This is a genomic window from Pseudomonas glycinis (assembly GCF_054871425.1).
On the sequence record NZ_JBTYHF010000014.1, the window covers coordinates 1 to 56,567 of the forward strand.

Genomic DNA, 56,567 nt, shown 5'->3' on the forward strand with positions numbered 1-56,567 from the left:
ACGCCGAAAAAGTACCCAAAAAGGCTTCGCCCTGACGTTCGGCCCGCTCGCTGGAGCTCGGGGTTCCTTCGCTCCGGAATCGATCCGGGCGCAGCGGCTACGGTTTGCTTCGCTGCACCTCCTTCCGCTGTGTCTGGCTGCGCCAGACGGTCGCTGCGCTCCCACCCCCGGATCAATCCCTCCACTCAGCCTGCCGACGGGCTCCAGGATCAAAAGCTACTCGAGCTTGCGCTCATCGTGTTGGGTGGCGGGACGGCCTGCTTGGTTTGCTTTTGCTTTTCTGTGGGAGCGAGCTTGCTCGCGAAGGCGGCCTGACAGCCGACCTGTTCTTGAGCGGAACGCGATCCAACTGTAGGAGCTGCCGAAGGCTGCGATCTTTTGATCTGGCCTTTGCTTTTGCTTTTCTGTTGAGAGCAAGCCTGCATTGGACGTTGGGTGTTGACCAGTTCCTGTCCACGCCACAAAAAACCGTGGGAGCTGGCTTGCCAGCGAAGGCGGCCTGACAGACGCCCCATTTCTCACTGAATGTACGCAATCAAACCTGTGGGAGCGAGCCTGCTCGCGAAGGCGGTGTGCGCCGCGATCACGAACAGCGCTCCGGAACCCGTTCACCCCGTCACACACCCAACCGGCACTTTCCCCGCAAACGTATCAACCAGACTGGCCACCACCATTTCCCCCATCCGCGTGCGTGTCTGAAGTGTGGCGCTGGCCCGATGCGGTTGCAGCACCACTTGTTCATTAGCAAACAACGCTTCAGGCACATTCGGTTCATCGACAAACACATCCAGCCCAGCTCCGGCGATTTCCCCAGCCGAAAGCGCGGCTACCAGATCCGCCTCATTCACCAGTTTGCCCCGGGCGACGTTGACCAGGTAACCGTCCTTGCCCAGCGCTTGCAGCACTGGCGCGTCGATGATCGCTTCGCCCTTGTCCGCCGCGGCGGCGAGGATCAGGGCGTCGCTGTCGCGGGCCAGTTGTTTGAGGTCGGCGACGAAGGTGTGGGGGACGTCGCTCATCGGTTGCAGGTCGGTGTAGCTGATCGGGCAGCCGAAGGCGGCGGCGCGGATGGCGATGGCGCGGCCGACGCGGCCCATGCCGACGATGCCGATGCGCATGCCGGAGACTTGTCGGGCCAAGGGCAGCGGGGCGAGTGGGGTCGGGCTTTGCGGCCATTGGCCGGAGCGCACGTAGCGGTCGCTGGTGCACAGGCCGCGACAGACCGAGATGAGCAGGCCGATGGCGAGGTCGGCGACGTCTTCGGTGAGGGCGCCGATGGTGGCGGTCACGCGGATGCCGCGATCGCGGGCGTAGGCCAGATCGACGGCGTCGGTGCCGACGCCGTTGACCGCGACGACTTCCAGGTTCGGCAGTTGCGCCATCAGCGCCTGGCTGATGCCGGTGTGGCCGCCGGTGATGACGCCACGAATGCTGGCGCCGTGTTCCTTTATGTAGGCGGGTTTGTCCGCTTGCTGGAAGTAGCGGCGTACGGTGAACAGTTCGTCCAGACGCGCGTTGATTTCCGGGATCAGGATCGGGCTGAGTTGCAGGATTTCTGGCTTCATGGCTACCTCGTTACGCAATAAAAAGGCCGGCTCAACCGCGGCCGGCAAACGGCATGGCGCTGGCCATGACGGTCATGTTCAGGACGTTGGCCGACAGCGGCAGGCCGGCGATGTAGCGCACTGCATCGGCGACGTGTTTGACGTCGACCATCGGCTCGACGGCGATGCTCCCGTTGGCCTGGCGTACGCCTTTGGTCATGCGCACCGACATTTCCGTCAGGGCATTGCCGATGTCGATCTGGCTGCAGGCGATGTTGAATTCGCGGCCGTCCAGCGCCAGGGATTTGGTCAGGCCGAGCACGGCGTGTTTGCTCGCGGTGTAGGCGCTGCTGAACGGACGCGGCGTGTGTGCGGAAATCGAACCGTTGTTGATGATTCGTCCGCCCTGCGGCTGTTGTTTGCGCATCAGCCCAAACGCGCCGCGAGCGCACAGAAAGACACCGTTGAGGTTGGTGTCGATCACGTTGCGCCACTGCTCGAAGGTCAGTTCATCCAGCGGCACGGCGGGGGCGTTGACGCCGGCGTTGTTGAAGACCACATCGAGGCGCCCGTAGACCTCGGCAATGGTCGCGAACAGCACGTCGACACTGGCCGGATCACGCACGTCGGTGGGTACCGCCAGTGCTTGGTGACCCTGGCTCAGCGCCAGTTCGACCAGCGCTTGCAAGGGCTCGGGCCGGCGTCCGGCGAGCACAAGGGTGAAACCGTCAGCCATCAGGCCCAGCGCCACGGCGCGGCCGATGCCACTGCCGGCGCCGGTCACCAGCGCAACTTTCAAAGGGGTCGTCATAGTGTTGTTCTCCTTTTTTCTCAATGCGCTGGAATCAGGGCCGTGGGCCGACGCGCATTTCCAGGTGGCCGATGCCGTCGATGCCGGCGCTGATCACATCGCCCGGTTGCAGGCTGTCAACGCCGGCGGGGCTGCCGGTCATGATCAGGTCGCCGGCGCGCAGGGCCACGGATTGCGAGATGCGCGCGATTACTTCACTGACCGACCAGATCTGGCTGTCGAGATTGTCGCGCTGGCGTTCTTCGCCGTTGACGTTCAGCCACAACTCGCCCTCGGGATGGCCGCTGCGGCTCACCGGGACGACGGCAGTCATCGGCGCGGCGCCGTCGAACACCTTGGCGCCTTCCCACGGCAAGCCGTTGCTCTTGGCTGCGCGTTGCACATCGCGGCGGGTCAGGTCGAGGCCGGCGGCGTAGCCCCACACGTAGGCGAGCGCTTGATCCTCGGGGATATTGGCGCCGCCTTCACCGATGGCTACGACCAGTTCGATTTCGTGAACGAAGTCCTCGCACACTGAGGGGAAGGCGACGTCGCCGACGGCATCGACCACGCAACTTGCCGGTTTCATGAAAAACACTGGCGGCTGGCGCGACTGGCCTTGAGTGTCCGGCCATGGGTAGTTGCGGCCGACACAGAACACCCGGCCAACGGGGAAGCGCTGCTCGGTGCCGAGTACCGGCAAGGTCACGGGCAGATCCGGGGTAAAGACGTATTCAGTCATGTTCATCCTGCGGGTCATCCTGTTTGAAAGGGCAGCGTACGGCGGCTGGCGTCGGTGAAGTTGGACGAAAGCCGCCTGCGTTTGGACAAATCCGGGTATTTCGCCTCAGCGCACCTTCAGCTCGATGCGATACAGGCGCCCGAGCAGTAACGAGTAGGAGAGGGTGCCGATCAGCGCCACGCCGCCAATAAACCAGAAGGCATAGGCGAAGGTGCCGGTGGCGTGGACGATGGCGCCGATCACGATCGGCGTGACGATGCCGCCGATGTTCGCCGCCAGGCTGGTAATGCCGCCGGTGAGGCCGATCAGCTCTTTTGGCGCCACTTCCGATACCGCCGCCCACGACGAGGACGCGATGCCTTGGGCGAAGAAGGCGATGGTCAGCACGGCGATGCAGATCAGGTTGGAGTCGGTGAAATTCACCAGCACGATCGACATGCCCAGCATCGAACCGACCACCAGCGGCAACTTGCGCGCAAACGACATCGAGTAGCCGCGACGGATCAGCAGGTCGGAAACGATGCCGGCCAGCAGAATCCCCACCGTGGCACCGACGAAGGGCAGCACGGCGAAGATCCCGGCCTTGATCATGGTCAGTTTGCGTTCTTCGATCAGGTAGGTCGGGAACCAGGTGAGGAAGAAGTACAGCGCCGAGGTGCTGGCGAATTTGCCGATGCAGATCGCCCAGATCTGCCGGTAGCTGAACAGCTCGGCGATCTGCCGCCAGTTGAAACGCGTGCGCTCCTGGCTGCTCTTGACCAGGCCGCCGCCGGTTTCGATGTACTTCAATTCTTCCTGGCTGACTTTCTTGCAGTTCAGCGGATCGCGATACAGGTACAGCCACAGCACACCGAAGACGATGCCGAGTGCGCCGGTGCTGTAGAACACGTGGCGCCAGTCAAAAGTGGTCGCCAGCCACAACAGCGCGCCGGTGAACAGCGCCGTGCCGAGGTACTGACCGCACACGTAAATGCTGCTGGCCATCCCGCGTTCCCGCGCCGGGAACCACACCGTCACCGCGCGGCTGTTGGCCGGAAAAGCCGGGGCTTCCATGGCGCCGACCGCCAGGCGCAGGCCGAACAGCGAGGCAAATCCCGTGGCGAAACCCTGGCAAACGGTGACGGTCGACCAGCTGATCAGCGAAACGCCGTAGGTGAAGCGCGAGCCAAACCGATCAGCGATGAAGCCGGCCGGCACCAGTGCCAAGGCATAGGTCCAGGCGAACGCGGAGAAGATCAGGCCCATCTCGATCTTGTCCAGGCCCAAATCCTTGGCCATGAACGGCGCGGCGATCGAGATGTTCACCCGGTCGATGTAATTGATGATCGTCGCGATCAGCAGCAACGACAGCATGAACCAGCGCCGCCGGGTAGGCAGACGCTGCGTCGTAACGGCATCGCGTGCACCGGCAATCACCGGCGGCACCGTGGCACTGGAAGAATGGGAGTTGGACATGCGGAGACCTCGTTATTGTTAGAAGAATCGAGATTTTTCGAGCAGCCGATGCCGTTGCCCGCAACGTGTGGGGCAAGGCAATCGAACGGGTTGCAGCGCGGCTTTCAGACGTTCAGGAACGTCTTTGTGCAATTGATTTCAAGGGGAGGTCGGGCGGGGCGGCGAGGGGAAATAGCAGGATCATGACGTGCGCACCTTTGATTGTTTTTGAAAGAGGTTGGGCTGCGTTGGTCATTACAGTGGTCGTACAACGGTTCTAAATCAACCGATGGGTTAGAACGTTTTTTCTTGAAAAAAGTGGATTTGGCGAACGTGTCCAAAAAGATAAATACGATTTGTCTTGAGAATACAGATCAGATTTAAATCGCAAGCAACTGAAAAATAACAACTATCACTGTTTTTAAGCTAATGCGCTTTTTGGACAGGCTCATCGCGAGGCTTCTTTCAAAAAAGCCAATGTCATCGTATGACTCATTGCCGCCCACCGCCCAACCCTGCAAGATGACAGGCGCTACCTCACTGCCCGGAGGACCTTCTGCCCATGTCTTCACCCAGCCGTATCCCGACTTACGTCATGCAGCAACGCAGCGAATTGACCGATTTCTACATTCGCGACAAAAAGGGTCGTCGCGCCGAAACCGCGCCTCACCGGCACGAGTACTTCCAGATCCAGATCAACCTCGGTGGCGACACCGTGCAGCACATCGGCAGCGTCCAGCGGCCATTCCCGCGCAACACCCTGGCGTTCATCCTGCCGCACCGCGTGCATGTGATTCCGCATCCCGCAGACAGCAATTTCATCGTCATCAATTTTTCCCAGACGTTTCTCTTGCCGCATCTGCAATGCGACCCGATGGATCTGGAAGAGGTGTCGATCCTGCTCGCGCCCGAGCTGTCGCCGTTCCGCTTTCAGGAACATCTGGATTTCATTTTGGGCGATGAGGATTTCGCTCAGGTCTGCGGCCTGATCGAACAGATGCGCGCACTCGATGAGAACCGTCAGTTCGGCACGCGGGAAATGCTCAAGGGCTTGTTGCTGCAGATGATCGGTAGCGTGTGTTTTCTCTACGCCGAGCCGCTCAAGCGTCTGGCGGAAGAGAATGCCGCCGAGAACAGTCGTCGCGACGCCTTGAGCCGCATGTTCGAGTATTTGCGGAAGAACATCGCCGATCCTGACCTCAACCTGATCAAAGTCGCCGCTGCGACCTATCTGTCACCGACCTACCTGACGCACTGGCTGCGCAAAGAGATCGGCAAGACCTTCACCGAGCTGGTGCTGGAGCGGCGCATGCACGCGGCGCGCAACTTCCTCCTCAACAGCACGCGCTCGGTGGGCGAGGTGGCGCGGTTGTGCGGGTTCGCCGATGAGGCCTATTTCTCCCGGCGGTTTCGCCAGATTCATGGCCAGCCACCGGGGCAGTTCCGCCGCCGCCAGCTCAACCCGGACACGCCGCAGACGCCGCTGAATACTTAGAGCGGCGCTCAGACCCACTTGAAGCGGGCAGGGAAGCGCGCGACAAAACAGGTGCCCGTTTCACGGTCGGATGTCACGCTCAAGGTGCCGTTGTGCGCATTGGCAATCTGCCCGGCGATGTACAAGCCCAGTCCCAACCCTTCATGACGCTGGCCTGCTTCGGAACGGGAAAACGGTTCGAACAGCAGCGGCATCAGCGCAGGCGGGATCGGCGTGCCCTGGTTGGTCAGCGAAATGACGATCTCGTCGCCCTCGGCAAACGCCTTGAGCAAGATCGGCTCGGCAATGGAACCGTGGGTCACGGCGTTGCCCAGCAGATTCGACAACAACTGGCTGATCCGCAGCGGGTCGCAATAGACCCCGGCCGGTACCTCAAGCGAATCAATAAACTTCGCCTGCGGGTAAGCCACCTGGATTTCTTCCAGGGTCTGGCGCAGCGTTTGCTGCAAGTCATCGACCAGTTTGCGCTGCACCGGGATGCCACTGCCGAGCCGACCCCGGGCAAAATCGAGGATGTTTTCGATCAGCACGCCCATGCGCACCGAGCTGGTGCGAATCGCCGACAGCAGCGTGCGCGAGCGCTTGTCCTCGACTTTGCTGTCCAGCAGATCGGCACTCATGCGGATGGCACTGAGTGGCGTGCGCAAGTCATGGCCCAGAACGGCGATGAACTGCTCGCGCAGACGGCCCATTTCGTTGGCATCGGCCAGCGCGGTTTTGGTCGCGTGCAAATGGCCTTGGGTATCCAGGCTCATCGCAATCAGTTGGGCGAAGAGGGTGAGGGTCTTTTCGATGGCCGGGTCGTCAAGGTTCGCCGGCACCGAATCAATGGCGCACAGCGTGCCGAAGAACTCGCCATCGGCCTTGATGATCGGAATGGAAATGTAGCTTTCCAGACCGTAGGTTTTCGGCGTGTGATGCGTGGAGAACAGCGGGTGCTGGCTGGCATGGCCGAAGATCACCGGCTGATGGTGCTGACGGATCTCATGACAAATCGTCGATTCCAGCACCAGTTCGCCGCCGGGCAACAGGCCGAAGTCAATCGAATCATCCACGGCGCAGGCGATCCACTTGCTCTCGGTGACCCGCGCTACGGCGGCGAAGCGCATGCCGGTCATATGCTTGACCATGCTCAGGATCACCGGCACAGCGTCAATGCTGCCGATGGCTTCGAGGTCGGAGGAGAAATCTGTCTGGGACATGGCCGGTGCTTCGCGAAAGTGTCGCCAGAGACTATCGGTAATTACCGGCCTTGCCTAATGAACCTGCAAAAAAGGGCACCGGGAAAACTCCCGGCGCCCTGTGTGGTGCTTGCTGAGCGCTATCGCCTCAGAACTTGTACTTGGCGGTCATCATGTAGCTGCGCGGGGTGCCGTAGTTATCGGTCGAGCCCCAGGTCACGTCGGTGCCGATGGAGGAATAGTACTTGCGGTCAAAGATGTTGTTGGCATTGACCTGCAGGTCGAGGTGCTTGTTGACCTCGTAACCGGCCATCAGGTCGGTGACCGCGTAGCCACCCTGTTCGAGACGATAGCTGCCGCCATTGGCCAGGGAGATGTCGTTGTACATGCGGCTCTGCCAGTAGACGTTGCCGCCCACGCGCAGTTTTTCCAGCGGGCCTTTGAAGCGGTACACGGTCGAGACCTTGAACAGGTGCTCGGGCATGTCGGTGTCGAATTTCTGGTTATTGTTCGCTGGGTTTTCGTCCTTGATGTAGTGGGCGCGGGTGTAGGTGTAGCCGGCGCCGACTTGCCATTGCTCGGTCAGTGCACCTTGCAGTTCCATGTCCACGCCTTGGGCGCGAACCTTGCCGGAGGTTTCGTAGCAGGTCAGTTCCGGGCAGCCTAGCTGGGTCGCTGCCTGAGTGGCGCGGTTGGTCTGGTCCATCTGGAACACTGCCACGCTGCCGTTCAGCGCGCCGTCGAAATATTCGCCCTTGATACCGACTTCGTAGTTTTCACCGACGATCGGCTCAAGCACTTTGCCGCCGAGGTCCTTCTGGGTTTGCGGGGTGAAGATGTCGGTGTAGCTGGCGTAAACCGAGTGATGGTCGTCGAGTTTGTAGATCAGGCCAGCGTAACGGGTCAGGTTGCGCGTGACCTTGAAGTCACCGTCGGCACTGCGATCGTCGTAGTCATACCAGTCCAGACGACTGCCGAGAATCAACGTCAGCGGGTCGGCCAGGCTCAAGCGCGTGGTCAGGTAAACCGCGTCCTGGGTGGTGACGTTGCGCGACTTGCCGCTACGGACGAAGTCAGGCTTGGGCGCGGCGATCGGCAGGCCGGTGTCGTAGGGCGCGTATTCCTTGGTGGTGGCGTCGTACACGCGATTGCTGGCGCCGACTACCAACTCGTGGGTACGGCCGAACGCTTCGAACGGGCCGCTGGCGAACCCATCGAAGGCGCGTTGCTTGTCGGTGTGGTGCGATTGGTAGGCGGTGGTTTCCAGCGGGCCGTCGTAGCGCGACAAATACGTGCCGGAGAATTCGCCTTCGGTTGTCGAAGTGGAACCGCCGAGGTGCAGTTTCCAGTCGTTGTCGAAACGGTGTTCGACTTCACCGAATACGGTGTCGACTTGCAGCTTGCGGTTTTCCCAGTCGGTGCCCGGGTAAGTGGAGCGGGGCAGGTCGAGGTGGTGGCCGTCTTCGCCGATCGGCAGGCCGCCCCAGAAATAATTGGTCTGATCGTTCTGCCGGGAGAAACCGAGGGTCGCCGTGGTGCTGTCGCTCAGGTCGGCTTCACCGATGGCGTAGAACAGGCCGTGATCGTTTTCTTCCTTGTCGCGAAAACTGTCGGCGCCCTGATACGACGTCACCACCCGGCCACGCAGGGTGCCGCTGTCGTTCAGCGGGCTGGAGGCATCGACCTCGCCACGGTAGTCATCCCAGCTGCCGGCGGCGCCGGTGAGGGTCACGCGCTGATCGGCGGTCGGGCGTTTGCGCACCATGTTGATCGCCGCCGACGGGTTGCCGGCACCGGTGACCAGGCCGGTCGCGCCACGGACGATTTCCACGCGATCAAACATCGCCAGGTTCGGTTGCACCGCCAGGGTGTACGGCGAATACGAGCTGGGCAGGCCGTCGTACATGATGTTGTCGATGTCGAAACCACGCGCCTTGTAAGTCTGCCGCCCCGGGCCGCTGGCCTCGCTGAGAAACAGCCCCGGCGTGCCACGCACCACGTCGTTGACGCTGGTCATGTTCTGGTCGTCCATGCGCTGGCGAGTGATCACCGTCACCGCCTGCGGCGTTTCGCGCATGGTCAGCGACAGCTTGGTCGCGGTCTGCATCGGGCCGGTGGTGTAGGACTGCGTGTCTTCGGTGGTGCTGCTCATCTGCGTAGCGCCGATTTCGGTCGCTTGCAGTTCCAGCGGGCCATTGGTGGGCGCAGTGGCTGCGGTTTCTTCAGCCAACGCAGGAGCGATGCTGGCCATGCCGATGGCGATTGCGAGGAGGTTAGGTGAAAGGTTCGAGCGGCGGTGAATGGTGTGAAACGACATCTATCTGCTTCCCCAAGATTTACCCAAACGAAACTAATGCGAGTGCATGTAAGAATTATTCGCATTAGTATGTCGGAAGTTTCCGGGGGAATAAACCCGTACGAGTCAGTTAGTTAATGATTTTTTCACAATTGGATTCGATGGCCTTCGGACGCAAATGTGGGAGCGAGCCTGCTCGCGAAGGCGGTGTGTCATTCAACAGATGCGTTGTCTGATACTCCGCTTTCGCGAGCAGGCTCGCTCCCACAGGGTTATGCGGTTTTTTTGAAATCAGTCCAGATCCTTCGCCCCATGCCGCTCCGGCACCTGACTGTCTTCATCACCCCAGGTGCGATTCACTCGCTGCCCACGCATGACCGCTGGCCGCTTGGCGATTGCTTCGGCCCAGCGCTGCACATGGGTGTATTCATGCGCCGCGAGAAATTCCGCCGCCGAGTAAACGTTGTTGCGCACCAGTTGCCCGTACCAGGGCCACACGGCGATGTCGGCGATGGTGTAATCGTCGCCGGCCAGATAGGCGTTATCAGCGAGACGGCGGTTGAGCACATCCAGCTGCCGTTTGGCTTCCATGGTGAAGCGGTTGATCGGGTATTCGAGCTTCTCCGGCGCATACGCGTAGAAGTGCCCGAAACCGCCGCCCAGGTACGGCGCCGAGCCCATTTGCCAGAACAGCCAGTTGAGGGTTTCGGTGCGACCGGCCGGATCCTTGGGCAGCAAGGCGCCGAACTTTTCCGCCAGATACAGCAGGATCGAACCGGACTCGAACACCCGGATCGGCGGCTCGACGCTGCGATCCAGCAGCGCCGGGATTTTCGAGTTCGGGTTGACCTCGACAAAACCGCTGGAGAACTGATCGCCCTCGCCAATGCGGATCAGCCACGCATCGTACTCGGCCTCGCTGTGGCCGAGTGCGAGCAGCTCTTCGAGCATGATGGTGACTTTGACACCGTTGGGCGTGGCCAGCGAATACAGTTGCAGCGGATGCTTGCCGACCGGCAGTTCCTTATCGTGGGTCGGCCCGGCGATCGGCCGGTTGATGCTGGCGAAGTGGCCGCCGGAAGGGGCTTCGTGTTTCCACACCTTGGGCGGAACGTAAGACGCATTGCTCATGAAACGGACCTCGTCGATGCTGGGAGAGAACAGGTAGACACCGTATCTCGAAAGGATTGAGAACACTACCTTGTGGGAGCTGGCTTGCCAGCGATGACGACGGCACATCCAGCATCAATATTGGCTGACCCACCGCAATCGCTGGCAAGCCAGCTCCCACAGGTTCGGAGTCAGGCACAAATCTCCCGTGGGAGCGAGCCTGCTCGCGAAAGCGTCGGCAGGGTCGCCGCGCCTAACAGCTCCAATACCGCCCAACCGCACCCCCGAGTCCCTGCACCGGATCTGTCTCAGGAAACGCCAGCCCCGCAATCCGCGCCAACTGCGCATCACTCGGCGCGGCCCGGCAAATATCCGCCTGCTGCCCCGGCGGATAAGCACCGACCACCAGAAAGTCCTCGCTCGAGCCCAGATTGCAGTGCCCGGTCCCGGCCGGCAGCAACAGCACATCACCGGCGCTGACGTCGACGACTTGGCCGTCAGGCCCGCCCAACATCAACCGCGCCTGACCGGCCGCCACGCCAAGCACTTCGTGGCCTTCAGTGTGATAGTGGTGATAGTCATAAATGCCGTAGCGCCACTGCGCCGGCCAGCCATTGGCACCGAACGTCTGCTCGAAGCGCGCGGCCGGATCGTCGCCTTCGATGGCCAACGCGCGGCGGTAGATCAGCACCGGCAAACGCGGATTGTTCGGCACCCAGTCATTGCGTTGAAGCAGCAGGGTTTGCACATCAGTCATGGCCCATCCTCCTTCGATCATTTCTCAATCGACCACAGAGCAGGGCGCACGCCTCAAAAAATCATTCCCGCGCAAACACGGCGCCTGAGCCATGCCCGGACAATCCAGCGAAACTTCATCGCGCAGCGGGCTGTCCAGACCCTTACATGTCCATGCAGCGGTAAATGGCGAGGGTCAAGATGACGATGACAGTTGGTGATTTTCTGGTTGAGCGGCTCAGCGAATGGGGCGTCACGCGAATTTTTGGTTATCCGGGGGATGGCATCAACGGCGTGTTCGGCGCCATGAGCCGGGCCAAAGGCAAGATCGAATTCGTTCAGGCACGGCACGAGGAAATGGCTGCGTTCATGGCCTCGGCCCACGCCAAGTTCACCGGCGAGCTGGGCGTGTGCATCGCCACCTCGGGTCCCGGCGCCTCGCACCTGATCACCGGCCTCTACGACGCGCGCATGGATCACATGCCGGTGCTGGCCATTGTCGGTCAGCAGGCGCGTACGGCGCTGGGCAGTCACTACCAGCAGGAACTGGATCTGGTGTCGATGTTCAAGGATGTCGCCGGTGCGTTTGTGCAGCAGGCTTCGGCGCCGTCGCAAGTGCGCCATCTGCTTGATCGCGCGGTGCGCACTGCGGTCGGCGAGCGCCGCGTCACCGCGTTGATTCTGCCCAATGACTTGCAGGATCTGCCTTACGAACAACCGGCGCGCGCCCATGGCACCGCGCATTCCGGCGTCGGGTACAGCAAGCCGAAAGTCGTTCCTTATGCCGCCGATCTGCAACGCGCCGCCGAGGTACTGAACAGCGGCGAGAAAGTCGCGATTCTGGTCGGTGCCGGTGCGCTGGAGGCGACCGATCTGGTCATCGCCGTGGCGGAAAAGCTCGGCGCGGGCGTCGCCAAGGCGTTGTTGGGCAAAGCCGCATTGCCAGACGATTTGCAGTGGGTCACCGGCAGCATCGGCCTGCTCGGCACCGAGCCCAGCTACAAGCTGATGAGCGAGTGCGACACCTTGCTGATGATCGGTTCGGGCTTCCCGTATTCCGAGTTTCTGCCCAAGGAAGGCCAGGCGCGCGGCGTGCAGATCGACTTGCAGCCGGACATGCTCAGCCTGCGTTATCCGATGGAGGTCAATCTGGTCGGCGATTCAGCGGAAACCCTCGCCGCGTTGCTGCCCTTGCTGGAACAGAAAACCTCGAACAAATGGCGCAAGAAGATCGAAGGCTGGCGCAGCAGCTGGGAGAAAACCCTGGAAAAACGCGCCATGGCCAAAGCCGATCCGGTCAACCCGCAACGAGTGGTCTACGAGTTGTCACCGCGTTTGCCCGAGCAAGCCATTATCACCAGCGACTCCGGCTCCTGCGCCAACTGGTTCGCCCGTGACTTGAAAATCCGTCGCGGCATGAAATGCTCGTTGTCCGGTGGCCTGGCCTCGATGGGCGCGGCGGTGCCCTATGCGATCGCGGCCAAGTTCGCCTTCCCGGAACGCCCGGTCATTGCCCTGGTCGGCGACGGCGCGATGCAGATGAACAACATGGCCGAGCTGATCACTGTCGCCAAATACTGGCGGCAATGGCAGAGCCCGAAATGGATCTGCGCGGTGTTCAACAATGAAGACCTCAACCAGGTCACCTGGGAGCAGCGGGTAATGGAGGGTGATCCCAAATTCGAAGCGTCGCAGAGCATTCCTGATGTGCCGTATCACCTGTTCGCGATTTCCATCGGCCTCAAGGGCATTTTCGTTGATCGCGAGGAAGAGGTCGCCGCTGCGTGGGAACAGGCACTCGCCTCGGAAGTGCCGGTGCTGATCGAGTTCAAGACCGACCCGAACGTGCCGCCGTTGCCGCCGCACATCAAGCTTGAGCAAGCGAAGAAATTCGCCACGACCCTGCTCAAGGGCGATCCGGACGAAGCCGGGGTGATCGTGCAGACCGCCAAGCAGGTGTTGGGCGCCGTGTTGCCCGGGAAGAAATGACGGTGTGCGCTTGAACGAGTCAACCATCTACATCGGTTGCGCCGGCTGGAGTCTCGGGCGCGAGCACTGGCCGGCATTCCCCGCCGAAGGCACGCACCTGCAACGCTACGCCGCGCGCTTCAACTGTGTGGAAATCAACAGCTCGTTCTACCGCCCGCATCGGCGTCAGACCTACGAACGCTGGGCCGACTCGGTAGCGCCGGACTTTCGCTTCGCCGTGAAAGTGCCGAAGCTCATCACCCATGAACAGCGGCTGGCGGACAGCGCGGCCGCGCTCGATGAGTTTCTCGGGCAATGCCAGGGCTTGGGTGATCGACTCGGCTGCCTGCTGGTGCAACTGCCACCCAAACTTGCCTTCGATGCGCCGGTGGCCGAGGCGTTTTTTCATGCCCTGCGCGAGCGGTTCACGGGCAGTGTAGTGCTGGAGCCGCGACACGAATCGTGGACTGAGGCTGAGGCAATGCTGGTGGAGCTGCAGATTGCCCAGGCGGTGGTCGATCCCTCGCGGATCAGCAGCGACACCGCACCGGCTGGCTGGCAAGGCCTGCAGTATTGGCGCCTGCACGGCTCGCCACGGATTTATCACAGCGCTTATGAAGCGGCCTATCTGCAACAGCTTGCTCAGAACCTGCGGCGCGCGAAGGCCGACGGCAGAGACATCTGGTGCATCTTCGACAACACCGCCAGCGGTGCCGCCACCGCCGATGCACTGGCTTTGAAGGCGTTGATCGAAGGCGTTGAACGCTGAACGACGACGCTCTCGCCACCCACACAAACGATCCGGCTACAGGTAAACTCCGCGCACTTTTTCAAGGAGTTCACATGAGTTACTACCAGCCGGGCATTCTCGCTACCCCTGTTCCTGCGCAAGCACGTCACCTGTTTTTCGCCCTGGCGTCGGTTGAAGCCTTGCCGCAAGCGATCGACAGCCTGCTGATGCTGGTGGATGGCAAGTCGGCGGTGGTTGGCTTTGGTGAGTTGTTGACCAAGGCGCTGAATGTCGAAATCGCTGGCCTGCGCAGCTTCCCGGCGCTGACCGGCGTTGGCGTGAATAACCCGTCGACCCAGCATGCCCTGTGGATCTGGCTGCACGGTGTCGACCGTGGTGAACTGCTCAACCGTTGCAACGCTATCGAAGCCGCGCTGGCCCCGGCCTTGCGTCTGGTCGAGATGCAGGAAGCCTTCCGCCACATGGACGGCCACGACCTCACCGGGTACGAGGACGGCACGGAAAACCCGCACGATGATGCCGCTGTCGCCGCCGCGCTGCTTAGCAGTGGCGCGGACGGGCTGGTCGGTGGCAGCTTCGCCGCGATCCAGCAGTGGCAGCACGACCTCAAGGGTTTTCATCGCCTGTCTGCCGGCGCCAAGGACGACATCATGGGACGGCGCTTGAGCGATAACGAAGAAATCGACGACGCGCCGATCTCCGCCCACGTCAAACGCACCGCGCAAGAGAGCTTCGCGCCGGAAGCCTTCGTCGTGCGCCGTTCGATGCCGTGGATCGAAGGCGATCGTGCCGGTTTGATGTTCCTCGCTTTCGGTTTCTCCCTCGATGCCTTCGAAGCGCAGCTGCGCCGTATGAGCGGTCTGGAAGACGGTATTGCCGATGGCTTGTACCAGATCAGCCGGCCAATCACCGGCGGCTACTACTGGTGCCCGCCGCTCAAGGACGGACGTCTTGATCTGCGCGCGCTGCGCATCGGCTGAGGACTGCACATGAACGTGGTGCGCTGGGGCATGATCGGTTGCGGCAGTGTCGCTGAACGCAAGAGCGGACCGGCCTTTTACAAGGCGCCCGGTTCGGCACTGGTCGCAGTGATGGGCCGACGTCTCGAAGCGGTGACCGACTACGCCGCGCGCCACGGCATCAGCCGCGTCTATACCGATGTCGATGCGCTGATCAACGATCCCGAAGTCGACGCGGTGTACATCGCCACACCACCCGACAGCCACCACGCCTACAGCCTTAAAGTCGCCGCCGCCGGCAAGCATTGCTGCGTGGAAAAGCCCATGGCACTCAACGCCGGGCAAAGCCGCGAGATGCAGCAAGCGTTTGCCGCTGCCGGTCTGCACTTGTTCGTCTCCTATTACCGCCGCTCGCTGCCGCGCTTCGCCCAGGTGCGGCAATGGCTGGAGGAGGGTCGCATCGGCGATGTCCGCCATCTGAGCTGGACGCTGACCAAAGCACCGTCGCCGGCTGATCTTGAGGGTCGCGATAATTGGCGCACCGACCCGGCGGTGGCGGGCGGCGGCTACTTTGCCGACCTGGCCAGCCATGGCTTGGACCTGTTCCAGTATCTGCTTGGCGACATCGTTGAAGTCGCCGGTTTCACCGCGCGTCAGGCAGGTTTGTACGCGGCGGAAGATGCGGTCAGCGCCACTTGGAGATTCGCCTCCGGGGCGTTGGGCACGGGCTGCTGGAACTTTGTTGCGGACCGGCGTGAAGATCGGGTCGAGATTATCGGCAGCAAAGGGCGCATCGGGTTTTCGGTGTTTGACGAGCATCCGGTGCAGCTGGATGCCGATGAGCAGATCAGCCTGGAGATCGCTCATCACGAGCATATTCAGTGGCATCACGTGCTGGGGATGAATGCGCATATTCGGGGTGATTCACAGCATCCCGCCGTGGCCGGGCAAGCCGTCAAGACCGACTGGGTAATGGACGAGATCCTCAAACGCTGAATAGCTCACAATCCCCTGTGGGAGCGAGCCTGCTCGCGAAAGCGGTGTGTCAGTCACGGAGGTATTGACTGACAGAATGCTTTCGCGAGCAGGCTCGCTCCCACAGGTGTTCCGGCGCAACACGCATCTAAGGTTATGCCCAAACAATATTTCTCAACCTCGTCATAACGTCTCTAAGATCACGTCATAACTCGTTATAACAAGTGATCCGACGATGACCGATAACGTTCTCTCCCTCAGTAGCGTTCCGCTGCACACCCAACTGCGCGACGTCCTGCGTGCGCGGATTCTCGACGGTGAATACCCGCAAGACAGCCAGATGCCTTCCGAAAGCGAACTGGGCGCGCTGTTCAAAGTCAGCCGCATCACCGTGCGCCAGGCACTCGGTGATCTGCAAAAGGAAGGCCTGATCTTCAAGATCCATGGCAAGGGCACCTTCGTCTCCAAACCGAAAACCTTTCAGAACGTCAGCAGCCTGCAAGGCCTCGCCGAGTCGATGACCGGGCGCGGTTATGAAGTGATCAACCGACTGCGCAGTTTCAAATTCATTCCGGCCGACAAGCGTGTCGCCGAGCGTCTGCAGGTGGCCGAAGGTGAAATCGTCGCGCAGATCAAACGCGTGCGCCTGATCAACCGCGAGCCGATCTCGCTGGAAATCACCTACTTGCCTAAAACGGTCGGCGAGCGACTGGAGAAGGCGGATCTGGTCACTCGCGACATCTTTCTGATCCTCGAAAACGACTGCGGCATCGCCCTCGGCCACGCCGATCTGGCCATTGACGCAGTGCTGGCTGACAGCGACCTGACCCAGGCGCTCAACGTCGAAGCCGGTTCGCCAATCATGCGCATCGAACGTCTGACCCACGACGCACAGGGCCAGCCGCTGGACTTCGAACACCTTTACTACCGTGGCGATGCATTCCAGTACCGCCTGCGGATCGACCGGCAAAAAGGGGAGCAGGCATGACCCGCAACGTTCTAGAACAGGAATATGACATCGTCGTGATTGGCGGCGGTACGGCCGGGCCGATGGCGGCGATCAAGGCCAAGGAGAAGAACCGCGATTTGCGCGTGTTGCTGGTCGACAAGGCCAACGTCAAGCGCAGCGGCGCGATCAGCATGGGCATGGACGGCCTGAACAACGCGATCATTCCCGGCCACTCGACACCGGAGCAGTACACCAAGGAAATCACCATCGCCAACGACGGCATCGTCAATCAGGCGGCGGTCTACGCCTATGCGACGCACAGTTTTGAAACCATCGAACAACTCGACCGCTGGGGCGTGAAGTTCGAGAAGGACGAAACCGGTGACTACGCGGTGAAAAAGGTCCACCACATGGGCGCCTATGTGCTGCCGATGCCAGAAGGGCACGACATCAAGAAAGTCCTGTATCGGCAGTTGAAACGTGCGCGGGTGAGCATCACCAATCGCCTGGTCTGCACGCGTTTGCTGACCGACGAGGAGGGCGCGGTCAACGGTGTGATGGGCTTCGATTGCCGCACCGCCGACTTCCATGTGATCAAGGCCAAAGCGGTGATTCTCGCCTGCGGCGCGGCCGGACGCCTTGGTCTGCCGTCGTCGGGCTACCTGATGGGCACCTACGAAAACCCGACCAATGCCGGTGACGGCTACGCGATGGCCTATCACGCAGGCGCCGAACTGGCCAACCTTGAGTGCTTTCAGATCAACCCGCTGATCAAGGATTACAACGGCCCGGCCTGCGCCTACGTCACCGGCCCGCTGGGTGGCTACACCGCCAACAACAAGGGCGAACGCTTCATCGAGTGCGACTACTGGAGCGGACAGATGATGTGGGAGTTCCATCAGGAACTGGAAAGCGGCAACGGTCCGGTGTTCCTCAAACTCGATCACTTGGCCGAGGAAACCATCCAGAACATCGAGGAAATCCTGCACAGCAACGAGCGCCCGAGCCGTGGCCAGTTCCACGCCAACCGTGGCACCGACTACCGCACGCAGATGGTCGAAATGCACATTTCGGAAATCGGTTTTTGCAGCGGCCACTCGGCGTCCGGTGTGTGGGTCAATGAGCGTGCCGAGACTTCAGTGAAAGGCTTGTATTCGGCCGGCGACATGGCTGCGGTGCCGCACAATTACATGCTCGGCGCGTTCACTTACGGCTGGTTCGCCGGGCACAACGCCGCGGACTTTGTTGCCGGCCGCGAGTTTTCCGCACTGGACAGCGAGCAGATCGCCAAGGAAAAAGCCCGGGTCTACGCGCCGCTCGATCGCCAGGACGGTCTGCCGCCGGCGCAGGTCGAATACAAACTGCGGCGCTTCGTCAACGACTACCTGCAACCGCCGAAAGTGACCAAAAAAATGCAGATCGGCCTGCAGCGCTTCAGTGACATCGAGCGCGATCTCGAGCAGATGAAGGCCAACAACGCTCACGAACTGATGCGAGCGATGGAAACCAGCGTGATCCGCGATTGCGCCGAAATGGCCGCCCGCGCTTCGTTGTTCCGCGCCGAAAGCCGCTGGGGCCTGTACCACTATCGCGTCGATCATCCGCAGCGCAACGACGCCGAGTGGTTCTGCCACTGCCATCTGAAGAAGGGCGAGGACGGCCAGATGACCAGTTTCAAGAAGGCCGTCGAGCCTTACATCATCCCGCTCGACGCCGAGGAAATGCAGGCCTACGACCGCCTGCGCGTCGGCGCTTTCGCCGCTTGAGACATCATTTTTCAGAGAGTCCGAACCATGGCTTACCAAGCTCAGGAAATCTTCTTCCGCTCCAACGCCCCGGTCACCGTCGACGAGGACAAATGCATCGCGGAAAAGGGCTGCACGGTGTGCGTAGACGTCTGCCCGATGGACCTGCTGGCGATCAACCCGGCCACGCAAAAGGCCTACATGGCGTTCGATGAATGCTGGTACTGCATGCCGTGCGAGAAGGATTGCCCGACGGGGGCGGTGAAGGTCGACATCCCCTATTTATTGCGTTGACCCTAAATCCACTGTGGGAGCGAGCCTGCTCGCGAAAGCAATCGTTCATTCAACAATGATGGTGACTGAACCGCCGCCTTCGCGAGCAGGCTCGCTCCCACGTTGCAATTGTGATTATCCAATAGCCATCCGGTGAACCCCGGACGCTGAATGCAAAACACCCCTCGTTTCCCACCGCGCCCTGATCGCGGCGGAGACGAACTTCAAACAAATGATTCGAGGGGAAACACTCATGTTGCGTGCAGCACTCGCCGGTCTGGTACTGGCTTCATTCACCTTGTCGGCCTCGGCCGAAACCATCCGCATCGCCATCGGCACCCAGGACACCACCATCAACTGCGCCGCCGGCGGCCTGTTGATCCGTGAACTCGGTCTGCTGGAAAAATACCTGCCCCACGATGGCGCCTACAAAGGTGCGAAGTACGACGTGCAGTGGAAAAACTTCACCAGTGGCGCGCCGCTGACCAATGAGATGGTCGCCGGCAAGCTCGACTTCGGTGCCATGGCCGATTTCCCCGGTGCGTTCAACGGGGTGGCATTCGAAACGGCGGGCAAGCATAGCCTGTTCATCAGCGTGCTGTCGGGCAGCATCAAGGGCAGCGGCAACGGCATCGTCGTGCCGAGCGCTTCGTCGGTGCAAAGCCTGAGCGAACTCAAGGGCAAGACCATTTCGGTGCCGTTCGCCTCGACGGCTCACGGCATGTTGCTGCGCGCCGTGGCAGAGCAGGGCTGGGACCCGCTCAAGGATGTCAACATCATCGCCCAGCCACCGGAAGTCGCTGGCTCGGCATTGCAGGCCGGCAAGATCGACGCCCACGCCGATTTCGTGCCCTTCGCCGAGCTGTTCCCGAGCCGTGGTTTCGCCCGCAAGATCTATGACGGCGCCCAGGCCAACGCGCCGACTTTCCATGGCGCACTGGTGGATCAGGCCTACGCCAAAAAGTACCCGGAAATCGTCGTCGCCTACCTGCGTGCGAGCATCGAAGCCAACCAACTGCTCGCCGCCGAACCGGAGAAGTACAGCGAACTGATCGCCAAGGTCACCGGGGTCGATGCCGAGGTCAACTACCTGTTCCATGGCCCGCTCGGCGTACAGACCCGTGACCTGAGCTGGAAACCTGAATATCGCCAGGCCGTCGGTACCGCCATCGATACCCTGAAGCTGCTGAAGAAAGCCGATCGCGGGCTCGACCTGAACAGCTTCATCGACGACCAGTACATCCGCGCCGCGTTCAAGGCTTCGAACCTCGATTACACCGCGCAACTGGTCAACTACGCGCAGACGCCGTTGCCGGGTGTGGATGCGGCGACGGGCAAAGCCATCACCGACGTCAGCCATGTCGCGGAGATCTGGGTGCGTGGCGAGGAAAAAGTCCGCCGTTACGGCTCGGCTGAAGCGGCCTTCACCGCGTTGGCAGGGTTGAAGCAGGAGGGCAAGAACATTCGTGCGGTGTATGCGCAGGCCAGTGACAGCGGGATCAAGTTGCTCGCTGAACAGGCGTGGTTTGCCAGCGACGCCAAGGGCCGCCTCAGCGCATTTCTGCTCAAGGGCCAGGCCCAGCAATACGCTGCGGGGCAGGGTGGCAAGGTGTTCGACTTCAGCGATGCCACTGCGCAGGTTGTAGCTGCGCGCTGAAGATCAAAAGCCCCTCACCCTAACCCTCTCCCGGAGGGAGAGGGGACTGACCGAGTTGTCGTTGAGAGATACGCCGACGTGAAGTACCGAGTCGAACTCAGGTCGTGAAAAGCACGCAAATCGGCTCCCTTTCCCCCTCGCCCCCCTGGGGGAGAGGGCTGGGGTGAGGGGGTAAATCTCGGCCATCACACAGAACCCGAACTGGAAACCGGACTATGAAAACACCGTTGCGCTGGACATCAAGAGCCGCCTCACTGCTGCTCTGCCTGCTCTTCTGGCAACTCGCCGCCAGCCACCACTGGAACCTCGGCCTGGTCACCTTTGCCAACGTGCCGACGCCACTGGCGGTGATCGAAGCCGCGCTGGGCCTGGGCGACTCGGGCAAACTCTGGCAGCACCTGAGCAGCAGCCTCGGCCGAGTCTTCGCCGGTTACGTGGCGGCGTTGATCATCGGCATCGCCCTGGGCCTGGCCATCGGCCGGTCGAAATGGGCCGAAGACATTCTGCTGCCACCACTGGAGGTCCTGCGCCCGATCCCCGCCGTGGCGTGGATTCCGCTGGCGATCCTGATGTTTCCATCCTCGGAATTGTCGATGGTCTTTATCACCTTCACCGGCGCGCTGTTCCCGATCCTGCTTAACACCGTGCACGGCGTCGAAGGCGTCGATCCACGCCTGATCGCCTCGGCAAAAAGCCTCGGGGCAGGGCGCCGGGCGATTCTGCTGGAAGTAATCCTGCCGGGCGCTGCGCCGAGCATCATTACCGGCCTGGCGATCGGCATGGGCACTTCGTGGTTCTGCCTGGTGACGGCGGAAATGATCTCCGGGCAGTTCGGTATCGGTTACTACACCTGGGAGTCCTACACCATTCAGAACTACGCCGACATTGTTGTCGGCATGCTCCTGATCGGCGTGTTGGGCATGGGCAGCAGTTGGCTGATCAAACGTCTGGGCGGCTTGTTCACGCCTTGGCATCGACCGCGAGGCAAAGCCTGATGAGCGTCATGCAAACCCCGGAAGGGCGGATCGACATTCGCCAGTTGTCCATCGTCCTCGGCCAGGGCCGCGAAGCCTTCGAAGCGGTGCAGGGCCTCGATTGCCAGATCGAACCCGGCCAGTTCGTGTGCATTCTCGGCCCGTCCGGTTGCGGCAAGTCGACCTTGCTTGGCGCCCTGGCCGGACACTTGAATGCCAGTACCGGCAGCTTGAAAGTCGACGGCAGCGCTGTGACCGGCCCGTCGCCGCAGCGTGGCATGGTGTTTCAGCACCACACGCTGTTCCCGTGGCGCACGGTGCGCGACAACGTCGCCTTCGGCCTGAAGATGCGCGGCGTCGCCAAGGCTGAGCGGCATCGCGCGGCTGATGAAATCCTCAAACTGGTCGGCCTCGAAGGCTTCGCCGAGCGCTGGCCGGATCAACTCTCCGGAGGCATGCAGCAGCGGGTGGAGATTGCCCGGGTGCTGGTCAATCGCCCGCGCCTGTTGCTGATGGACGAGCCGTTCGGCGCGCTGGATGCGCTGACCCGCTTGAACATGCAGGAACTGCTGCTGGACATCTGGACGCGCATCCGCACCACCGTGGTTTTCGTCACCCATGACATCGACGAGGCGCTGTTTCTAGCCGATCGCTTGCTGGTAATGAGCGCGCGACCAGGGCGAATCATCGAAGACTTGCCTCTGGACTTTCCACGCCCGCGTACCAATGAACTGGTGACCAGCCCCGAGTTCGCTCGCCTGAAACGCCATTGCCTCGACCTGCTGCGCCACGACAACGACCGACCGCTGCCGCGCCTCAATCCGCTCGGCCTGCCTCCTGAAAACCCTTTGCCGCGATTCGCCCTATGACCTCTATTTTTGCTGTGACCGACAACGAAGACATCCTCGCCCTGCAACCGCGCCTGACGGCGGAAGACCCGGGCGTGCGGCGCATTGCCCTGATTGATCTGGCCGATCTGGAGGAACCGGATGGTTTGCTCTGGCTGGTTGATCGACTCCGGCAGGATCCCGCCGAGGACGTTCGCGCTGAAGCCGCACGATTGCTCGAAGCGTGGGAGGATGAAGCGGTCGTGCAAGCCTTGTGCGAAGCGCTGACGGATCCGGCGCCCGCCGTGCAATCGGCGGCGGCGCAAAGCCTGAGCCTGCTCAAGACTGCAGCGGCGGGGCGGGTCATTCTGCCGTGGACCGCACATGCCGATGTCAGTGTGCGCATCGCCGCCTTTCGGGCGTTACGCGAATTGCGCTTTGCCGAGGCCGCGCCGGCTGCCGTCGCCGCGTTGGAGGACACCGATGCCAATGTTCGGCGCGAAGCGGTCGGTGTGCTCGGCTGGCTCAAACAGCTCGACGCGCTGCCAGCTCTGGCGCAACTGGCCAGCGACGACCCGGACACCGAAGTGCGTCGCGCCGCGACCGGTGCGCTGGGTCTGGCCAGTGGCGCCGAAGTATTGCCAGCGTTGCGCCAGGCTTTGCGCGACCCTGCCTGGCAAGTGCGCGAAGAAGCTGCGACCACGCTGGGCAAGGTTGGCCACAGCGACGCCGGCCCGGCCTTGGTCGAAGCGCTGAGCGATGATTACTGGCAAGTGCGCCTGCGCGCCACCCGAAGCCTCGGCCGCTTGCGCTTCGTCCCGGCGCTGGACGCGCTGATCGACACCCTCGGCCACCGTATCAGCAATCTGCGCAAGGAAGCCGCGCTGGCCCTCGGTGAATTGAACGATCGCGGCGCTGTTGCCGCGTTACAGGCGGCGCAGGACGACGGCGACCCGGAAGTGCGCAAAGCCGTGCGCATCGCTCTGAGTCAATTGCAATGAATCCGCTGGCGGTGGGCAACTCGCAGAGTGCGCGCACGTTGCGCCTGAGCTGGCCGGACGGGCGCGAATCGTTGCTCAAGCATGCCGATCTGCGCCGGCAATGCCCGTGCTCGCAATGCCGCGCATTTCGCCTGCGTGGCGTCACGCCGCTGGTTGATGATCGCGTGCGCCTGATCGAGGTCAATCCACAGGGTTATGGCGTGCAACTGGTGTTCAGCGATGGCCATCAACGCGGGATTTACCCGTGGGCGTACCTGGCGCAACTGGGTTCCTGACCTTATCCGATGATCGTTCCCACGCTCCGCGTGGGAATGCAGCCCGTGACGCTCCGCGTCACTGGACGCGGAGCGTCCCTTGAGGCATTCCCACGCGGAGCGTGGGAACGATCAGATCGCAGCCTTCGGCAGCTGCCTGCGTCGGCTTGCGCCGACTGGCGGTTCTTGTCAGGCATTTCCCACAGGAGTACAAATGTACTCCATGACGAACCTCACTCCCCGCCGTACCGCCATTCTGACCTTTATCCGCGATCGCATCGCCGAGCACGGTCAGCCCCCAAGCCTCGCTGAAATCAGCGAGGCTTTTGGTTTTGCCTCGCGCAGCGTGGCGCGCAAGCATGTGCTGGCGCTCACCGAAGCCGGTTTCATCGAGGTCAATCCGCATCAGGCCCGGGGCATTCGCCTGCTCGGTCAGCCACCGCGTCCGGAGCTGCTGGAGATCCCCGTACTTGGTCGTGTTGCCGCCGGCGCACCGATTGGCGCCGATGCCGATATCCATAACCGTTTGCTGCTCGACCCGGCGCTGTTCTCCCGTACCCCGGATTACATGCTGCGGGTGCAGGGCGACTCGATGATCGAAGACGGCATTCTCGATGGCGATCTGGTCGGTGTGCGGCGCAATCCCGAGGCGCTGAACGGCCAGATCGTCGTTGCGCGTCTGGACGGTGAAGTCACCATCAAACGCTTCGAACGGGTCGGGGATGAAGTGCGCCTGCTGCCGCGCAACCCGGCCTATCAGCCCATCGTTGTGCGTAACGATCAGGATCTGGCCATCGAAGGCGTGTTCTGTGGTCTGGTGAGGCAAGGCTGATGGGCGCCGTCGTTGCGTTGGATACGCTGTTCAATGGCGGCCAGGTCTGGCGCGGCCGGCCTGCGCCACCGGCGGCGAGTCCGCAGCCGACCGGGCATGCGGGACTGGACGCAGCTCTGCCCAGCGGCGGCTGGCCGGAAGCGGCGCTGAGTGAAATCCTTCTCGCCGGCCCCGGTGTCGGCGAGCTGCAGCTGGTCTGGCCAACCCTGGCGCGATTGTCCGCGGCCGGTGAGCGCATCGTGCTGGTGGCGCCGCCGTTCGTGCCGTACCCGCAGGCCTGGGCCAATGCCGGAGTCGATCTGCGCCAGTTGTCGGTGATTCAGGCCAGCGAGCGCGATGCCTTGTGGGCGGCGGAGCAATGCCTGCGCTCGGGCAGTTGCGGCGCGGTGCTGTGCTGGCCGAACAAGGCCGATGACCGAGCCTTGCGGCGTTTGCAGGTAGCGGCGGAAACCGGCCAGACCCTAGCCTTTGCCTGGCGCCCGTTGAGCGAGGCGGTCAACCCGTCACCGGCAGCGTTACGCATAGCCATCGATGCCAAACCGGCGCAGCTACGCGTACTCAAATGCCGTGGCGGGCTGGCGCGTGCTACGCCGATTGCCTTTGCCGTGGGGCACTGATCGTCATGCGCTGGGTATGTATCCTGTTTCCGCAATTGGCCCTCGACGCCGTGCTGCGTCAGCGGCCCGACCCTGAAGAGCCGCTGGTCCTGCTCAGCGGCCCGGCCCAGCGGCGGGTGCTGCAAGCGGTTAATCCGGCGGCACGCAAACTGGGCCTGCGTCCTGGCATGTCGATGACCGCCGCGCAAGCCATGAGCAAAGGCTTTGCCACCGCCGATTACGAGGTGGCCGAGGTCGAGCACTGGCAGCAGTTTCTCGCCGCGTGGGCCTATCGCTTCAGCGCGCAGGTAAGCGTGCATTATCCGCGTACCGTGGTGTTCGAGATCGAATCCAGCCTGGGACTGTTCGGTACCTGGCCGCAATTTGAAGCTCGCCTGCGCCAGGAGTTGAAAGACCTGGGCTTTCGTCATCGCATCGTCGCCGCGCCGAACCCGGTGGCGGCGCGAGTGCTGGCCAATGCCTACGATGGCTTGGTGGTGCCGGACGGTGAGGCTTTGCAGCATCATCTCGGGCAATTGCCGGTCGACCGCGTCGGGCTGGAGCCGAATGTAGCCACGGCGTTGTCGCGCATGGGCCTGCGCAATCTCAGTCAGGTGCAAAGCCTGCCACGCCAGGCACTGGCCCGGCGTTTCGAAGCGCAGATGCTCAAGCACTTGGATACGCTGTTCGGCGCACGCCCTCTGGCGCTGGCGTTCTATCTGCCGCCCGACCGTTTCGATATCCGCATCGAACTGAATTTCGACGTGCAATCCCATCAAGCCTTGCTGTTCCCGTTACGGCGCTTGACCGGCGATTTGTCGGCGTTCCTCTGTGGGCGCGACAGTGGCGTGCAGCGTTTCGATTTGCTTCTGGAACACGCCGGGCTGCCGGACACAGTGATCAAGGTCGGCCTGCTCAGTGCCGAACGTGACGCGGCAATGCTGTTTGAACTGGCCCGTGGCCGGCTGGAGCAAGTCCAGGTCGAAGCACCGGTGCGTGGTTTTCGCTTGCGCGCCGAAGACCTGCCGAGTTTCGTTCCGCAGTATCAGGAGCTGTTCGACGACCGCCCGCAGCAGACCTTGCCCTGGGAGCAATTGCGCGAACGCCTGCGCGCACGGCTGGGTGATGACGCGGTGCAGGGGCTGCGCTTTCAGGCCGATCATCGCCCTGAGTGCGCGTGGCAGAGCGCCGTCGACAAGCAGCCTTGCACGGGGTTGCCCAGCGTGCAGCGTCCGGGCTGGCTGCTCAACGAACCGCAAAGCGTGCCGGAAGGTTCGGCGCGGATTCTCATGGGGCCGGAGCGCATCGAATCCGGTTGGTGGGACGGTGGCGACGTGCGGCGTGATTACTACCTGATCCAGAACCGCGCCGGTCAGCAGGGCTGGGCCTGGCGGGCGGTGGGTGAGGGCGGTCCGCTGTGGCTGCAAGGCTGGTTCGCATGAGTGCCGATTACGCCGAACTGCATTGCCTGTCGAACTTCAGTTTCCAGCGCGGAGCCTCGAGCGCGCTGGAACTGTTTCAGCGGGCGAAAAAGCACGGCTATCAGGCGCTGGCGATCACCGACGAATGTACCCTGGCCGGCATCGTTCGTGCGTGGCAAGCGGCGAAGTCCGTTGAGTTGCCGTTGATCATCGGCAGCGAGATACGCATCGACAACGGCCCGAAACTGGTGCTGCTGGTGGAAAACCTTGCCGGTTATCAGGCCTTGTGCGGCTTGATCACCCAGGCTCGGCGGCGTACGCAGAAAGGCCAGTATCAGGTGCAGCGGGAAGACTTCGCCGAAGCGCTGCCGGGTTTGCTGGTGTTGTGGGTGCCGGATTCAGTGGATGACCGGGAAGAAGGGCGCTGGCTGAAACAAATCTTCGGCGACCGCCTGTGGCTCACGGTGCAACTGCATCGCGGGCAGAACGATCAGCAGCGACTATCGGCATTGTTGGCTCTGGCGGCTGAGTTGCAGATTCCAGCCGTGGCCAGCGGCGATGTGCACATGCACGCCCGGGGGCGCCGTGCCTTGCAGGACACCATGACCGCGATCCGTCATCACGTCCCCGTGGCCGAAGCGGGTCTGCGCCTGCACCCCAATGGCGAGCGGCATTTGCGTTGCCTCGATGAGCTGCGCGCCCTGTATCCGCCGGACTTGCTCGAAGCGTCGCTAAAACTGGCCAGACGCTGCACCTTCGATCTGAGCGAGCTGCGCTATCAGTACCCGAAAGAGCTGGTGCCCGAGGGCCACAGTGCCAGTTCCTGGTTGCGCCATCTGACCGAGGAGGGCATTGCCTGGCGCTGGCCGCAAGGGCCTCAGGCCAAGGTGCTCAAGCAGATCGATGACGAGTTGCAATTGATCGCCGAGCTCGGCTACGAAAGCTATTTCCTCACCGTGCACGACGTGGTGCGCTTTGCCCGCACACAGAAAATCCTCTGTCAGGGCCGTGGTTCGGCAGCCAACTCGGCAGTGTGTTTTGCCTTGGGCATCACCGAGATCGATCCGGAGCGCACCACGCTATTGTTCGAACGCTTCATGTCCAAGGAGCGCAACGAACCGCCGGACATCGATGTCGATTTCGAGCACGAGCGCCGCGAAGAAGTCCTGCAATACGTGTTCAACCGTTACGGCCGGCGACGTGCGGCGCTGACGGCGGTGGTCAGCACCTATCACGCCACCGGTGCCGTGCGCGATGTGGCCAAGGCCCTCGGCCTGCCGCCGGATCAGATCAACGCGCTGGCCGACTGCTGCGGGCGCTGGAGCGATGAGACGCCGCCGCTGGAACGTTTGCGTGAAGGCGGCTTCGACCCGGATAGTCCGGTGCTGCGCCGGGTGCTGAGCCTGACCGGGCAACTGATCGGCTTCCCCCGGCATCTGTCGCAGCATCCCGGCGGTTTTGTGATCTCCGAGCAGCCGCTGGACACCCTGGTGCCGGTCGAAAACGCGGCAATGGCCGACCGCACCATCATTCAGTGGGACAAGGACGACCTCGATGCGGTCGGCCTGCTCAAGGTGGATATCCTCGCCTTGGGCATGCTCAGCGCGATTCGCCGCTGCTTCGACCTGCTGCGCCGGCATCGTGATCTGAACCTGACGCTCGCGACGATCCCCGCCGAAGACAAACCGACCTACGAAATGATCAGCCGCGCCGATACCGTCGGCGTGTTCCAGATCGAGTCGCGGGCGCAGATGTCGATGTTGCCGCGCCTGAAGCCAAAGACCTTCTACGATCTGGTGATTGAAGTGGCGATTGTCCGGCCCGGGCCGATTCAGGGCGGCATGGTTCATCCGTATCTGCGCCGACGTAATAACGAAGAGGCGGAAACCTATCCATCGCCGGCGCTCGAAGTCGTACTCAAAAGAACCCTGGGCGTGCCGTTGTTCCAGGAACAGGTCATGCAGATCGCCATCGTCGCTGCCGACTATAGCCCCGGCGAGGCCGATCAGTTGCGCCGCTCGATGGCGGCGTGGAAGCGCCATGGCGGACTGGAGCCGCACAAGGAACGCCTCGCCGCCGGCATGAAAAAGAACGGCTACACACCCGAATTCGCTGCGCAGATCTTCGAGCAGATCAAGGGCTTCGGCAGTTACGGCTTCCCCGAATCCCACGCCGCCAGTTTCGCCTTGCTGACCTACGCCAGTTGCTGGCTCAAGTGTCACGAGCCGGCGGCGTTTGCCTGCGCATTGATCAACAGTTGGCCGATGGGCTTTTACAGCCCGGACCAGATTCTGCAGGACGCGCGGCGGCACCAATTGCAGATCCGTCCGGTGGACGTGCGCGCCAGTGACTGGGATTGCAGCCTTGAGCCGCTGAGTGCCGGGCAACCGGCGATTCGCATGGGCCTGCGCATGATCAAGGGGTTTCGCGAAGAAGATGCCCGGCGCATCGAAGCCGCGCGCCGCCACGGAGCCTTTGCCGATGTCGCTGACCTGGGTGAGCGCGCCGCCCTCGACAGTCGTGCGCAGGCCTTGCTGGCAGACTCCGGCGCCTTGCGCGGTCTGGCCGGGCATCGTCATCGTGCGCGTTGGGAAGTGGCCGGGGTGCAGAAACAACTCGGCCTGTTCGCCGGCCTGCCCAACGAGGAAGAAGTCAAAATCGTCCTGCCCAAACCCAGCGTTGGCGAAGACTTGCATGCTGATTACGCCACGGTGGGGACGACGCTGGGGCCGCACCCGTTGGCATTGTTGCGTGGCGAGTTGCAGGCCCGGCGCTGCCGCAGCTCGCGCGAATTGATGGATATCGAACATGGCCGGCCGGTCAGCGTGGCCGGGCTGGTCACCGGCCGACAGCGACCCGGTACGGCCAGCGGGGTGACGTTCGTGACCCTGGAAGACGAGTTCGGCAACGTCAACGTGGTGGTCTGGCGTGACCTGGCCGAGCGTCAGCGCCAAGTGCTGGTGGGGTCGCAATTGCTCAAGGTCGACGGCCGCTGGGAACGCGAAGGCGATGTGCGCCACCTGATCGCCGGGCGCATGAGCGACCTGAGCCCGCTGCTCAACGGCATTCATGTGCAAAGCCGCGATTTTCACTGACCTTTGTGGGAACGAGCCTGCTCGCGAAAGCGCAGTGTCAGGCAATGACGATGTTGACTGTGCCGCCGCCTTCGCGAGCAAGCTCGCTCCCACAGGGATTTTGGTTGCGATGAAGATGGTTGATCGGGCCCGGATCAGTGTGGGAGCGAGCTTGCTCGCGAAAGCGCAGTGTCAGGCAATGACGATGTTGACTGTGCCGCCGCCTTCGCGAGCAGCCTCGCTCCCACAGGGGTTTTGGTTGCGATGAAGATGGTTGATCGGCCCCGGATCAGTGTGGGAGCGAGCTTTCTCGCGAAAGCGGACTGTCAGGCGATGACGATGTCGAACGTGCCGACGCCTTCGCGAGCAAGCTCGCTCCCACAGGGATTTTGGTTGCGATGAAGATGGTCGATCTGCCCCGTATCAGTGTGGCAGCGAGCCTGCTCGCGAAAGCGCAGTGTCAGGCGATGACGATGTTGACTGTGCCGGCGCCTTCGCGAGCAAGCTCGCTCCCACAGGGATTTTGGTTGCGATGAAGATGGTCGATCTGCCCCGTATCAGTGTGGGAGCGAGCCTGCTCGCGAAAGCGGACTGTCAGGCGATGACGATGTTGACTGTGCCGCCGCCTTCGCGAGCAGGCTCGCTCCCACAGGGACTTTGGTTGCTCTGGAGATGGTCGATCTACCCCGTATCAGTGTGGGAGCGAGCCTGCTCGCGAAATCGCAGTGTCAGGCGATGACGATGTCGAGCGTGCCGCCGCCTTCGCGAGCAGGCTCGCTCCCACAGGGGTTTTGGTTGCGATGAAGATGGTCGATCTGCCCCGTATCAGTGTGGAAGCGAGCCTGCTCGCGAAAGCGCAGTGTCAGGCGATGACGATGTTGAATGTACCGCCGCCTTCGCGAGCAAGCTCGCTCCCTTTTTGGCTGTTTATTCAAAATCGAGATAAATCAAAAGGCTGCACCTTTGGGCCGAAGGCAGATATTCTGCGCTTCACACCGGTACGGGAACCCGATCAACTCCATGGCCAGCCACTGCCAGGATGAATTGCCCGACGCCAAAGGAGTGTTCGAATGAGCGAAAAGAAGCTGGAAACCACGGTCGATCGCGTCTACCAAGGGGTTTATGCGGCGATCAGCAAGCGTTCGTTGCGCCCGGGCATGAAGCTGGGTGAGGCCTCGCTGGCCGAGCTGTTCAATGTCAGCCGCACCTCGGTGCGGGCTGCGCTCAAGCAATTGGAAGCCGATGGTCTGGTCACCACTGAGCCCAACAAAGGTGCATCGGTGTCGCTGCCCAGTGACGCAGAGCTGCGTTCGTTGTTCGAAACCCGGCGGCTGATCGAGATCGGCATCGTCACCGAACTGTGCCGGCGTAAAGACAGCGTTGCCATGCAGGACCTGCGCGAGCACTTGTTACTGGAAGATGCCGCGCATGCTGCCGGCGACCATGAACGACTGATCCATTTACTCGGCGAGTTCCACCTCAAACTGGCGCGCAGCCTGAACAATCCGGTACTGCTCGACTGGTTCCAGAAGCTGATCTCGCGGGCCTCGCTGTATGCCGCCGCGCTCGATGATGACAGTCATCAAGCCTGCCGCGACGATGAACACCTGCGTTTGCTCGAGTACATCGAAGCCGGCGATCAGAGCGCCGCGATCGAACTGACCTGTACGCACCTCAACGGAATCGAGAAAGCGATCCTCGACGTCGCGGCAAAAATGAAAACCGGCTATCACCCACTCAAGCACTTGATTGGCGTCTGAATGGCTCTGCGTCGCAAATTGGCTATACCTGCGATGAAACCAATGCGTTTTCACAGCCTCGAAACACACGGGCGTCGCGTCGTTGCAGCGTTGCGATAGATCGGAAAACCGCAAAAAAGGACACTGAGTCAGGCGATGCAGTTTTTATCCGAAAGCCACGGTTGTGAAGGCTGGAAAGGCGAAATGGCCGAACGCATCCGTGCGTTCGACTGGAGCCACACCGAACTTGGCGCGCTCGCCGAATGGCCGGCCAGCCTGTGCAACACCGTGCAACTGATGCTGGCTTCGCCGTTGCCCATGGTGATGCTGTGGGGGCACGCCGGCTACATGATCTACAACGACGCTTATTCCGAATTCGCCGGCGGCCGCCACCCCTATCTGCTTGGCGTCCCGGTTGAGCTGGGCTGGCCGGAAGTCGCCGAATTCAACCGCCACGTCGTTGACACCTGCCTGGCCGGTGGCACCTTGTCCTATCGCAACAAAGAGCTGGTATTGCTGCGCGACGGCGTGCCTGAAGACGTCTGGATGGATTTGTATTACAGCCCGGTGGCCAACGACGAAGGCGTGCCCGGCGGCGTCATGGCGATGGTGGTCGAAACCACCGAACTGGTGCATTCCGAGCGCCTGCGTCAGGCGGCCGAAGATGCCTATCGCGCCGACAACGAGCGCGTGCGTCTGGCGCTGAATGCCGGCGCACTGCTTGGCTCGTTTGTCTGGGACATCAAGAACAATCGCTTCTCCGCTGACGAACGTTTCGCCCGCACCTTTTCCTATCCGCCGGATCAGGACTTGAGCGATCTGCAACAAGAGATCGCCGAATCGCGCATTCATCCCGACGACCACCCATGGGTCCAGGAGCGGGTCGCCCATTGTGTGCGCACTGGCGAGCCCTACAACGCCGAGTACCGCGTACAGCGCGGCGATGGCCAATATCTGTGGGTGCTGGCCAGTGGAGCCTGCGAGTTCGATGAAGACGGTAGGCCGTTTCGCTTCCCCGGCGTGCTGATCGATATTCATGAGCGCAAGAATGCTGAAGAGTCGCTGCTCAAATTCACCCGTAACCTCGAACAGCGCGTGGCCGCCGAAGTGGATGCGCGGCTGGCGGCTGAGGAACAGCTTCGCCAGTCGCAGAAACTTGAAGCCATCGGCGGCCTGACCGGTGGCGTTGCCCATGACTTCAACAATCTGCTGCAAGTGATCGCCGGCAACCTGCATTTGCTCGCTCGGCATGAGCCCAACAATGCCAACGTGCAGCGCCGGGTCGGGGCTTCGCTGGCGGCGGTCGAGCGCGGGGCCAAACTGTCTTCACAATTGCTCGCGTTTGCCCGGCGGCAACCGCTTTCACCGGCCGTGTGCAACCCAGAACAGATTTTCGAAGGCGTTGGCGAGTTGCTGCAACGCGCCTTGGGCGAAACCATTCAGATCGACGTGCAACTGCCGCCGCAGCCGTGGCATATCAACGTCGACCGCAACCAACTGGAAAACGCGATTCTCAATCTGGCCATCAACGCCCGCGACGCGATGAAAGGCGAGGGCGTAATCGGCCTCAGTGCCGCCAATGTCTGCCTGGACAGGGAATACTGCGCCGGCAAGGGCATCGCGTCCGGTGAGTATGTTCGCGTGGCGGTCACCGACACCGGCGTGGGTATTGCCCCACAAATGCTGGAACAGGTCTTCGAACCGTTCTTCACCACCAAGGCCGACGGCCAGGGCACCGGGCTCGGTTTGAGCATGGTGTTCGGCTTCGTCAAACAGAGTGGCGGCCACGTCGAGATCGACAGCAAGCTCGGCGAAGGCACGCGGGTGCAGTTGTATTTCCCGCGCAGTCTGCGTCCGGTTCGCGAAGAGACCGCCAGTGTCGGCGAACGCAAGAGCGGCGGCCACGAAACCATTCTGGTGGTGGAAGACAATGACGCGGTGCGCGCTTCGGCGGTGGAGTTGCTGCGCGAGGAAGGCTATCGGGTGATGACCGCGTGCAATGGCGACGTGGCCATGCAGATGTTGCTGGAAGGCATCGAGATCGATCTGATCTTCACCGACGTGGTCATGCCCGGCCTGATCAAGAGTTCGGATCTGGCCGCGTGGGCCAAGGTGCAGACACCGCCGGTGCCGGTGCTGTTCACTTCCGGGCATACCCGCGACATCATTTCCCGCGACCACCAGCTCAGCCCCGATACCCATCTGCTCGGCAAACCCTACAGCCCGCAAGCGTTACTGCAGATGATTTGCGAGGTGCTCGGCACCTGATGCCGAGCGCTGCCCAGTTTTTCAATCAAGGCAGGCCGATGATTTCCAAGCGCAATTCCAAAGCACCCGCCGGCATGGTTCGTGTGCGCGGCGCCCGCGAACATAACCTGAAGAACGTTGATGTCGATATTCCGCGCGATGCGCTGGTGGTGTTCACCGGTGTCTCCGGTTCGGGCAAGTCGTCGCTGGCGTTTTCCACTCTGTATGCCGAGGCCCAGCGGCGGTATTTCGAATCGGTGGCGCCGTACGCGCGGCGGCTGATCGATCAGGTCGGCGTGCCGGATGTCGATTCCATCGAAGGACTGCCGCCCGCCGTCGCTTTGCAACAGCAGCGCGGCACGCCGAGCGCGCGTTCGTCGGTGGGCAGCGTGACGACGTTGTCGAGCCTGATCCGCATGCTCTATTCCCGCGCCGGCAGTTATCCGCCGGGGCAGCCGATGCTGTATGCCGAGGATTTTTCACCGAACACGCCGCAGGGCGCCTGCCCGGAGTGTCATGGACTTGGTCGCGTCTATGAAGTGACCGAAGCGCTGATGGTGCCGGACCCGAACCTGACCATCCGCCAGCGCGCCGTGGCGTCTTGGCCCTTGGCCTGGCAAGGGCAGAACCTGCGCGACATCCTGGTGACCATGGGCATCGATGTCGACATTCCGTGGAAAAAACTGCCGAAAAAACAGCGCGACTGGATTCTCTTCACTGAAGAGACGCCGACGGTGCCGGTGTACGCCGGGCTGACCCCGGAAGAAACCCGCGTCGCGCTCAAACGCAAAATGGAACCGAGTTATCAGGGCACCTTCACCGGCGCGCGGCGCTACATCCTGCACACCTTCACTCACTCGCAAAGTGCGCTGATGAAGAAGCGTGTTTCGCAGTTCATGCGCGGCAGCCCTTGCCCATTGTGCGAGGGCAAGCGGCTCAAGCGCGAGGCTCTTTCGGTGACCTTTGCCGGCTACGACATTGGTGAGCTGTCGCAGATGCCGTTGCTGCAAGTGGCCGAAGTGCTGAGACCGGTGGCAGCGGCGAATTATCTGGAACAGGCCGAGGAGAGCGGCGACACCCTCAGCCATGCGCAAACCCGCGAGGCGCGCCAGCAGCGGGTCGCCCATGGCGCCAGCGGGCATGCCAGCGCACCGGACGTGCGCCACACGCCGAACCTATCGCTGGAAAAACGCTTGGCGGCGCAACGCATTGCTGAGGATTTGCTGGAGCGGGTCAGCACCCTGACCGATCTCGGGCTGGGGTATCTGGCGCTGGAACGCAGTACGCCGACGCTGTCGTCGGGCGAGTTGCAGCGTTTGCGCCTGGCCACGCAATTGGGTTCGCAGCTGTTCGGGGTGATTTATGTGCTGGACGAACCGTCTGCCGGTCTGCATCCGGCGGATGGCGAGGCGCTGTTCGAGGCGTTGCAGCGCTTGAAGGCTGACGGCAACACGCTGTTTGTGGTCGAACACGATGTCGAAACCATGCGCCGTGCCGACTGGCTGATTGACGTCGGCCCGGCAGCGGGCGAAAAGGGCGGGCGCGTGTTGTACAGCGGTCCGCCTGCGGGACTCGCTGATGTCGCAGATTCGCAGACCCGCGCTTATCTGTTTGCCGAAAACCAACGCCCTGAGCGCGCCGCGCGCAAGCCGAGCGGGTGGCTGAAGCTCGACGGTGTCACCCGCAACAACCTGAATAATCTCAGCGCCGAATTCCCCTTGTGCTGTTTCACCTCGGTGACCGGCGTATCGGGTTCTGGCAAATCGAGTCTGGTCAGTCAGGCCTTGCTGGAACTGGTCGGCGCGCAGTTGGGCCGTCCGGTGGCCGAGGCCGAGTCGGAAGAACCGAGCCTGGAAGATGACACGCCGCCGCCCAGCACCGGGCAGATCAGCGCCGGCCTGGAGTCGATCAAACGCCTGGTGCAGGTTGATCAGAAACCCATCGGACGCACGCCGCGCTCCAATCTGGCGACCTACACCGGGCTGTTCGACAATGTGCGCAAGCTGTTCGCCGCGACTCCCGAAGCGCAAGCGGCGGGCTATGACGCCGGGCAGTTTTCTTTCAACGTCGCCAAGGGCCGTTGCGATACGTGTGAGGGCGAAGGTTTTGTCAGTGTTGAATTGCTGTTCATGCCCAGTGTGTATGCGCCGTGCCCGACCTGTCATGGCGCGCGCTATAACCCGCAGACCCTGGCGATTCTCTGGCAAGGCTTGAGCATCGCTCAGGTGCTGCAACTGACTGTCGATGAGGCGGTGTCCGTGTTTGCCGAGCAGGCAGGGATTCGTCGTTCGCTGGAAGTGCTGCGCGATATCGGCCTGGGTTATCTGCGCCTGGGACAACCGGCCACGGAGCTCTCCGGCGGTGAGGCGCAGCGGATCAAACTGGCAACCGAATTGCAGCGCAACCAGCGTGGCGCGACCTTGTATGTGTTGGATGAACCGACTACTGGATTGCATCCGCGAGATGTCGATCGATTGCTCGAGCAGCTGGATACGCTGGTGACGGCGGGGCACACGGTGATTGTGGTCGAACACGAGATGCGTGTCGTCGCGCAGAGCGACTGGGTGATCGACATCGGCCCAGGAGCCGGCGATCAGGGCGGCAGGATTGTCGCCGCCGGCACACCACAGAAAGTCGCCGCGAGCAAGAAAAGCAAGACTGCGCCGTTTCTGGCTCGGGCTTTGAGCCGATAACTGCAGCGCCTTGCTGGCCGCTATCGCTGGCAAGCCAGCTCCCACAGGAATTCAAGTTGTTGCCGAAAGTGTGCGCACACTGATGCCCCCTGTGGGAGCTGGCTTGCCAGCGATGACGCCAGTTCAGGCGCCATCCAGCGTGCGGCGGACCTTGTCGAGCAGTTCGCTGATCTGGAACGGTTTGACCAGCATGTCCATGCCGGTGCCAAGGAAGACCTGGCGGTTGAGCGCGGTTTCGGCGTAGCCGGTCATGAACAGGATCGGCAGCCCTTCATGCCAGCCACGGGCAACATCCGCCAGTTCACGGCCGCTCATGCGCGGCAAGCCGACGTCGGTCAGCAGCAGATCGATGGACGGGTCGTTCTGCAAGCGCTCCAGCGCCGATTCGATATCCGCCGCTTGCGTGCAGCGATAGCCGGCATCTTCCAGCACTTCGGTAACGAACAAGCGCACCGTGGCCATGTCCTCGACGATCAGCACATGCTCACCACTGCCTTTGGCATCAGGCACCGGCACAGGCGCGTCGGCCCCGGTCGGGTCGTTGGTGCCGGGCAGCATGATCGTCACTTCGGTGCCACGGCGGGCAACGCTGCGAATGTGCGCGTCACCGCCGGATTGGCGGGCGAAGCCGTAAATCGTCGACAGACCGAGCCCGGTGCCCTGGCCCAGCGGCTTGGTAGTGAAGAACGGCTCGAACACCTTGTCGATCACGTTGTGTTCGATGCCGGTGCCGTCGTCGCGTACCGACAGCGCCACGTACGCGCCATCGGCCAGATTCGGATCGCCGTGGGAATAAGCGGCGTAAGTATTGACCCAGATATTGCCGCCGGAGGGCAGTGCATCGCGGGCGTTGATCACCAGGTTGAGCACGGCGCTTTCCAGCTGCACCGGGTCGACCAGCGCAATCGCCGGTTTGTTGGTCAATTCCAGCTTGAGGGTGATGCGCTCACCGATGGTGCGCACCAGCAATTCTTCCAGCGAGCGGACATGCTCGTTGATGTCCACCGGCCGTGTATCCAGTGGCTGCTGACGGGCAAATGCCAGCAGACGATGGGTCAGCGAGGCCGCGCTCATCGCTGAGTTCAGCGCCGCTTCGGTATAGAACTGCACTTTGTCCAGACGCTCATCGGCCACGCGTTTCTGGATCAGTTCCAGACTGGTGATGATCCCGGTGAGCAGGTTGTTGAAGTCGTGGGCGATACCGCCGGTGAGCTTGCCCAGCGCATCCATTTTCTGCACTTGCAACAATTGCGCTTCGGCGTGCACGCGCTCGGCGACTTCCTTGGCCAGCTGCGTGGTGGTGTCATCCAGTCGCGCCAGATGCGAGCGCTCGCGGTGGCGGTGTTCGGTGACGTCCTCGACAAACACCAGGCTCAGCTCCGGCGTGCGATACGGCGAAATCTGCCATTGCGTCTCGCGAATCTCGCCCTGCACGCGCATGTTCAGCGTGCCTTTCCAGCGCTCGCCGTCTACCAGACGCAGACGCAGTTCATCGAGGATCGAGCATTGATCTTCGGCGAAGCATTCACGCAGCGCCTGCTGATCGCGGTTATCGACGATCAATTGGGCAAATGCGTGATTGCACTCATGCACTTTCAGATTGGCATCGAGCACGGCGATCGGCGCCGAGACGTTGGCGAAGATCTCGCGGAAACGCGCCTCGCTTTCGCGCAGAGCATTTTCCGTGTCGCGCACCCGCAGCAGGGTACGCAGCGTCGCCAAGAGCACATCGGGGTCGACCGGGTGAATCAGATAGGCATCGGCGCCCGCGTTGAGGCCGGTGATGATGTCGCCGGTCTGGATCGACGCCGCTGACACATGAATCACCGGCAGCAGCGCAGTGCGCGGGTCGGCGCGCAACAGGCGGACGATGTCGAAACCGCTCATGTCCGGCAGGTTGACGTCGAGGATCAACGCATCGAGGGCTTCGCTCTCGATCAGGGCCAGGCCGTCGCTGCCGGTGCCGGCTTCGAGCACCGTGTAGCCATGGCGCTCCAGGCGCCGACGCAGGGCGTAACGGGTGGCGACGTTGTCATCGACAATCAACAGGCGGATGTCACGATTCATCGACGTTCTCCAGAGCGATTGCCAGCGGGATGATGACAAAGAACGTCGAGCCCACGCCCGGCGTACTGTCTACCCCGACTTCACCGCCGAGCAGGGCGGCAAAACGCTTGCATAGTGACAGACCCAGACCGGTGCCGCGCAGACGTTTCTGCAATGGCGAATCGACTTGGGAGAAGTCCTCGAACAGCGTGTCATGCAACTCGGCCGCGATGCCGATGCCGGTGTCGCTGACGGCAAAGCGCACCTTGTCTTCACCTTCCAGTCGCGCCGACACGCGCACTTCGCCACGGGTGGTGAATTTCAGCGAGTTGGAAATGAAGTTGCGCAGGATCTGCCCGAGCTTCTTGTCATCGGTATACAGGCGCGGCAGGCCCAGCGGCTCTTCGAAGATCAGATCCACCGCCGAAGCATCGACGATTGGCCGGAACATCCCGCGCAGGGCCGAAAACAGGTCGAACATGTCGAACCAGGCCGGCGAGATGCTGATTCGCCCGGCTTCGATCTTCGCCAGATCGAGCAGGTCATCAACCATGTCGCTGAGCTCGCGGGCAGCGGTGCTGACGAAGGCTACCTGCTTGTGCTGTTCAGGGCTGAGCGGGCCGTCGAGTTCATCAGCGAGCAGACTGTTGATGCTCAGGATCGAGCCCAGCGGTGTACGGAATTCATGGCTCATGTATGACAGGAAACGGCTCTTGAGATCCGATGCCTGACGCAGTTCTTCAGCCTGAGTGTCGAGCTCGGCGTACAGCGCCAGCACGCCCTGGTTGGTTTCATCGAGCTCTTCGCGCAGGGCAGTGGTTTCGCGCTGCAACTGAGCGATGAGCGCCGCCTGTTCGGCATGGCTCAAGGTAGTCGATTCAGCCATGGGCGGCCTCCAGAGCAACGACCAGTACCGTCACGTCATCGCGACCACGACAGAAGTCGCGGTGCAGGACGCTGGCTATCACGGACGGATGGCGATGCACCAGGCCGGGGTAGTCTTTGAGATTCCAACGGGACTGTAAGCCGTCGCTGTACATGATCAATAAATGTCCGTTCACGTGAGCATAGTCAAAGGGTTTGGCTTTACGGTACTGGCCGCCAACGATGCCGGGGTGCGAGGCCAGGCCACGGGATTTGCCAGCCTCGAGCAGATTGGCGCCAATGTTACCGACACCGGCGAACGTCAGACCATCGCGCTGGCTGTCGAACTGCGCGAAAGCGACGGCGCCGCCGCGGGTGCCGAGCATTTCCTGATGCAGGTCTTCCATCAATACCACTGGATCGGCAAACGGTGCCCGGGCGAATGCCTGCGCCCCGGCCAGGCCTGCGCGCTCGGCGTCTTCGCCATGACCGAGGCCATCGACCACCAGCGCGCTGATCCGCGAGCCTTCATACGTCAGATGCCAGACATCGCCGCAGGCTGGATCGGCATGCAGCGAATGCTGGCTGACGCCGAAGCGGATATCGGCCTGACGATCGCTGCGCGGAAAAATTCGCGCCAGCAACACCGCGCCACGGTGGTCTGCGTAGACATCGAAGACATTGGTCTGCCGCGACACCGCGCCGAGGCCGATGCCTTGTGTGCCGCCAGTGGAAAAGCCATCCGCCAGACAGGCATCCAGATCAAAGCCCTGGGCCCGATCCACGGTCTGCATTTCGATGCCGAAACCGTTATCCGGCCGAGTCAGCACACGCAGATGAAACTCGCCGCGCTGGGCATGCTTGAGCACGTTGCTTGCCAGTTCCGTCGCGACCAGTGCCACGCGGCCGGCATCGTTTTCGTCGAAGCCATGCTGCTCGGCGAGTTTCTGCGCGGTGCGCCGGGCGTGGCCGATCTGGCTGCTGTCCTCGATCGGCAGAACCTGGGTCAACGACCCGGTGATATTCATGTCCATCGTGTGATCGTAATGCGCGTGCCTTTGCCGGGCTCAGTGTCGAGTTCGAATTCGTTGACCAGACGTTTGGCGCCGGTCAGGCCGAGGCCTAGTCCGCTGCCGGAAGTCCAGCCGTCGGTCATCGCCAGTTTGATATCGGGGATGCCCGGGCCTTCGTCGCGGAACGTGATGCGCAAACCGACCCGGCCGTTTTCCTCGAGGATCTGCCAATCCATGTCGCCGCCGCCGCCATAGACCATGGTGTTGCGCGCCAGCTCGCTGACGGCGGTGACCAGTTTGGTCAGGTCGATCAGGCGCATGCCGCATTCGGTGGCGAGCTTGCGCGTGGTCTGGCGGGCCAGTACCACGTCCTGTTCGATCAGGATGGGTTGGGTACCACTGCTGCGTACGGTCATTGCAGGCGTACTCGATCCTGCAGCAGTTTCATTCCGCGTTCGACGTTGAGGGCGGTGCTGACGCCCGGCAAGGTCATGCCCAGCTCAACGAGCGTGATCGCCACGGCCGGCTGCATGCCGACCAGCACGGTTTCGGCGTCCATGATTTTCGACAACCCCGAGATGGTGCCGATCATGCGCCCGATGAACGAGTCGACCATGTCCAGCGCCGAGATGTCGATCAGCACGCCACGGGCCGAGGTCCGGCTGATGCGCTCGGACAGATCGTCCTGCAGGGTCATGGCGAGCTGGTCGTGCATGTCGACCTGAATGGTCACCAGCAGCAAATCGCCCATTTGAAGAATCGGAATACGTTCCATCGGCTCAGACCGCTTTGCCGAGGCTGATGCCCAGGCGAGTCAGGGCCAGTTTCAAGGCGTCGGCCAGGTTTGCTTTGGTGACGACGCCTTGCAGATCCAGACCCAGGTGAACGATGGTCTGGGCGATCTGCGGACGCACGCCGCTGATGATGCAGTCAGCGCCCATCAGGCGAATGGCGGTCACGGTTTTCAGCAGGTGCTGGGCAACCAGGGTGTCTACGGTCGGCACGCCGGTGATGTCGATGATGGCGATCTCGGAACCGGTGTCGACGATGCGTTGCAGCAGCGATTCCATGACTACCTGGGTGCGTTGCGAATCAAGGGTGCCGATCATTGGCAGGGCGAGGACGCCATCCCACAGCTTGACTACCGGCGTCGACAGTTCCAGCAATTCTTCCTGTTGACGCTTGATCACCGCTTCGCGGGATTTCTGGAAGGTGCCGATGGTGTGCATGCCGACCGTATCAAGCAGTTCGGAAACTTCCAGAAGTTGCTCGGCGAGCAGTGCCGGCTGGTCCTGATAATGGTTTTGCAGCAGGGCGAACAACGGGCCCTTCAGGGCAAAGATGAAATTGGCGGTTTGCTGGGAATCCTGGCCGAGCAGGGCGCGGCTCTGCGACAGCTTTTCAAGGAACTGACGGGTGTCTTCCCAGCCTGCGGCGGCAATCTTGCTGCCGTTGCCGTTTTCCAGACCGGCCAGCAGCAGGCTGAGGAAGTCGCGGGTTTGCTGCGCGAGGTCGTGTTCTTTGAGATTGCGCGTGGCGCCGCTGGCTTCGAGGCGTTTGGTCCATTCGCTCAGCAGTTGAGCCTGGTTGTTCCTGATTGCTTCAACTGTGCTGTTCTGCAGTGCTGCCATGTGCGTGTCGCTCCGTTACGTAATGGTGCCGGCTCAGCGAAATGACCGGCGCGAATTGACTGACATTTGCCGCTTGAAATAGTTGTTCACCCAGCGGCGAATTTTTCTGCCTGCCGCGTCGAAGGCCCCGGTAACTCTAGTCGGCGTGGCAACAGGCAGCGATCTTTTGAACGAATCTGCGGCGTCAGGCTTCGAATCTGCATGCCCGACGTTTTCCAGTCGTGCTGGAAGAAGGAGGCAGGACTATGAATGAGGTGGATATGAACGAGCAAGCGCCGCAACAGCAAAATCAGTCCTCAGAGTCAATTAACCGCAACGACCCGGCCATCGACCCGCAGACACCGGGACAAAATACCCCCGCGCCGGCTGAACAAGGACAGGCGGACAGCGCGGCTGCCGAGGTCGATCAGAAGCAGCATCACAGTGACAACAGCAACGACTTCAGCCCCGGTTTCAAGCCTGACCCGGACCGTCCTGAACCCGGCGAGAGCACCGACGCCGATATCGACACCGATGGCGGTTGATCGCTGAAACGCAAAAAGGCCGCATCGAAGGATGCGGCCTTTTTATTGCCGGGCGGTTACTTGCTCGGATGTTTGGCTTGCAGCTCTTTGGCGTGGGCCAGGTGTTTTTCCAGCGCTGGCAGCATCTTCTGCGCGAACGCTTTCAGTTCAGTGGCGCCTTTGGCCTTGTCATCGGTCACGGTGTTTGCCTGTTTCTTGAACAGCTCGATGGTTTCTTCGTGAGCCTTGACCTGGTTGTTGGCGTAGGCCGCATCGAAGGATTCATCGCGCATGTCGAGAATCTTTTCCTTGGCCTGTTTGACCAGGGTGGTGGTGTCCGGGACTTCGATGTCGTTGGCCTTGGCAATTGCTGCCAGTTCATCGTTGGCTTTGCTGTGATCGGTGATCATCTGGTTGGCAAAGGCTTTGATGTCAGCTGACTGGCTTTTTTCCAGAGCCAGGCGGCTGGTTTCGATTTCAGCGATGCCACCGGCGGCGGCGTTATCGACAAAGTCATTGTCGGTCGCGGCAAAGGCGCTGCCCATGCCGGCAGACAGTGCAACAGCCAGAGCGAGATGACGCAGGTTGAATCCGTCCATTGGGTGTCTCCACGCAGGTTTTTGTGAGCGTTATCCAATGGAGCGAAGGCACAAGCCAAAGGTTTTATCGCATTTACGACAGGGCGACGAACGGCAACCGCTGGTCTGACAGGGTGTCGACAGAAGCCATTGCGCAAGGCCATGCTGATAACGAGTCAGCGCATCGGTCGCGCTGGTTGTCGATCAATTTGATGGAGGTGTTTCATGCCGGTTTCACATGATCTGTATCAGGACCTGGGCTGCAAAAAGGAAGAGATCGAGCAAAAACGCTCCGAGGATGCGAAGCTGGATTCGCTGCTCAACAAGTATTTCGAGGTGGATGCTGAAGTGGTCGAGGCCGAGAACGCCCAGTCAGACGCCCCCAGTGACGACGAATTGAAGAAGCTCAAAGAGAAGCGCGTGATCGTCAAGGAGCAGATCGTCGCCCGGTTGGCCGGGCAGCCGCTGACCGGTCAGTAATTACCTGACCCGTGGTCGCCATCCGAAGGGAACGGCGACCCCCGCGGCACCTCCAATGTGCAGAGTCTGCAAACCATCGACTCGTTGCGAGGTGCCTCATGAACGATCCGAAATTCCCCAGTGAGGAGCAGGGCGGCTTCGACCCGATTCCGACCCGCCCTGAACCCAACAGCCCGGCGCATACCACAGCGCATCCGGAAAAAACCGTGAAAGAACTGCCGGAGGATGAAGATCCGGAGAAGTTCGACCGGTCCGGCAACTGACAGACCGCTATCGCTGGCAAGCCAGCTCCCACAGGTTCATCTGGTGAACACATATTTGGAGTTCACACGGACACTGTGGGAGCTGGCTTGCCAGCGATAGCGTCGGTCCATAAGGTGAAAATTTTGCTGTTTTACTTCAGCGCCGCATCCAACCCCATCCGCCCCATATGCCTCGCCTTCAACGAGCCGAAATACAACCACTGCCCATATTCGCGCACCGTGGTAATCGGCGAATAATTGCCTTCGCTCGCGTCCTGCAGATTGGCAATCACCTTGCCGTCCAGATCCAGTCCCAGCACAAACCCACGCTTTTCGACAGGCTTGGGCAAAACCGTCAACGCCCGCACGATCATCTTGCGTACGAACGGGTGCTGCGCGGTGCCATCGAGTAACGCGTTGCGCGGCGCGTACAACGCTACCCAAAAGCGATTGCTGCCATTGAACGAGAGGTTGTCCGGAAGCCCCGGCAAGTTGTCGATGAACACATCATGGGTACCGGCCTTCGGCCCGCTCAGCCAGTAGCGGCTGATGCGATAAGCACCGGTTTCATTTACCAGCACATAGGCTTCGTCGGGGCCAAGGGTGACGCCGTTGGCGAACTGCAACTTGTCGAGCAAGACGCTGGTCTTGCCGCTCTGAAAGTCGTAACGCAGCAAACGGCCGTCGGCGCCGTGCTCGATGATCGCCTCACCGTCATGGCCATAGCCCCAGCGGCTCGAGGCATCGCTGAAGTAGGCGTAGTGGCCTGACTTGTCGACCGCCACATCATCGGTAAATCCAAATGGCACGCCGTTGGCCTCGGTGGTCAAGGGGATCACGCGGCCCTGTGCATCCAGCGACAGCAAACCCTTGATCGCATCGGCGATCACCAGCATGCCGTTCGGATGACGGGCCAGGCCCAATGGACGGCCACCGGTGTCGGCGAGGACCTTGCGCTGCGTGCCGTCGAGGCTGCTGCGGATCAGCCTTCCGTCATGCAATCCGGTGATGAGAAATTCGTCTTCCAGCAGCAGCGCCTCAGGCCCTTCGATGTCGCTCGGCCCGACCTTCGCCACAGCTTTGAGGCGCTGGTTGTCCGCGTAGATGCCATCTTTCAAGGAGGGCGCCGGTGATGGTGTCCAGGCGACCGGTTGGACCTTGGTCGGCAGCAACAACAAGAAGGCGATGACCAGAGCGATCAGCAGGCACAGCACATAACCTAATTTCACGCGCGTGCCCTCGCCGCGCCGATGTACTGTGCGGTTGTGTCGCGCAGGGCAAGCATGGACGCGGCAGACTCGCGCTCGATACGCCGCTTGAGCAACAGGCGATTGGCCAGACGCATGAGCAAGCCGTCGAAGCGATATTCCAGTGTGCGCACGAAACGCGTGCCGCCAGCCTCCGCCGAGGACTCGTAAGTCAAACGCAAGGACAGACCCTGATCACTTTGCGCGCGTGCGCACCAGCGCCGGCCCGGCAGGTATTCAGTGACTTCCCAGCGCAAGTGACCGGCACGTCCGCCGGCATGGATGTCCTCTTCGAAACGCGCACCGGCATGCAGTGGACCGTGCGGACCGTCAATCTTCAATGAGGAGGGATGCCAGTCCGGCCAGTAGCTGGCGCTGGCGGCATAGGCCAGCACAGCGACCGGCTCGCCGGCGATATCGATCTGGTGCTGCATGCGCGTCATGGGCATTTGCGAATTACTCGAAGGGGCGGGTTCCGGCTCGAGGTACAGCGTGCCGAACAGGTAGTCCATCAAGGGCAGAACGATGTTGAAATTGCGCTCCTGCATGCGCTCGCGGCGGTGATGCAGTTCATGCAGACGGCGCATCTGGCGGATCCACGGCAAACGGGCCAACGGATTTTGCGGCGGCAGATGTTCGCAGGCATGGAACACCTCATAGAGCAGATAACCGAGCACCATGCATCCGGCGAAAAGCCCGGCGACATTGGCGTTGACCTGCGCGAGCAGCCACCACAGGGGCAGGGTGATCAATAGCGTATGAATAACGATCAGCCAGGCTGGAAACAGAATCACTCGCCAGTCCCGCGCGCTGTCGTAGGTCATGTGCCCGGGGGTGAAAAAGCTGTGATGGTCGCCGGCATGGCGCGCGTAGAACATCTTTGCGAAAGCTTTTTTGTGATGGCCCAGATGGCGATGGACCATGTACACGCCGAAGTTGAACAACAACAGGCTCAGCGGCACGGTCAGCCATTCCAGCCAGCTCACTGAATGCACCGTGCGCCAGAACGCAGCGACGGCGAAAATGCCGAACAGCAACACGAACGCGCCATGCAACCACGGGTTGTACAAAGGATGAATGGCCGCCCGGTAGCGGCTGCGGAATGCCTCGGTGGTCTGCCTCAATGCGTTTCACCTGCGGGTATTGTTGTTATACCCGGCAGATTAGCCGATCCGCTGACTTGTGCAGCGCGAACCTTGCGGCCTTAAGCGCCATGCTCTGGACTGAAGCTGCCCGTCAGCTCAACGGATTCCAGCGCTGTGACCAGTCGTCATCGGTGCGGATCACTTCGCGCAACAGATCGAAGGCCTGTTGCAGCACTGCCGAGTCGCGATCACGGGAATACACCAGATAGGTCGGATAACCGAATTCCGGCGCTTTGGTGACGGCTTCCAGGGCGCCGGTCTCCAGGTAAGTGCGCACAACGCGAGTGCGGAAATAGCCGCTGCCGCCATGTTCGAGGATGTATTGCAAGGCCAGCGGGCCAAGGTTGAAGCTCAGCGCGGCTTTGGCTTTTTCCGGCAGGGCGGCGTCGTGCTGACGGCGGAAATCCGGACCCCAATCGATGTAGACGTACGGCTCCGGACGCTCGGGCGCGCGCACCAGAATCAGTTTTTCCTCCAGCACTTGCTCGACCTGCAGACCCGGCCAGTATTCCGGCTGATAAACCAGCGCGGCATCGAGCACACCGAGTTCGAGCTGACGCAACAGATTCTCGCCATCGCGGATTTCCATGCGCAGTGCGTGGCCGGGGATTTTCTCGCGCAGTTCCGCCGCCCAACTGAGCATCAACGGGTTGCACAGGCTGACCTCGCCACCGATATGCAGAACGTTGTGATAACCCTCGGGCAGCGGCAAGTCGCGGCGCGCGGCTTCCCAGGTCTGCACCAGTTGATTGGCGTAGATCACGAACGCTTCGCCATTGGCCGTCAACTTCGCCCCGGCGCGATTGCGCACGAACAGCGTACTGCCCAACTGGCTTTCAAGCTTCTGCACCCTTGCGGTGATCGCGGTCTGCGTGACGAACAGCTTCTGCGCGGCGGCGGCAAGGCTGCCGTGACGGACGATTTCGAGGAAAGTGCGAGCGAGGTCGATGTCCATGGGGCGGGGCCGGTATCTGGAGGTGGGGCGCATTGTAAGTCAAAAGTCCCTCTCCCCAACTTGAAAGCAACAACGGATTGAACCGCTGAAAATTGCGTTTGAGTCCTACGGAAACAGGAGCGTTTTGATCAGATTTGGGGATATTTCTGACGACTTTTTCAGGTTGGTCGTCGGACGCCGGGTCTATAGGATCAGTCCTGACATTGAAGTCATCGAGCGCACAGATCGCTCTGGACCCGGACAAAGGATGGACTATGCGAATCCCACTGATTGAAAGCCATACGCCTGCTTACTCGCCTCGCCATTACTGGCGCGACGATCGCGCCAGGTGTCCCTCGGAGGACGTTGCCATGCCGAGCGCCAAAGTGCCCCGGCTCACGGGCTTGAAGAAGCTCGAGGGCAAACCTCTGGAGTTGCTGTTGCGTGGGCAGGACACCGGCGACGATCCGATGCTCATCCTGCGCTGCACAAGCGAAGGATTTGAGCTGCTCGATGTGGTGAACATGATCGCAACCTCCGAGCTGTACCAACAGGGAGAGATGGTCAAACGTATCACCGGCAAATCTGTGAGAACCGTGCGACGCCTGCTCAAGGAAGGCGCGTCGGTGCGCCTGGACACGCCGCAGAGCGTGATCGCCTACCAATATGCCGCTGCGCTGGAACTGGCCATCGAGGTATTCGGGCGTCAGGCCAAGGCCGAATCATGGCTGGAGCAACGCGCTACTTACTTCTACGGTTATGTGCCGCTCGATCTGGTTGGACATGCGCTGGGCTTCAGGATGGTGGAGGAGTATCTGAACCAGATCAAATACGGGGTTTATCAATGAACCCCTTGCCCTGGGATGATCGCTGGTACGCCTGGCGGCTGGATCGCGAGGTGTACAGCGAGACCTGGGACAGCGGCCTTGGATCGAAACGGGACGGCGGCCGCTGGAATACGCCCGGCCGCAGAGTCGTTTATGCGTCGGTCGACCCCTCCACGGCGATACTGGAGGTGGCCGCCCATGGCAGCTTCGATGCGCTTGATCAGGAACCCTATGTGTTGACCTGTTTTGAAATCACCCACGACGCCAGCGTCAGAATCGTGCAACCGGAAGATGTGCCTAATCCGCATTGGCTCACCCCGATCAAAACCTCACCCAACCAGCGAAAGTTTGCCGATGCACTGTTGGCTGAACATCCATTTGTTCTGGTGCCTTCGGTGGCCACCCGACACTCGTGGAATTTGCTGGTGAGTTGCGATCTGGCGGAGGGTCAGTTCAGGATGGTTTCGCAAGAGCGGTTTGGGCTGGATACGCGGTTGTTGCAGGAGGGTTGATCGTATTTGTGTGGGCCTGCGAATCCGACACGACAATTTCCAGGTTCCGGGAGCGATCAAGGGCCGATGAGTCGCTGCCAGCTACATTCGCGGCGGCTCGCATTCTACGTCTGGATTCAGGCTTTCAACCAATATAAAGATCCGGTACATTTCGCGCCCACGCTCTTACTACAAGGAAGTTAACGATGGCAAAGCAGCGATCTTAATGCATGCCCGATCACAGGCCATGGCACCAATCCCGGTAACAGCGGTTCCGGTGATGTAAACATCAATGGAATGCCAGTTTTGCGTGTCGGAGACACCACAGCGTGCGGAGACACTGTCACCGAAGGCATCAGCAATATTTTGATCAATGGCAAGCCTATTGCTTTCTTGGGCAGTGCGACGGCCCACGGAGGCATGATAATCACGGGCCTGGCGACGTTTTTGTCGGCACCCAGGTCGGTTCCGCACCTTTCTCCCCGATTATCACTGTTCCTAAACACAGCGAGCGCTTCCAACTGGTTGATGAGGCCACTGGCGAAGCTATTCCCGACATGCTCTATTGCATCGAAACGGGTGACGGTCAGCGTCTCGTAGGCCATACCGATAGTCATGGTAACGCCGCGCGAGTGTTTACGGCCAACCCGACTTCGATAGTTGTGCAGTGGGGTAAGGAAGCTGCCGCCCATCTCGACGCGCTCGGCCTAGATTACTAAGGGAGGTGGCAGGTGGCAGCCCCCAAAAAGAATCAAGCTCGAACAAGCGATCAACATACAACGACCCAAGTGAAAGGTACGCTGGCACAGGATTACGTAACGGTTGTGGGTGCGTCTTACATGTCCCTTTATGAAAAGGTTCGTGGCCAGAAGGGCAACAAGATGCGCTTTATCAATCAGGGTATCCGCCAACTCACAAAGTATCCAACCGGCACTCCAAACTTCACGATCCAGCGTGTATTTCTGATTTTCAAAAATGACTATCCGGAGAACTTGCTGACGGCTTTGAAGGACGTTGTCGAAAATCAGCACGGGGCCCAGTACCGAGAGATGGACTCGATATCCGGTCTTGTGGATTTCATCGCAGCTCGGCAACGCCGCGGGCGCGAGATCAAACAGCTCGACTTTTTTTCCCATGGTGTGGTGGGCAGTATCGAGTTGGGCTACGAGCTGGATAAAAACGATAGCTACCGTCTGCGTGATGCACAGGCGAATATGTTCAAACCCGAAGCGTTTGCCTATGGTGCGAAAATTCACTCCTACGCTTGTCGCACAGGTTTGGGTATCGATGCCGACTTCAAGGTCAATGAAACAGAAGATCCTCATTACGAGCGTAGCTTGGCGCAGATTCTTGCTAATGCGACCCGGACCACCGTGTGGGCATTTCCAAGACGCAGCAACTACGACACAACTTATGGTACTGCCGCAGAACGGGGATCTGTGCCGGGAATTCGTGAAAGAGAAGCAGCTGATGGGCGAGCGATGCGGAATTATTTGAGTCGAAAAACCGCTTATGAACGAAAGCTGATCGAACATCGCAAGACCCTCAAAGACCCAACGGCGCAATTACCTGATGAACAGGCGCCGCAGGCGCCAACGCCAACAGTCTCTGAAGAAGAGCGCAATTTGCTGGCGCACGATGACAGCCGAGCATTGTATGAACGGAAGATTGGATTTCCGCTGGATGCCTTAGGCGCACATCGTGACGTTCGATCAGGTGATACACCGGACGGCGTACCCAAACACCTGCTTGCCTATAAACCGCTATGACGCTCCTGAAGCTTATAGGCAAACGTCACGTCTTATGTGTCTTGTTGATTGCTGTCAGCTTTGCAGGACTATTTATTTACGCCAAGGAAGCCCAGATGCCAGCCAAAGTAATGATGTATTACGGCCCGTGGAGTCCGGAAGAAAACCGTTTCGACGCCAGCCGGTGGTTCAGTTCAGGTATGTATCGCCCGCGTCTCATGGGTACTCCGCCTGAAGAGAGCCCAGTGACCATGCTGCGCAATAGGCCTGAAAGTTTGCGACATATTGAGAATGATGTTCTCTTGACAGAAGCGTTATTCGCTGTAGGGCGACAGTTTCCGAGGTTGGACACCGAAGATCTCATTCTGAATACGCCGGACCTGCACCGCCAGATACGGTATGCCTATAGTTCATTTGCCGAGCCTGACAGGCCGGTGGATTCCTATTGGCTTTTCATCACGTTTGCAAACAAGACTGTGGTCGTTACGATCGATTGGGACGTGACAGAAAAGAAACTCTTGCCCCGCTCGATGGCTTCGAATCTGATCGAAAAAAGTGATGAAGAGGCGGCATACCTTCAGGTAAAAAAAGAGCTTGATGGGACGGCTTCAGCCAAGCGTTAACTCACGTTGCCATGTCTTCAATGGTTGAAACGACAAATCCCGCCAATAAGCGGGATTTGTGTTTTACCAAGAAGCTTCTTACGAAGGGAACAGCTCGGACAGTTTCATCGACAGCATCATGTCGCCTTCAACGCGCAGCTTGCCGCCCATGAAGGCCTGCATGCCGTCGGTTTCGCCGCTGACGATGTCTTTCAGGGTCTGGCTGTCCAGCACCAGCGTGCAGTTGGCGTCCGGGTTTTCACCTTCCTGGATGTCGCAGGTGCCGTCTTTGACGATCAGCGCGTATTGCTTGTCTTCGTCGGTGATGTTGAAACCGAAGACCAGGTCCAGACCGGCAGCGGCGGCTGGGTTGAACTTGGCTTGCATTGCTTTTACGGCATCAGCTACGGAGGTCATGGTTCGATCCTTTCTTGGTCATGGGAGCTGGGTGGTTACAGCCAGGGTCACAGTAAGCCGGACTCAGCGAAAAGTGATGAGTTCCGGGGCCTTCAGCAGTTGCAGGTGTGCGTGACTGTTGAAGGAAGCCAGAGCCACCTCGCGACCACGAAACTTCAATTGGTTGAGCGAGGTGTTGACGATTTGCCAGTTCAATTCAAAGGCCTGTCTGGCAGGCATTTGCGTAATCAGATGGAGCAGGGCAGTGATGGTGCCGCCGGAGGTGAACACGGCGATTTTCTGGTTTTTTTCCGCCAGGTCGAGGATGCGGTGCAGCCCGGCTTGAACCCGTTCGACGAAACCCAGCCAGCTTTCCAGTCCGGGTGTGTCGTAGGTGCCGGCAAGCCAGCGCTCGACGATGAGGGCGAAGATGCGCTGGAATTCACCGCGGTTCTGCGCGGCGTTACGCAGGATGTCGAGGGCTTCCGGCTCTTCCGGCAGCATGGCCGGGAGTAGAGCGCGGATCACCGCATCGGCATCGAATTCGTTGAAGGCGGAATCGGTTTCGAGGACTGGAGCCGGCAGGCCTCTGGCGCTGAATTGCTCCAGTGCACTGGTGGCGGTGTGCTGTTGACGACGCAGGTCACCGGCAAGGCAACGATCGAAGCTAATACCGAGCTCGGCGAGGTGCTGGCCGAGAATTTCTGCCTGACGCACACCGGTCGGCGACAGCACGTCGTAATCGTCTGCACCAAAGGAGGCCTGGCCATGTCGTATCAAGTAGATGCTGCCCACGTCCGCGTCGTCCCGGTACGTTGAAGGTCAGGCGAGGTTATGAGGATGGCGTAAGGCTGTCAATGAAAAAACATACGCTTGTTTGAAATGCCCGTTACAGGCGTGTTGCCAGAGGTTTCACGGCTGGCCGACGAGCCGGCGCATGGGTATGCTGGAGCCATTCCGCGTGTAATACACCGTCACGCATTGCTTTGAGGAGTCTCTGTGGATTTTTTCACCGAATACGCCAGCTTCCTGGCCAAGACCGTCACGCTGGTGATCGCCATTCTGGTGGTGCTTGCCAGTTTTGCTGCATTGCGCAGCAAGGGCCGACGCAAATCGGCGGGCCAGTTGCAGGTCAGCAAGCTCAACGATTTCTACAAGGGCCTGCGTGAACGCCTGGAGCAGACCCTGCTCGACAAGGATCAGCTCAAGGCATTGCGCAAGGGCGAAGCGAAAACAGAAAAAAGCGCGAAGAAACAGAAGAACAAGCCTGAGACCAAATCCCGGGTGTTCGTGCTCGACTTCGACGGCGATATCAAGGCTTCCGCCACGGAAAGCCTGCGCCACGAGATCACCGCGCTGCTGACCCTGGCCACGCCGAAAGACGAAGTGGTTCTGCGTCTGGAAAGTGGCGGCGGAATGGTGCACAGCTACGGTCTGGCGTCGTCGCAGCTGGCTCGAATCCGTGATGCGGGCGTGCCACTGACCGTGTGCATCGACAAGGTCGCGGCCAGCGGCGGTTACATGATGGCGTGCATCGGCGACAAGATCATCAGCGCTCCGTTCGCCATCCTCGGTTCGATCGGCGTGGTCGCGCAATTGCCCAACGTCAATCGCCTTTTGAAGAAGCACGATATCGATTTCGAAGTGCTCACCGCCGGTGAGTACAAGCGCACCCTGACCGTGTTTGGTGAAAACACCGAAAAGGGTCGCGAGAAGTTTCAGGAAGACCTCGACATTACCCATCGCTTGTTCAAAAACTTCGTCGCCCGTTATCGCCCGCAACTGGCGATCGATGAGGTGGCTACCGGTGAGGTGTGGCTCGGTATCGCTGCGCTGGAAAACCAACTGGTGGACGAACTGAAGACCAGCGATGAATACCTGGCACAGAAGGCCAAACAGGCCGAGGTGTATCACCTGCACTATGCCGAGCGCAAAAGCCTGCAGGAACGCATCGGCATGGCTGCCAGTGGCTCGGTGGACCGCGTGCTGTTGAGCTGGTGGAGCCGTCTTACCCAGCAACGCTTCTGGTAAACCGCAGGCATAAAAAAACGCCGGTCACATGACCGGCGTTTTTATGTCTGCAACAACGTCCGACGCTTAGCGGCGACGGAACAGCGGCAGTGGTTCGTCAGCGGCAGCCTGGTAAGTCACCGAGAAGTCCTTGAGGCCTTCCAGTGCTTCGTACGGGTCTTTGTCCGCGCGAATGGCAAAGGCGTCGAAACCGCAGCGATGCATGTAGAACAATTGATCCCGCAGTACATCGCCAATCGCACGCAGCTCGCCTTTGAAACCATAACGGTCACGCAGCAGACGGGCATTGGAGTAGTTACGGCCGTCGGTAAACGCCGGGAAGTTCAAGGCGATCACCTGAAACTTGGCGACGTCCTCACCGATTTCCTCGGCCTCTTCATCAGCATCCAGCCACACACCCAGACCACCGTCGCGGGCCAGGAGCATGCGGCTGTGTTCGCGCCACAGCTGCAGCGGCACGATCAGATCGTCGCAGTTGCTGATTTCATCGATATTGAAATCCTTCGGCAACAGGTGCCAGGTTTCGTCGACGACTTCGTTGTTCTTAATGATTCGCTGCATAGACGCGTTCCTTGAAGAGGTCGATGCCAATACGCTGATAAGTGTCGATGAAGCGCTCGTCTTCGGTGCGTTGTTCAACGTACACGTCGATCAGCTTCGAGATCACGTCAGGCATGGCTTCCTGTGCGAAGGACGGGCCGAGGATCTTGCCCAGGCTCGCATCACGGCTGGCGCTGCCGCCGAGGGAGACCTGATAGAACTCTTCGCCTTTCTTGTCCACGCCGAGGATGCCGATGTGGCCAACGTGGTGGTGGCCGCAGGCGTTCATGCACCCGGAGATGTTCAGGTCCAGTTCGCCGATGTCGAACAGGTAGTCCAGATCATCGAAGCGACGCTGGATCGATTCGGCAATCGGGATCGACTTGGCGTTGGCCAGCGAGCAGAAGTCACCGCCTGGGCAGCAGATGATGTCGGTCAGCAGGCCGATGTTCGGCGTAGCGAAACCGCCTTCACGCAACTCGCCCCACAGGGTGAACAACTGGCTCTGCTCGACGTCGGCAAGAATGATGTTCTGCTCGTGGGAGGTGCGCAGTTGACCGAAACTGTAGCGCTCGGCCAGATCGGCGACGGCGTCGAGTTGCTTGTCGGTGATGTCGCCAGGGGCAACGCCGGTCGGCTTCAACGACAGCGTCACAGCCACATAGCCGGGTTTCTTGTGCGCCAGGGTGTTGCGGCTGCGCCAGCGGGCGAAACCCGGATACTCTTGGTCCAGATCGGCCAGTTGCGCAGTCTGGTTGTCGAGGGTTTTGTAGTCCGGGTCGACGAAATGCTTGGCGACGCGATGCAGCTCGGCTTCGGTCAGCGTGGTCTGGCCACCGCGCAGGTGCTCCATTTCCGCATCGACTTTCTGCGCGAACACTTCAGGCGTGAGCGCCTTGACGAGGATCTTGATCCGCGCCTTGTATTTGTTGTCGCGACGGCCGTAGCGGTTGTACACACGCAGGATGGCGTCGAGATAGCTCAGCAGGTCTTGCCAAGGCAGGAATTCATTGATGAATGCGCCCACCACCGGCGTACGCCCGAGGCCGCCGCCAACCAGCACGCGGAAACCCAGCTCGCCAGCAGCGTTGTAGACAGGTTCCAGGCCGATGTCGTGGACTTCAATGGCAGCACGGTCGCTGGTCGAGCCGTTGACGGCGATCTTGAATTTGCGCGGCAGGTAGGCGAATTCCGGGTGGAACGTGGTCCACTGGCGGACGATCTCGCACCATGGGCGCGGGTCGATCACTTCATCGGCGGCGACGCCGGCGAACTGGTCGGTGGTGACGTTGCGCAGGCAGTTGCCGCTGGTCTGGATCGCGTGCATCTGCACGGTCGCGAGTTCAGCGAGGATGTCCGGGATGTCTTCCACCGCAGGCCAGTTGAACTGCACGTTCTGCCGCGTACTGATGTGGGCATAGCCCTTGTCGTAGTCGCGGGCGATTTTGGCCATCATGCGCACCTGGCGCGAAGTGAGCTGGCCGTAAGGCACCGCCACGCGCAACATCGGCGCGAAACGCTGGATGTACAGGCCATTTTGCAGGCGCAGGGGGCGGAATTCTTCTTCGCTCAGCTCACCTGCCAGATAGCGTCGGGTCTGATCACGGAACTGCTTGACGCGGTCCTCGATGATCCGCTGATCGTACTCGTCGTATACGTACATATAAGTCCTGTTCTCAGGCTTGGGCTACTCGGAAAACGCTGCGTTTTCGCTTGCTGGAGTCCGATGTTGCCTCTGCAATTCTGCGCGCACGGCCGCGCACTCCGTCACGGAGCCGGGGCAATATACCCGTTTGCAGTTATGCGCAAAAGTGATGTTTGAGTATATGTAAAGAACCAAATCGCCTAACGCGAATGCCGGTCATCTAATCCACATTTGTCGTGCGGACAATCATCGTCTTAACTGTGATCGAGTCTTTGTGCAATCACCGATAAAACCGACAAGAGGCGATGCAATGAGCAACCCGACCAAAGCCAGGAAAAGCGACAGTAGCGTCGATGCGTGGGCCATTTTGTTCCTGATCATTCTCGTTGTAGGAACAGCGGTCTTCTGGGTCAGCCATCAATAAATCAGCGTTCCGGGCCTTTCTTTCAGGGCCCGGATAGCTCGGTCGGTGCCCGGCCTGGCGCCATCACACCCCGGCCAGATACAACACCAGTTTGACGATGGCAAACAGCGTCAGGCCAAACACGGCTGTAAACAAAACGCCGAGAATCACGAAGTGGCTGGGTTTGCCGTGGGTAAAGTCCCTTTCCCGGTTCTTGCCGCTTTGCACGCCGAACGCCGCTGCCATGACGCTGTGCAGCATCTGCCAGAAACTCGGCGGTTTGTTGTCGACTGGATCGTCCATAAATCCCTCTGCGAAAAATCGTCCCCCGAAGCATAGTCAATCGCTGTGGTCACGGATGCCGCGTTACAACTTTTGCGCAGGGATATAGCCATGTACCGCCGGACAGCGCGGCGTCAGTGATGTGCTGTCGCTCCATTTACAGGAGCGATGTATGTCCACCGATTCAGACGTTTCGACCGTAACCGAGCGCCCCCTCAAACCTGCGGCGTCCGAGAGCCTTCACGCACCCTGGCTCGAGTCCGTGATGCCGCATTGGCTGATTCAGGCGCCGGTGCACAGGAAAACCGAGCTCAAGCAGGCGCAGACAGTGTTCCCGCGCTGGTACACGCAAGCGACGCCGGCCCAGCGTCAGGTGGTCAATACCAGCTACAGGATGAGTTTTATTGCTCAGACGAGGCTGGACCGCTCCATGTCCACCTTCAAAGACATCGAAACCTTCGCCCGGCCGCTCCTGGCGCAGGCGCTGAAACACCGCTATCAGGTCGCCGTGGACCTGGATAACACGCTGTTGTGTCTCAGGCGACCGATACGCGCTGGCATTCTCGGCGAGGAAATCGGTTCATTCGAGGCATTGACGCTGCCGATGCTCCAGGCCGCTTTGCACAACTTCGAAAGTGATGAGTGTGCTTACGGCGC

The 56,567-nt window shown here is 60.9% G+C and carries 54 protein-coding genes (1 of these 54 running past the window's edge); 30 read left to right on the forward strand and 24 right to left on the reverse strand.

Features of this window, described 5'->3' with window-relative positions:
- Positions 1-608: 608 nt before the first annotated feature.
- From ACYSTU_RS25770 to ACYSTU_RS25785, 4 genes are all read right to left on the reverse strand, one after another.
- Positions 609-1,565, reverse strand: coding sequence for a 2-hydroxyacid dehydrogenase (locus ACYSTU_RS25770; protein WP_499002438.1), 957 nt, complete (start codon positions 1,563-1,565; stop codon positions 609-611).
- Positions 1,566-1,596: 31 nt separating this feature from the next.
- Positions 1,597-2,355 carry an SDR family oxidoreductase gene (locus tag ACYSTU_RS25775; RefSeq protein WP_073474868.1) on the reverse strand — a complete coding sequence of 253 codons (759 nt, stop codon included), beginning with the start codon at positions 2,353-2,355 and terminating at the stop codon, positions 1,597-1,599.
- Between the two features lie 34 nt (positions 2,356-2,389).
- Entirely contained in the window at positions 2,390-3,082 is a 693-nt protein-coding gene (locus ACYSTU_RS25780; RefSeq protein WP_186569808.1) for a fumarylacetoacetate hydrolase family protein, read from the reverse strand.
- A gap of 99 nt (positions 3,083-3,181) precedes the next feature.
- Entirely contained in the window at positions 3,182-4,531 is a 1,350-nt protein-coding gene (locus ACYSTU_RS25785; RefSeq protein ID WP_016774438.1) for an MFS transporter, read from the reverse strand.
- A gap of 541 nt (positions 4,532-5,072) precedes the next feature.
- Between ACYSTU_RS25785 and ACYSTU_RS25790 the strand changes: the two genes are divergently transcribed.
- Positions 5,073-6,005 (forward strand): helix-turn-helix transcriptional regulator, encoded by a 933-nt coding sequence (locus tag ACYSTU_RS25790; protein WP_024012697.1) that lies wholly within the window; start codon positions 5,073-5,075, stop codon positions 6,003-6,005.
- Positions 6,006-6,013: 8 nt separating this feature from the next.
- Here the strand turns inward: ACYSTU_RS25790 and ACYSTU_RS25795 are convergent, their stop codons facing one another.
- The 4 genes from ACYSTU_RS25795 to ACYSTU_RS25810 form a co-directional block, all read right to left on the reverse strand.
- Positions 6,014-7,207 carry a GAF domain-containing sensor histidine kinase gene (locus ACYSTU_RS25795; protein WP_499002445.1) on the reverse strand — a complete coding sequence of 398 codons (1,194 nt, stop codon included), beginning with the start codon at positions 7,205-7,207 and terminating at the stop codon, positions 6,014-6,016.
- 127 nt (positions 7,208-7,334) lie between these two features.
- Positions 7,335-9,503 carry a TonB-dependent siderophore receptor gene (locus ACYSTU_RS25800; RefSeq protein WP_499002448.1) on the reverse strand — a complete coding sequence of 723 codons (2,169 nt, stop codon included), beginning with the start codon at positions 9,501-9,503 and terminating at the stop codon, positions 7,335-7,337.
- A 270-nt stretch (positions 9,504-9,773) separates the two neighbouring features.
- Complete coding sequence (yghU, locus tag ACYSTU_RS25805) at positions 9,774-10,613, reverse strand: glutathione-dependent disulfide-bond oxidoreductase (protein ID WP_499002450.1); 840 nt, start codon at positions 10,611-10,613, stop codon at positions 9,774-9,776.
- 232 nt (positions 10,614-10,845) lie between these two features.
- Positions 10,846-11,349, reverse strand: coding sequence for a cupin (locus ACYSTU_RS25810; protein ID WP_136493528.1), 504 nt, complete (start codon positions 11,347-11,349; stop codon positions 10,846-10,848).
- Between the two features lie 179 nt (positions 11,350-11,528).
- Here ACYSTU_RS25810 and ACYSTU_RS25815 point away from each other — a divergent pair, with 179 nt between their 5' ends.
- From ACYSTU_RS25815 to ACYSTU_RS25910, 20 genes are all read left to right on the forward strand, one after another.
- Positions 11,529-13,316 carry a thiamine pyrophosphate-requiring protein gene (locus ACYSTU_RS25815; RefSeq protein ID WP_024012702.1) on the forward strand — a complete coding sequence of 596 codons (1,788 nt, stop codon included), beginning with the start codon at positions 11,529-11,531 and terminating at the stop codon, positions 13,314-13,316.
- A 10-nt stretch (positions 13,317-13,326) separates the two neighbouring features.
- Complete coding sequence (locus ACYSTU_RS25820) at positions 13,327-14,064, forward strand: DUF72 domain-containing protein (protein WP_499002454.1); 738 nt, start codon at positions 13,327-13,329, stop codon at positions 14,062-14,064.
- A gap of 74 nt (positions 14,065-14,138) precedes the next feature.
- Positions 14,139-15,026, forward strand: coding sequence for a Dyp-type peroxidase (locus ACYSTU_RS25825; RefSeq protein WP_499002457.1), 888 nt, complete (start codon positions 14,139-14,141; stop codon positions 15,024-15,026).
- Positions 15,027-15,035: 9 nt separating this feature from the next.
- The gene (locus tag ACYSTU_RS25830; RefSeq protein ID WP_499002460.1) at positions 15,036-16,001 is read left to right on the forward strand and encodes a Gfo/Idh/MocA family protein; all 966 of its coding nucleotides are present in this window, start codon (positions 15,036-15,038) and stop codon (positions 15,999-16,001) included.
- Between the two features lie 214 nt (positions 16,002-16,215).
- On the forward strand, positions 16,216-16,968 hold the full coding sequence (locus ACYSTU_RS25835) for a GntR family transcriptional regulator (RefSeq protein WP_499002463.1): 753 nt from the start codon (positions 16,216-16,218) through the stop codon (positions 16,966-16,968).
- Entirely contained in the window at positions 16,965-18,695 is a 1,731-nt protein-coding gene (locus tag ACYSTU_RS25840) for a fumarate reductase/succinate dehydrogenase flavoprotein subunit (RefSeq protein ID WP_016774451.1), read from the forward strand. Before ACYSTU_RS25835 ends, ACYSTU_RS25840 begins: the two co-directional genes overlap by 4 nt.
- 27 nt (positions 18,696-18,722) lie before the next feature.
- The gene (locus ACYSTU_RS25845) at positions 18,723-18,968 is read left to right on the forward strand and encodes a 4Fe-4S dicluster domain-containing protein (protein WP_003225615.1); all 246 of its coding nucleotides are present in this window, start codon (positions 18,723-18,725) and stop codon (positions 18,966-18,968) included.
- Positions 18,969-19,200: 232 nt separating this feature from the next.
- Positions 19,201-20,604: an ABC transporter substrate-binding protein gene (locus tag ACYSTU_RS25850; RefSeq protein ID WP_499002466.1), complete on the forward strand. Its 1,404-nt coding sequence runs from the start codon at positions 19,201-19,203 to the stop codon at positions 20,602-20,604.
- A 215-nt stretch (positions 20,605-20,819) separates the two neighbouring features.
- Positions 20,820-21,599, forward strand: coding sequence for an ABC transporter permease (locus ACYSTU_RS25855; RefSeq protein ID WP_024012709.1), 780 nt, complete (start codon positions 20,820-20,822; stop codon positions 21,597-21,599).
- Positions 21,599-22,447: an ABC transporter ATP-binding protein gene (locus ACYSTU_RS25860; protein ID WP_264365045.1), complete on the forward strand. Its 849-nt coding sequence runs from the start codon at positions 21,599-21,601 to the stop codon at positions 22,445-22,447. The genes ACYSTU_RS25855 and ACYSTU_RS25860 overlap by 1 nt, the downstream gene beginning before the upstream one ends.
- On the forward strand, positions 22,444-23,406 hold the full coding sequence (locus ACYSTU_RS25865) for a HEAT repeat domain-containing protein (RefSeq protein ID WP_264365046.1): 963 nt from the start codon (positions 22,444-22,446) through the stop codon (positions 23,404-23,406). Before ACYSTU_RS25860 ends, ACYSTU_RS25865 begins: the two co-directional genes overlap by 4 nt.
- Entirely contained in the window at positions 23,403-23,681 is a 279-nt protein-coding gene (locus ACYSTU_RS25870) for a DUF971 domain-containing protein (protein ID WP_264365047.1), read from the forward strand. The genes ACYSTU_RS25865 and ACYSTU_RS25870 overlap by 4 nt, the downstream gene beginning before the upstream one ends.
- Before the next feature lie 193 nt (positions 23,682-23,874).
- The gene (lexA, locus tag ACYSTU_RS25875) at positions 23,875-24,492 is read left to right on the forward strand and encodes a transcriptional repressor LexA (protein WP_076563218.1); all 618 of its coding nucleotides are present in this window, start codon (positions 23,875-23,877) and stop codon (positions 24,490-24,492) included.
- Entirely contained in the window at positions 24,492-25,109 is a 618-nt protein-coding gene (gene imuA, locus ACYSTU_RS25880) for a translesion DNA synthesis-associated protein ImuA (RefSeq protein ID WP_024012713.1), read from the forward strand. Before lexA ends, imuA begins: the two co-directional genes overlap by 1 nt.
- Before the next feature lie 5 nt (positions 25,110-25,114).
- Entirely contained in the window at positions 25,115-26,530 is a 1,416-nt protein-coding gene (locus ACYSTU_RS25885) for a Y-family DNA polymerase (RefSeq protein WP_122610544.1), read from the forward strand.
- Complete coding sequence (locus tag ACYSTU_RS25890) at positions 26,527-29,604, forward strand: error-prone DNA polymerase (RefSeq protein ID WP_264365049.1); 3,078 nt, start codon at positions 26,527-26,529, stop codon at positions 29,602-29,604. Before ACYSTU_RS25885 ends, ACYSTU_RS25890 begins: the two co-directional genes overlap by 4 nt.
- Before the next feature lie 704 nt (positions 29,605-30,308).
- Positions 30,309-30,626 (forward strand): hypothetical protein, encoded by a 318-nt coding sequence (locus tag ACYSTU_RS25895; protein WP_499002472.1) that lies wholly within the window; start codon positions 30,309-30,311, stop codon positions 30,624-30,626.
- 27 nt (positions 30,627-30,653) lie between these two features.
- Positions 30,654-31,343: a GntR family transcriptional regulator gene (locus tag ACYSTU_RS25900; protein WP_024012714.1), complete on the forward strand. Its 690-nt coding sequence runs from the start codon at positions 30,654-30,656 to the stop codon at positions 31,341-31,343.
- A 135-nt stretch (positions 31,344-31,478) separates the two neighbouring features.
- Positions 31,479-33,590, forward strand: a complete 2,112-nt coding sequence (locus tag ACYSTU_RS25905; protein ID WP_499002475.1) for an ATP-binding protein — start codon at positions 31,479-31,481, stop codon at positions 33,588-33,590.
- A 38-nt stretch (positions 33,591-33,628) separates the two neighbouring features.
- Entirely contained in the window at positions 33,629-36,262 is a 2,634-nt protein-coding gene (locus tag ACYSTU_RS25910; protein ID WP_499002479.1) for an excinuclease ABC subunit UvrA, read from the forward strand.
- 123 nt (positions 36,263-36,385) lie between these two features.
- Here the strand turns inward: ACYSTU_RS25910 and ACYSTU_RS25915 are convergent, their stop codons facing one another.
- The 6 genes from ACYSTU_RS25915 to ACYSTU_RS25940 are packed head-to-tail and all read right to left on the reverse strand — an operon-like array spanning position 36,386 to position 41,816.
- A complete protein-coding gene (locus ACYSTU_RS25915) occupies positions 36,386-38,329 on the reverse strand; it encodes a PAS domain-containing hybrid sensor histidine kinase/response regulator (protein WP_024012717.1) in 1,944 nt (647 codons plus the stop codon).
- On the reverse strand, positions 38,319-39,194 hold the full coding sequence (locus tag ACYSTU_RS25920; RefSeq protein ID WP_024012718.1) for a sensor histidine kinase: 876 nt from the start codon (positions 39,192-39,194) through the stop codon (positions 38,319-38,321). Before ACYSTU_RS25920 ends, ACYSTU_RS25915 begins: the two co-directional genes overlap by 11 nt.
- The gene (locus ACYSTU_RS25925) at positions 39,187-40,200 is read right to left on the reverse strand and encodes an ATP-binding protein (RefSeq protein ID WP_499002483.1); all 1,014 of its coding nucleotides are present in this window, start codon (positions 40,198-40,200) and stop codon (positions 39,187-39,189) included. Before ACYSTU_RS25925 ends, ACYSTU_RS25920 begins: the two co-directional genes overlap by 8 nt.
- The gene (locus ACYSTU_RS25930; RefSeq protein ID WP_016774465.1) at positions 40,197-40,601 is read right to left on the reverse strand and encodes an anti-sigma regulatory factor; all 405 of its coding nucleotides are present in this window, start codon (positions 40,599-40,601) and stop codon (positions 40,197-40,199) included. The genes ACYSTU_RS25925 and ACYSTU_RS25930 overlap by 4 nt, the downstream gene beginning before the upstream one ends.
- Complete coding sequence (locus ACYSTU_RS25935; RefSeq protein ID WP_016774466.1) at positions 40,598-40,960, reverse strand: STAS domain-containing protein; 363 nt, start codon at positions 40,958-40,960, stop codon at positions 40,598-40,600. Before ACYSTU_RS25935 ends, ACYSTU_RS25930 begins: the two co-directional genes overlap by 4 nt.
- Positions 40,961-40,964: 4 nt before the next feature.
- The gene (locus ACYSTU_RS25940; protein WP_071172063.1) at positions 40,965-41,816 is read right to left on the reverse strand and encodes an STAS domain-containing protein; all 852 of its coding nucleotides are present in this window, start codon (positions 41,814-41,816) and stop codon (positions 40,965-40,967) included.
- 260 nt (positions 41,817-42,076) lie between these two features.
- Here ACYSTU_RS25940 and ACYSTU_RS25945 point away from each other — a divergent pair, with 260 nt between their 5' ends.
- The gene (locus ACYSTU_RS25945) at positions 42,077-42,340 is read left to right on the forward strand and encodes a hypothetical protein (protein WP_051600699.1); all 264 of its coding nucleotides are present in this window, start codon (positions 42,077-42,079) and stop codon (positions 42,338-42,340) included.
- Positions 42,341-42,396: 56 nt separating this feature from the next.
- Here the strand turns inward: ACYSTU_RS25945 and ACYSTU_RS25950 are convergent, their stop codons facing one another.
- Positions 42,397-42,918 carry a DUF4142 domain-containing protein gene (locus tag ACYSTU_RS25950; protein WP_016774469.1) on the reverse strand — a complete coding sequence of 174 codons (522 nt, stop codon included), beginning with the start codon at positions 42,916-42,918 and terminating at the stop codon, positions 42,397-42,399.
- A gap of 204 nt (positions 42,919-43,122) precedes the next feature.
- On the opposite strand from ACYSTU_RS25950, the gene ACYSTU_RS25955 reads away from it, so the two are divergent.
- On the forward strand, positions 43,123-43,377 hold the full coding sequence (locus tag ACYSTU_RS25955; protein WP_016774470.1) for a DUF465 domain-containing protein: 255 nt from the start codon (positions 43,123-43,125) through the stop codon (positions 43,375-43,377).
- Between the two features lie 98 nt (positions 43,378-43,475).
- Complete coding sequence (locus ACYSTU_RS25960) at positions 43,476-43,640, forward strand: hypothetical protein (RefSeq protein ID WP_016774471.1); 165 nt, start codon at positions 43,476-43,478, stop codon at positions 43,638-43,640.
- A gap of 131 nt (positions 43,641-43,771) precedes the next feature.
- On the opposite strand, the gene ACYSTU_RS25965 is transcribed toward ACYSTU_RS25960, so the two are convergent.
- The 3 genes from ACYSTU_RS25965 to ACYSTU_RS25975 all read right to left on the reverse strand — a co-directional run bounded on the left by ACYSTU_RS25965 (position 43,772) and on the right by ACYSTU_RS25975 (position 46,966).
- Positions 43,772-44,848, reverse strand: a complete 1,077-nt coding sequence (locus tag ACYSTU_RS25965) for an SMP-30/gluconolactonase/LRE family protein (RefSeq protein ID WP_264365052.1) — start codon at positions 44,846-44,848, stop codon at positions 43,772-43,774.
- The gene (locus tag ACYSTU_RS25970) at positions 44,845-45,990 is read right to left on the reverse strand and encodes a sterol desaturase/SRPBCC family protein (RefSeq protein ID WP_499002490.1); all 1,146 of its coding nucleotides are present in this window, start codon (positions 45,988-45,990) and stop codon (positions 44,845-44,847) included. Before ACYSTU_RS25970 ends, ACYSTU_RS25965 begins: the two co-directional genes overlap by 4 nt.
- A 112-nt stretch (positions 45,991-46,102) precedes the next feature.
- The gene (locus ACYSTU_RS25975) at positions 46,103-46,966 is read right to left on the reverse strand and encodes a LysR family transcriptional regulator (RefSeq protein ID WP_024012724.1); all 864 of its coding nucleotides are present in this window, start codon (positions 46,964-46,966) and stop codon (positions 46,103-46,105) included.
- A gap of 254 nt (positions 46,967-47,220) precedes the next feature.
- Between ACYSTU_RS25975 and ACYSTU_RS25980 the strand changes: the two genes are divergently transcribed.
- Together ACYSTU_RS25980 and ACYSTU_RS25985 are read left to right on the forward strand one after the other, a co-directional pair.
- Positions 47,221-47,793, forward strand: a complete 573-nt coding sequence (locus tag ACYSTU_RS25980) for an antitoxin Xre/MbcA/ParS toxin-binding domain-containing protein (RefSeq protein WP_016774475.1) — start codon at positions 47,221-47,223, stop codon at positions 47,791-47,793.
- Positions 47,790-48,284: an RES family NAD+ phosphorylase gene (locus ACYSTU_RS25985; protein WP_016774476.1), complete on the forward strand. Its 495-nt coding sequence runs from the start codon at positions 47,790-47,792 to the stop codon at positions 48,282-48,284. The genes ACYSTU_RS25980 and ACYSTU_RS25985 overlap by 4 nt, the downstream gene beginning before the upstream one ends.
- Before the next feature lie 179 nt (positions 48,285-48,463).
- Here the strand turns inward: ACYSTU_RS25985 and ACYSTU_RS25990 are convergent, their stop codons facing one another.
- Positions 48,464-48,880: a hypothetical protein gene (locus ACYSTU_RS25990; protein ID WP_442793166.1), complete on the reverse strand. Its 417-nt coding sequence runs from the start codon at positions 48,878-48,880 to the stop codon at positions 48,464-48,466.
- 114 nt (positions 48,881-48,994) lie between these two features.
- Between ACYSTU_RS25990 and ACYSTU_RS25995 the strand changes: the two genes are divergently transcribed.
- Together ACYSTU_RS25995 and ACYSTU_RS26000 are read left to right on the forward strand one after the other, a co-directional pair.
- Positions 48,995-50,032: a hypothetical protein gene (locus tag ACYSTU_RS25995; protein ID WP_136493513.1), complete on the forward strand. Its 1,038-nt coding sequence runs from the start codon at positions 48,995-48,997 to the stop codon at positions 50,030-50,032.
- Between the two features lie 95 nt (positions 50,033-50,127).
- On the forward strand, positions 50,128-50,634 hold the full coding sequence (locus ACYSTU_RS26000) for a hypothetical protein (protein ID WP_125927468.1): 507 nt from the start codon (positions 50,128-50,130) through the stop codon (positions 50,632-50,634).
- 78 nt (positions 50,635-50,712) lie between these two features.
- Here the strand turns inward: ACYSTU_RS26000 and ACYSTU_RS26005 are convergent, their stop codons facing one another.
- Entirely contained in the window at positions 50,713-51,030 is a 318-nt protein-coding gene (locus ACYSTU_RS26005; RefSeq protein WP_016774477.1) for an SCP2 sterol-binding domain-containing protein, read from the reverse strand.
- 63 nt (positions 51,031-51,093) lie between these two features.
- Complete coding sequence (locus ACYSTU_RS26010) at positions 51,094-51,804, reverse strand: histidine phosphatase family protein (protein ID WP_483588049.1); 711 nt, start codon at positions 51,802-51,804, stop codon at positions 51,094-51,096.
- A 204-nt stretch (positions 51,805-52,008) separates the two neighbouring features.
- On the opposite strand from ACYSTU_RS26010, the gene sohB reads away from it, so the two are divergent.
- Positions 52,009-53,040, forward strand: a complete 1,032-nt coding sequence (gene sohB, locus ACYSTU_RS26015) for a protease SohB (RefSeq protein ID WP_016774479.1) — start codon at positions 52,009-52,011, stop codon at positions 53,038-53,040.
- A 66-nt stretch (positions 53,041-53,106) separates the two neighbouring features.
- On the opposite strand, the gene ACYSTU_RS26020 is transcribed toward sohB, so the two are convergent.
- The 3 genes from ACYSTU_RS26020 to ACYSTU_RS26030 form a co-directional block, all read right to left on the reverse strand.
- Positions 53,107-53,601 (reverse strand): DUF934 domain-containing protein, encoded by a 495-nt coding sequence (locus ACYSTU_RS26020; RefSeq protein WP_016774480.1) that lies wholly within the window; start codon positions 53,599-53,601, stop codon positions 53,107-53,109.
- Positions 53,585-55,243, reverse strand: coding sequence for a nitrite/sulfite reductase (locus tag ACYSTU_RS26025; RefSeq protein WP_499002498.1), 1,659 nt, complete (start codon positions 55,241-55,243; stop codon positions 53,585-53,587). Before ACYSTU_RS26025 ends, ACYSTU_RS26020 begins: the two co-directional genes overlap by 17 nt.
- Before the next feature lie 469 nt (positions 55,244-55,712).
- Complete coding sequence (locus tag ACYSTU_RS26030) at positions 55,713-55,931, reverse strand: DUF2970 domain-containing protein (protein ID WP_016774481.1); 219 nt, start codon at positions 55,929-55,931, stop codon at positions 55,713-55,715.
- Between the two features lie 151 nt (positions 55,932-56,082).
- On the opposite strand from ACYSTU_RS26030, the gene ACYSTU_RS26035 reads away from it, so the two are divergent.
- Positions 56,083-56,567 carry the 5' end (the start) of an NEL-type E3 ubiquitin ligase domain-containing protein gene (locus ACYSTU_RS26035; RefSeq protein ID WP_499002500.1) on the forward strand. Its footprint extends 6,673 nt past the window's final position, so the window shows 485 of its 7,158 coding nt (coding positions 1-485); its start codon is at positions 56,083-56,085; the stop codon falls past the right edge of the window.

Coding starts and splice junctions, on each gene's coding strand:
- ACYSTU_RS25850 (WP_499002466.1), top strand. CDS start 19,201: ATGTTGCGTGCAGCACTCGCCGGTCTGGTACTGGCTTCATTCACCTTG.
- ACYSTU_RS25955 (WP_016774470.1), top strand. CDS start 43,123: ATGCCGGTTTCACATGATCTGTATCAGGACCTGGGCTGCAAAAAGGAA.
- ACYSTU_RS25860 (WP_264365045.1), top strand. CDS start 21,599: ATGAGCGTCATGCAAACCCCGGAAGGGCGGATCGACATTCGCCAGTTG.
- ACYSTU_RS25990 (WP_442793166.1), bottom strand. CDS start 48,880: ATGACTATCGGTATGGCCTACGAGACGCTGACCGTCACCCGTTTCGAT.
- ACYSTU_RS25870 (WP_264365047.1), top strand. CDS start 23,403: ATGAATCCGCTGGCGGTGGGCAACTCGCAGAGTGCGCGCACGTTGCGC.
- ACYSTU_RS25885 (WP_122610544.1), top strand. CDS start 25,115: ATGCGCTGGGTATGTATCCTGTTTCCGCAATTGGCCCTCGACGCCGTG.
- ACYSTU_RS25780 (WP_186569808.1), bottom strand. CDS start 3,082: ATGAACATGACTGAATACGTCTTTACCCCGGATCTGCCCGTGACCTTG.
- ACYSTU_RS26005 (WP_016774477.1), bottom strand. CDS start 51,030: ATGACCTCCGTAGCTGATGCCGTAAAAGCAATGCAAGCCAAGTTCAAC.
- ACYSTU_RS25910 (WP_499002479.1), top strand. CDS start 33,629: ATGATTTCCAAGCGCAATTCCAAAGCACCCGCCGGCATGGTTCGTGTG.
- ACYSTU_RS25770 (WP_499002438.1), bottom strand. CDS start 1,565: ATGAAGCCAGAAATCCTGCAACTCAGCCCGATCCTGATCCCGGAAATC.
- ACYSTU_RS25810 (WP_136493528.1), bottom strand. CDS start 11,349: ATGACTGATGTGCAAACCCTGCTGCTTCAACGCAATGACTGGGTGCCG.
- ACYSTU_RS25845 (WP_003225615.1), top strand. CDS start 18,723: ATGGCTTACCAAGCTCAGGAAATCTTCTTCCGCTCCAACGCCCCGGTC.
- ACYSTU_RS25940 (WP_071172063.1), bottom strand. CDS start 41,816: ATGGCAGCACTGCAGAACAGCACAGTTGAAGCAATCAGGAACAACCAG.
- ACYSTU_RS25900 (WP_024012714.1), top strand. CDS start 30,654: ATGAGCGAAAAGAAGCTGGAAACCACGGTCGATCGCGTCTACCAAGGG.
- yghU (WP_499002450.1), bottom strand. CDS start 10,613: ATGAGCAATGCGTCTTACGTTCCGCCCAAGGTGTGGAAACACGAAGCC.
- ACYSTU_RS25890 (WP_264365049.1), top strand. CDS start 26,527: ATGAGTGCCGATTACGCCGAACTGCATTGCCTGTCGAACTTCAGTTTC.
- ACYSTU_RS25985 (WP_016774476.1), top strand. CDS start 47,790: ATGAACCCCTTGCCCTGGGATGATCGCTGGTACGCCTGGCGGCTGGAT.
- ACYSTU_RS25945 (WP_051600699.1), top strand. CDS start 42,077: ATGAACGAGCAAGCGCCGCAACAGCAAAATCAGTCCTCAGAGTCAATT.
- ACYSTU_RS25920 (WP_024012718.1), bottom strand. CDS start 39,194: ATGGCTGAATCGACTACCTTGAGCCATGCCGAACAGGCGGCGCTCATC.
- ACYSTU_RS25980 (WP_016774475.1), top strand. CDS start 47,221: ATGCGAATCCCACTGATTGAAAGCCATACGCCTGCTTACTCGCCTCGC.
- ACYSTU_RS25790 (WP_024012697.1), top strand. CDS start 5,073: ATGTCTTCACCCAGCCGTATCCCGACTTACGTCATGCAGCAACGCAGC.
- ACYSTU_RS25815 (WP_024012702.1), top strand. CDS start 11,529: ATGACGATGACAGTTGGTGATTTTCTGGTTGAGCGGCTCAGCGAATGG.
- ACYSTU_RS25905 (WP_499002475.1), top strand. CDS start 31,479: ATGCAGTTTTTATCCGAAAGCCACGGTTGTGAAGGCTGGAAAGGCGAA.
- ACYSTU_RS25825 (WP_499002457.1), top strand. CDS start 14,139: ATGAGTTACTACCAGCCGGGCATTCTCGCTACCCCTGTTCCTGCGCAA.
- ACYSTU_RS25840 (WP_016774451.1), top strand. CDS start 16,965: ATGACCCGCAACGTTCTAGAACAGGAATATGACATCGTCGTGATTGGC.
- ACYSTU_RS25855 (WP_024012709.1), top strand. CDS start 20,820: ATGAAAACACCGTTGCGCTGGACATCAAGAGCCGCCTCACTGCTGCTC.
- ACYSTU_RS25975 (WP_024012724.1), bottom strand. CDS start 46,966: ATGGACATCGACCTCGCTCGCACTTTCCTCGAAATCGTCCGTCACGGC.
- ACYSTU_RS25925 (WP_499002483.1), bottom strand. CDS start 40,200: ATGAATATCACCGGGTCGTTGACCCAGGTTCTGCCGATCGAGGACAGC.
- ACYSTU_RS25830 (WP_499002460.1), top strand. CDS start 15,036: ATGAACGTGGTGCGCTGGGGCATGATCGGTTGCGGCAGTGTCGCTGAA.
- ACYSTU_RS25950 (WP_016774469.1), bottom strand. CDS start 42,918: ATGGACGGATTCAACCTGCGTCATCTCGCTCTGGCTGTTGCACTGTCT.
- ACYSTU_RS25960 (WP_016774471.1), top strand. CDS start 43,476: ATGAACGATCCGAAATTCCCCAGTGAGGAGCAGGGCGGCTTCGACCCG.
- ACYSTU_RS25935 (WP_016774466.1), bottom strand. CDS start 40,960: ATGGAACGTATTCCGATTCTTCAAATGGGCGATTTGCTGCTGGTGACC.
- ACYSTU_RS25795 (WP_499002445.1), bottom strand. CDS start 7,207: ATGTCCCAGACAGATTTCTCCTCCGACCTCGAAGCCATCGGCAGCATT.
- imuA (WP_024012713.1), top strand. CDS start 24,492: ATGGGCGCCGTCGTTGCGTTGGATACGCTGTTCAATGGCGGCCAGGTC.
- ACYSTU_RS25775 (WP_073474868.1), bottom strand. CDS start 2,355: ATGACGACCCCTTTGAAAGTTGCGCTGGTGACCGGCGCCGGCAGTGGC.
- ACYSTU_RS25800 (WP_499002448.1), bottom strand. CDS start 9,503: ATGTCGTTTCACACCATTCACCGCCGCTCGAACCTTTCACCTAACCTC.
- ACYSTU_RS26030 (WP_016774481.1), bottom strand. CDS start 55,931: ATGGACGATCCAGTCGACAACAAACCGCCGAGTTTCTGGCAGATGCTG.
- ACYSTU_RS25915 (WP_024012717.1), bottom strand. CDS start 38,329: ATGAATCGTGACATCCGCCTGTTGATTGTCGATGACAACGTCGCCACC.
- ACYSTU_RS25835 (WP_499002463.1), top strand. CDS start 16,216: ATGACCGATAACGTTCTCTCCCTCAGTAGCGTTCCGCTGCACACCCAA.
- ACYSTU_RS26020 (WP_016774480.1), bottom strand. CDS start 53,601: ATGCAGCGAATCATTAAGAACAACGAAGTCGTCGACGAAACCTGGCAC.
- ACYSTU_RS26000 (WP_125927468.1), top strand. CDS start 50,128: ATGCCAGCCAAAGTAATGATGTATTACGGCCCGTGGAGTCCGGAAGAA.
- ACYSTU_RS25785 (WP_016774438.1), bottom strand. CDS start 4,531: ATGTCCAACTCCCATTCTTCCAGTGCCACGGTGCCGCCGGTGATTGCC.
- ACYSTU_RS26025 (WP_499002498.1), bottom strand. CDS start 55,243: ATGTACGTATACGACGAGTACGATCAGCGGATCATCGAGGACCGCGTC.
- ACYSTU_RS25930 (WP_016774465.1), bottom strand. CDS start 40,601: ATGACCGTACGCAGCAGTGGTACCCAACCCATCCTGATCGAACAGGAC.
- ACYSTU_RS25865 (WP_264365046.1), top strand. CDS start 22,444: ATGACCTCTATTTTTGCTGTGACCGACAACGAAGACATCCTCGCCCTG.
- lexA (WP_076563218.1), top strand. CDS start 23,875: ATGTACTCCATGACGAACCTCACTCCCCGCCGTACCGCCATTCTGACC.